A 46,459-nucleotide genomic window follows, 5' to 3' on the forward strand; every position below is an offset into this window, starting at 1 on the left:
TTGAGAACAACGGTGCACCCGGCGGCCAGCGCCGGCGCAATCTTGAACATCGCCAGGGCCTGCGGGAAGTTCCACGGAGCGATCGCACCGACGACGCCCACTGGCACGCGGCGGACGATGGTCGATCCCGCCTGGCTCGGGCGGACCGATTCGAGCGGCAGGTTCTCGACGATGTCCGCGTACATGCGCAGCAGAGCCCCCGGGGCTCCGCCGTTCAGTGCCTGCGACAGCCCGAGAATCATCCCGTTTTCGCGGCTGACGAGCGTTGCCGTGTCAACCGCTCGGGCGTCGAGGGCGTCAGCGAAAGCACGAAGCACGGTGGCGCGCTCGGCAGCCGTGGTTCGGCCCCATGGGCCCTCGTCCAGGGCCCGACGGGCGGCGCGAACGGCTGCGTCGATGTCGGCCTCGCTCCCGAGCGCGGCCACCCCGATGCGCTCGCCGGTGGCAGCCTCGATCTGGTCCCGGAGTTCTGTGCGCACCGGGTCGATCCAGGTGCCGTCGATGAAGAAGCGGGTGCGGTCGAGGCTGCTCGGCCGGTCGACGGTGACGGACATAAGTTCTCCTTGCTGCGAGGTCGCGTGATCCCGAACTTCGGTGTCGGCGGGCGCATACGGCCGGCTTGTCGCCTGCACCGGCGAGATCCCGATCACTGTCGATCCTGTGCTGACGTGCCCGTCATCGCAATGCCAGGATGTTCCCCGTCCTCATACTCTGGACGCATTGTCGCTGGTTGAGCGATATGGGAGGACACACCGAGACCTGACCGCCGGTTATTGTCGAGACATGACGGGTGAGAGAAGACGCTACGTGCAATGTCCGTGCGGGGAGCTCATGGAAGGGCGCACCGACGACCTTCTGGTCGACGAGGTTCAGCACCATCTGCGCGAGCAGCATCCGCATCTCCGGTACGACCGCGACCAAATCCTGTCTATGTCGTACTGACCGGCGTCGTACCGACCAGCATCGTCTCAGTCGACGTGGGGGGTCGGGGCGCCCGCAGCGCGCAGAACCGCGTGGGCGCGGGCCAACACCGGCGCGTCGACCATGAAGCCGTCCACACGCACCGCCGCACCCGACGCAGCGGCGTCGACGATCTTCCGTGCGTGAGCGACGGCGATGTCGCTGGGGTGGAAAGCCGTACGGCTCGGCTCTACTTGCGACGGGTGGATCAGCAGCTTGCCGGCCATGCCCAGTTCGATGGCATAGCGGACGTCGTCGGCGAGAACCGCACCGTCGTTCAGTGCCGTCGTCACCCCGTCCACCGGTCCCGGCTTGTTCGCCACTCGTGACGCGAGCACCAGCTGTGACCGAGCGTGGAGCATCGCGATACGCGTTGGTTCCGCGCCGAGATCCACGGCGTAGTCCAGATGGCCGAACGCCAGCCGTGCAACGCCCGGGTCGGCGGCAATCACTCCCGACCGGTCCACACCGACCGCGGATTCGATCAGCGCGATGACGGGGCACCGGAGTCGCTGGCGGAGATCGAGATACCGGACGGAATCGTCCGCCTTGGGGACCATGACAGCGGTGAGTCCCGGCAGATCCGACAGTGCATCCACGTCGCCGATGTGCTCGGGGTCGCCCACCGAGTTCACGCGCACGCATGCGCGTCCGCCCTCGGACAACCACCGCACGACCTCGGTTCGCGCTGTGGCCTTGTCTCCTCGTGCCACCGAGTCCTCGAGATCGAGGACTATGACGTCCGCCCCGGTGGCGAGCGCCTTGTCGAACCGGTCGCTGCGGTTCCCGGGAACGAACAGAAACGTCGTGGCCTCCTGCACTCGCGCCGTGGTCTCCGCGAGCGCGGAGACACTTGTCGACACGGTCAGAACCCCGCCGGAACCGTGGATTCGGGTGCGATCCCGAACTCCGCCAGAATCGCCTCGGTGTGCTGCCCAACGTCCGGGATCGGACCCATGACGGGGGTCGAATCGGACATGGTGACGGGTGGAATCAGGGCGCGCAACTCCCCGACCGGCGACTGGTAGGTGCGCCACCTGCCCCGCGCTTCGAGCTGCGGATGCTCCGCGAGACCGTCCATGGTGCGCAGCAGAGCGTTGGCGATACCCGACACTTCCAGTAGCTCGGCCACCCGCTCGGCCGTGAAGGCTTGGAAGACCCCCTCGATAACGGCGCGCAACTCCGCGTTGTGCTCGACACGCAGGGAGTTGCGCACGAAGCGCTCGTCTCGCGCCAGCTCCGGCGATCCGAGGAAGGTGCAGAACGTCGCCCATTCCCGTTCGTTCTGGATGCCGAGGAAGACCTGGTTGCCGTCGCCGCACGTGAAGGGACCGTATGGAGCAATCGCCGCGTGCCGGGCTCCGGTGCGGGAGGGGGACGCGCCCCCGTATATCGCGTAGTTCAGCGGAAAGCCCATCCACTCCGACAACGCTTCGAGCATCGACACCTCGATCGTGGCGCCCTCGCCGGTGCGCTCCCGTTTAATCACGGCGGTGAGCACACCCGAATACGCGTACATTCCCGACGCGATGTCGGCGATGGAGATACCGACCTTGGACGGTTCGTCCTCGGTACCGGTGATGGATACCAGGCCAGCTTCGCACTGGACGAGCAGGTCGTACGCCTTCTTCGACGAGTACGGCCCACCCGTTCCGTAACCCGAAATGGACACGTGGATCAACCGCGGATTCCGAGCACGGAGCTCCTCGGCGCCCAACCCCAGCCGATCCGCCGCCCCGGGGGCGAGGTTCTGAACAAAAACGTCGGCCCGGTCGACCAAAGCCTGCACCGCTTCTCGGCCCTCCGCACTCTTCAGATCCAGGGCCACGGACTCTTTGGACCGGTTCAACCACACGAAATGACTGGCGAGGCCGTTGACGGTCTCGTCGTAGCCTCGCGCGAAATCACCGACGACCGGTCGTTCGATTTTGATGACGCGCGCGCCGAGGTCGGCCAATTGTCGTGTGGCGAAGGGAGCGGCGACGGCCTGCTCCAACGACACGATCGTGAGTCCATCAAGAGGATTCATGTTGCAGTTCTTTCGTTTCGAGTGGCGTCCGAGGCGGCGCGTCCTACACGGACGAGAGCAGAGACGGACTTTCGAGGGTCTTGGTGAAGTACAGAACTTCTGCGGCGAATTCTGGGTCGCGAGACATGCGCCGGAACATCTCGAGGTCCTGGTCGCGCGTGACGGGATCCGACGAGTGGAAGAGCAGCTTCTTGTTCGACGATGCGCGCGGACTCGCCTTGTCCACGAACGCGGCCCGACGCTGGTCCGCGTACGCGGTCAACACCTCGTCGTCGGCGCGGTGCTGCGCCACTGCCCCGAGGCCCTCGATGAGCGCGTAGGAATCGAACAAGCCCATGGTCAGCCCCAGTCCGCCTGTGGGATTGGTCGCATGCGCGGCGTCGCCGGCAAGAAGCACCCTGCCGGCTCGAAACGACGACGCGGAACGCTGGTGCATCCGATACGGCGATGCCGCGACCACCTCGGTCCGGGCGGCCACTTCGGGTCCGAACACGGCGGACAGGAACCGCGGCATGCGTTCGTCGATGGAATCGGCCGGAAGCGAGGCATCCTCCATATAGGTGTAGCGCCACATCCCGTGATCGCCGGACTCGTCGATCTTCGCGATGATTGCCCCGTAGACATCGTCGACGTAGAACGTCGACTGGGCCCAGCCGTCGCGGTCGTCCGGGAAGCGGACGTTCGTCGCCACGAAGCGCTCCGGCCACGTCATACCTTCGAAGCCCAGGTCTAACGTGCGTCGAACGGCCGAGCTCGCACCGTCCGCTCCGACCAGCCACTGCGACCGGAGAACCGTGTCGCCGTCCACGCCGCGCACGGAGACGGTCACGCCCGACTCGTCCTGATCGATGCCGGTGACCTCGTGGTCCCACAGCACCCGCGCGTTGGCGAACGTGTCGAGCTCCTCGAGGATGACTTTGGCGAGCGCACCCTGCCCCAGATGCAGGTTGTACGGTCGTTCGACCTTGCCGTTCAGGGCAGCAAGCCCGTAGGAGATGATCTCCCCGGTGTCTCGAACCCGATATGCATAGTCCTGCTTGAGGAAGCCCGCCCCACATGCCTTCTCCAACAGGCCGAGCCGTGACAGACCGTCCAGCGTCGACCAGTGGTAGACGATCGCTCGCGGTGTGTCCTGCAACGCGGGCGCACGCTCGACCACCGATACACTGATTCCGTGCTGGGCCAAACCCAGCGCGGTCAGCAAACCGGTCGGCCCGGCTCCGACGATTGTTACCTGCTGGTCTTCTTGCACGATTCCTCCGTACTGCGTTCACGACAACTCTGGGCTGTCGCTCCGATGTTCACGATCCTTTACTCGGCCCCGTAAGGCCAATACCATTGCAGCACCGTTGCCATACACTTGGCGCATGGACATCCGGAGCGTCAAATACTTTCTGGCCGTCGCGGATGCGGGGTCCATCACCGAGGCGGCGCGCATTCTGCACCTCTCGCAACCGCCTCTCAGCAGCGCGATGACGAAGCTGGAGGCCGAGCTCGACGTTCGCCTGCTGGACCGGCACCCTCGCGGTATCGCCCTGACCGATGCGGGCCGCTATCTGCAAAGCGCCGGCCGGCGGCTCGTCGCCGAAGAACAGAGAATCACCTCCGCGCTTCGGTCAATGGGGCAGGGCCTCGAGGGCGATCTTCGGATCGGCGCGGAGCCGATCGGGATGTGGCGGGTCGTCAGTGCCGCAGTTGCGGTCTTCCTCGCCGAACACCCGCGCATCACACTGGAGCTCACCGATGCCAATCCCCAAGTGCTGCTGGAGAACCTGGCTACCGGGTATCTCGACCTCGCTGTCGTGCCCGTTCTCGCCGAGGAGCCGCTGCCGACGATCAACGATGTCGCGTTCTCCATGACGATCATCGCCCACTCGTCGCTGACTCTCGTCGTGCCGCGCTCATCGTGGCTCGCGACGCAGGACCGAGTGCACCTGTCCGACCTCCGACACGAACGGTGGGTCCTTCCGTCGCGGTTACCGGGCGCACGGAGCTTGTCCCGGCTGCTGGACGACCGGTTCGCAACAGCAGGAGGCAGCCCGGCGTCGGTGATATCCGTGCCTACCGTCGAAACGGCCGCCAGTCTCGTTACTGCCGGTGTCGGGGTGTCCGTTCTGAGTCGCGAGCTGGCCGAACAGCATCCCGGCGTGGCGAAAGTTGCCGTCGAAGAGGGATGGCCGGACCTTCCGCTCGGCGTGGTGAGCCGCCGAGACGGCGTCATCACCCCCGTCGCCGAACGGTTCGGCGACATTATCCGGAACCTCGATAACCACGACCCCACCAGCCCGGATCAGACGAGCGAGGACCCGACGGGTAGCATTCCCTGAACTGTGTCCCAGCGGGTTTCGCGTCGCAGCATCGCCCGAATCCTGACGAATTCCGCGCGACGTTCGAATGCCAACACTCCGGTCACGGTGTCGCCGAGCTTGTACACGAACAGCGAACCGCCCGGTTCCTTACTCTCGACGATCTCCTCGGCACCGGTCAGAAACCCTGAGAACTGGATGCGGACACCGTGTTGATCCGACCAGAAGTACGGAACGGTGACGCATTCCACGGGCGGCAGCCCGGACACCGTATTGGCAGCATTCGTTCCCGCGACACGCCCCTGCTCCGCAGCGTTGGTCCAGTGCTCGACGCGCATCGAGGTACCGAACCGACCGTTCGGCCAGCGCACGAGGTCACCGGCCGCGTACACACGATCCGCTGCGCGCAAGTGCGCGTCGCACTCCACACCGTTGTTCAGGGTTATTCCGGAATTCTCCAGCCATTCGGTCGACGGGCGCACGCCGATACCGACGAGGATGACGTCCGCGGGTACGGTGTCACCCCCGGCGAGACGGAGCACGCGGCCATCCGAACTGTCCTCGACGCCGACGACCGCGTCACCTAGGCGCAGTGTCACTCCCGACTCACGGTGCAGGGCTGCATAAGCCGCCGCAACCTGGTCGCCGAAGCGCCCGAGGGGTTTCTCCGCGAGGTCGACGATCGTGACATCGCGGCCGTCCTTGACCAACGTCGCCGCGAACTCGCCGCCGATGAATCCGGCTCCGATCACAGCGACTGACTTGGTGTGATCGGACACCGCGGCACGCAAAGCTTGTGCATCCTGGAATCGCCTGAGCGCGAACACGTCCGGCAGCCCGCGGAACATCTCCGGGAAGATGGGATCGCACCCGGTGGTGATGACGACGGCTCCATACTCGACCTCGCCGTTCGACGTGACGACGCGGCGACCCGCCACGTCCAGTGCGGTGGCACGGGTGTTCAGAGCGAACTCGACCCCCCGTGCGCGCAGATCCGCCACGGACGGATACGTCAACGCCGCGAGATCCAGGTCGTCGCCGAGCCCGATCTTCGAGAGCGGAGGACGCTCGTATGGGGGATGCGCTTCGTCGCTGACGATGGTGACGCCGAGGTCGGGCGCATGCCGGGTAACGGTCTCGGCCGCGCGGATAGCGGCGACCGATCCTCCGACGATGAGGACGTCCGTTGTGGTGGACATAGCGATCAGCTCCCCGTCACCGTACTGGTGGCGCACACGACACCGGCGGCGCTGTGTGCTTCGGCACCGCGTTCCAGTCCGTCGACGTGCGGAACCACGGTGAAGGTCTGCGGGCGGGTCATCGGCGACACCAAACGGTATCCGAATGTTTTGCCCTGCAACGAGATGTCCTGTCGACGCATGTGCTCGGCCATCATGAAGGCTAGCAACGGCCCATGGATCACCAGGCCGTCGTATCCCTCTCGGCGGCACCAATCGAGATCGTAGTGAATGCGGTGCGTGTTGTAAGTCAGTGCCGAGAAACGGAACAACAGTTTCTCGTCGACAGCGAGGGACAGCGTGGGGCCGTTCACCTGGGCCGACGACGGAGCAGGCGTGGGAAGCGGGGTCGACCCTCCCTCGCGGTAGACGATGTCCTGCTCCTCGCGGATGATCAGTTCACCGCCCTGCGTGATCTCCTGCAGAACCGTGACGAGCGTCAGGGCGCCGGTGCGTCCCACCTTGTCCACGGACTTGGCAATGGACGTCACCTTCGTGGCGGGCTCGCCGATACGTAGACTGCCGAAGGCGGTGACGCGGCCACCACCGAACATCCGGCGGCGTCCACCGCCGGGAGGCGCGGGGATACCGACAACGGGGTGGCCATCCTCACCGAGGTCGCTCTCAGCGTCGCGGGGAAGCAGGTGGAGCCAATGCCAGATCGGTGGCACCGTGTCACCGATCGCATGAGGAACATCGATGTCCAGCAGCGCAGCCATCGCCTCAACCGGTTCGGCCGAGATGACCTCCGTGCGTGCGATCTTGTCTGGGGAAGTCATGGGGTCGGCACCCTTTCGGCGGCGAGAACGGACAGCAGTTCGGACAGGTTGGGTGCGTCGTCGAGTGCCTCGACGGCGGCCACCAACCGGGAGGCGATGTCGCCTCCGAGAGGTTCGAGCAAGAGCGTTGCCTTCGCGACGACCTCGTCGTGTGTCATCGGGTTCTGAGCGGACCCACGTGCATACGTCGGGTTCCCGGCCTCGACGACGAGGGTTTCGCCGTTGGTCAACTCGATGTCCAACCGGGGTCCGTCCTCGATCTCGATGGCGTCGTCGACGCGCATGGAGACCTTGGCGAAAGTCGCGGCGATCCGCGGATCGTTCAGCCGTGGTGGGTCGTAGTCATCGAGTCCCAGGGCGCTTGCGCACAGCGCGAGGCTCACCGCGTAGGGAAGGCTGAATTGGGCGTCGAACACGGTGTCGATCGGGTACACCGACAGCATGTTCACCGCGGTCGTACCTGCAGTGATCACTATGGAGCGAACGTTTTCCGGCGTCAGGCCCCGATTCGTCACGAGGTCCTTCATCACGTCGACGGCCGAATGGCAACCGCGGCAGCACGCGTAGGGCTTGAGGTACGACGAGGCGACGTTGAAGTCCGTCCCCAGTCCAGTCAGCGCCCGATCGGTATGGCCGGTGCCGCCGGCGATAACAGCGTAGAGGCCGCCCCACTTCGCTTCGAATATTCGCCGGGGGCCGGTGATTCCCCCGGTCGCCAGCACGGCGGCGTCGACACCCGTCTCACCCGCTTTGCCCGGGTGCAGACGCTTGGTCAAGGCACCGTCGTCGATGAATGCCCACACCCCACCGGTGAACGATCCGGCGATTCCCAGTGCATCGGCGAAGGCATTCTTATCCGCGTCGAGGCATTTCGCTGCCGCTGCCGCCGCGGCGAAGCTGCCCATCGTACCGCTCGAATGCCATCCTCGGTCTGTGTGTGCTGCGAATCCGCCGACCGCTTGCAGGGTTCGATACCCGATGTCGTAACCGGCGACCGTGGCGGCGATGACCTGCCGACCGGTACTCCCTGCTTTTTCGGCCACCGCGAGCGCCGCGGGCAGTACGGTCGACCCCGCGTGACCGGGCCCGCCTCCGTCGTCGAAATCTCTGGCGTGCGCGGAAGTTCCATTGACCAGGGCTGCGTGCGCCGGGGTGAGGCGTGTGCCGGTCCCCCACACCAGGCTGCCGGCATCGCCGGCCGAGAAGCGTGACAGCGCGTCGACGACACCGCTCACTTCGGGAGTTGTCGTGCCGACCAGGGCGACGGCCAAGGTATCGAGGATGTGGTCCTTGATTCCGTCGACGACGTCTTTCGGCAGATCGTCGTAGCCTGTTCGAGCCCAGAACGTCGCGAGCCGCTCGGTCAGCGACGGGGAGTCGCTCGTCACGATGTCGTCGCCGTCGTTGAGGGATTGAGGTCCACGGCCAGAGATCCGACCAGCCACCTGCCGCCGGCGTGTCCGATGTCGGTTCCGTTCTCCACGACTCTGGCATGGGGGTAGTGGTTCAAAAGGTAGCGCACCACTTCTTCCATCTCGACCTTCGCCAGGCTCTGACCCAGGCATCCGTGCAGACCGGTGCTGAACGTCAACGGCTGGTTTCGCTCTCGATCGAGGTCGAACGCGTTGGGCTGCGCGAAACGCTCTGGATCGCGGTTCGCCGACCAGACGGCGACGTGCACGTCGGACCCGGCGGGAATGACCGTGCCGTCGAGCTCGATGTCGACCGACGCGATCTTGCTGACGATGCCGGGGCGGGGGTACAACCTGCAGGCCTCGACGACGGCGGCCGGGATCAGCGACTGATCCTCGACGAGCCTGGCCCATGCCGCCCTGTCACGGAGCAGCGTCCATACCACGAGACCGGTCTGGTGTGCCGTGTTCACGGAGCTGGCTTCGAGCATCGCCGTCGCTTCGCTGAGCAGTTCCTCGGAGGTCAGTTTTCCTTCGGCCTCCTGACGAATGAGGAAAGACAGCATGTCGTCACCGAGTCCGGCCTGCCGCTTGCGCGCGATCAGGTCGCCAAGGTAATCGAACAATTCGTCGTAGGCCTTGAGTATTGACTCGGTAAGACTCGGATCCCTTTGCAGTAGAGCAAGTGTCCGCGCAGACAGACTGGCCACGACAGGGGCGTCCTCGGCCGGCGCGCCCGCCAAGTGGCAGTACACCCTCGCGGGGATCTTCTGGTCGACGGCCGCGTGGAAATCGACAGGTCCGGCGGCGTCCTTTCCCGGATCGATGTCTTCGAGGATGCCGCGCAGGACCGCGCGGATGTCTTCGACCGTGGTGGGACCCATGAAGCGCGCCAACGGGGTTCGGAGCCGCATGTGTCGGGGGCCTTCGGCCATGATCAGACTCTTGGCACGGAAGTCATGGACGGGCCCGTCGGTGATGCCGAACTGTTCCATCAACGTCAGGGCGGCATTGATGAAACGGGTGTCCCGAAGAACCTTGGTCGCGAGGTCGAAGTCGAGAACGGCGTATCCGTAGTCGCCCTGTACGAGCGACGCGCCGTCCGCGGAACCACCGGTGTGGCTGGGCGAGTCGGGTGCAAACGGGTCGAAAGCGTGAAGTGTGCTCATGCGCGCGAGATCGCCCCCATCGGGCAGCAGAGGATAACTTCGTCAAGATCCTGGTCCCGGTCGGCCGGCACGGTCGTCGCGACCTGCTCGAGTAGGCCGTTGTCGGCGATCTGGAACACATCGGGCATGAGGGCGGCACAGGTGCCGTTCGCGTCACACCGCGCGAAATCTACTTTGACCTCGATCATCGCGAGAATCCTTCGTGATTGGGATGGCTGCGACCGTTGCGCCTGAGCTGCAGGAGCGGTCGGTATGTCGTACACCACATTCTTGACCCGGATGAGCTATCCGACAAATATCAATATGGCGGACCGGTCATAGCTTTTGCGTATGCCAGGGCGCCACGCGAGACCGCCCCGACGGCGCGGCGGAGTCAGTGCTCGTAGTGCGTGACCCGTGGTACGGCAGCGCACAGCGGCTGAATCAACTCGCGGACGCGCGTTCCGGCAGCGGACGCGGCGAACAACTCGGTGTGATCCTCCACGCGGTTCCACAAAGCGCGAAGGAGATACGTCTCGTCCCGATCCACGCTCCGAGACAAGGTTGCCTCCGAGCATCCCGGCGCTGCCAGAAGCAGCGACCGGATCTCGTCGAAAGCTGCCTCGAGATCGCCGCCGGCTCCCGGACGGAGCTGGATCTCGAGGTGCTCGGAGATCACGCCTCCACCGACCGGCCGGCAATTGCCGACATGTCGACGAAACCGCCCCGCAGGAAAATCAACGGCTCGTCGATTCCCTGCTGAATGAGATCCTCGACTTCACCCACTACCTGCAGGTGGTCACCGATGCGGTCGACGCGGTGCGGCGAGCACTCCACGGTGACGATCGCGTCCTCAAGGAGGGGCACTCCCCGATCTGAGGGCTGCCACACCACACCGGCGAAGCGATCCTGCCCACGTCGCGAGAACGCCCGACACACATCTCCGCATCCCGACCTCAAGATGTTGATTCCGAAGTACTCGGCTTCAGCCAGCACCGGCCAGGTCGTGGAACCCTGGTCCACGTAGAACGCGACCAACGGCGGGTCGAGCGAGACGGAGGTGAAGGTACCCACCGTCATTCCGGTGGGTCCCGCGTCGGTCATCGCGGTGATGATCGAGACGCTGGTTGGGACGTGACTCATGACCCGTCTGTAATCGGCTGGGCTCAGCACATCGGACACCTTCCCTTCGACGGCGGAGGTCATCGTCATCTCACAATCCGATGGTCGGATCATCGTTTCCGAGGAGCTGACGTCCGTACGCTTCGCGCCCGATCTCGGGTGTCACGAGTGCGTGCCGGGCCGCGGTCTCGCTGTCGCGCCACACCCGTCCGAGCACGTTGACGTCGGCGAACGAGCCGGCACCGTTCGCGGTGAGGAGGTAGTCGATCTCTTCTTTGATCAGCTCCGCCACCACGCCTGTGTCGTTGCGGATGCGCGCGAGCACCTCCAAGTTGGGCAGCTGGTGGCTTTCGGCGGCGGTGTCGATGTCAGAGCACATGCCAGCCATCAACATCTCGGCAAGGCGCAGCTTGGTGGCCGCCTTCGCGACACCGATCTGGTGGGTAGGCGACTCCTTGGCTTGGCGGTAGGCCGTGTACGCGACCGGCTTCAGCGGAAGCTTCGCGCGTGTCAACTCGAGGGCGTGACGTCCCAGTCCGATCTGCGGCGCAACCAGAATGCCGGCGGCAACGGCGTTGAAGGGCATCGATGCCGTCCGCTCCTCGGTGAACGGAGAGCGGAAGTTCGACGCGAACATGTCTTTCACTCGCTGCACGCGGTACTCCGGGACAAAGTGGTCCTTGACCACAACGGTGTCGCTACCCGTTCCCTGCATGCCGGCGACGAACCACGTCGGTTCGATGGTGAAGGCTTCTGCGGGGACGAGCGCCATTCCCTGCTCACCATCCTCCAGCGTGATCGTCAGGCTGGCCCACTGGGCGGCGAAGGAGCCCGAGGCGTAGGGCCAGCGGCCGCTCATCAGGTAGCCCCCTTCGACGGGCTCGCTGCGGTCACCCGGGGAGAAGATCCCGCAGATCCTCGCGTTCGGGTTCACCCCGAACACATCTTCCTGCGCCTGCATGGAGAACGTGCTAGCGAAGCCGGTCGCCACCATCATGAGTGCGGTGACCCAACCGGTCGAGCCGTCACCGCGGGCGATTTCGGCGGTCACGTCGACCGCAGTCTTGAACGACGCTCCCTGGCCTCCCCAGCGCGTGGGAACCATGAGATGGAACAAGCCCGCCTCCGAGATTGCGTCGATCACCTCGGGTGCGATGTGGCGGTCCTTGGTTCCCTGTTCCGCGTACTCGCGGATGAGCGGGACGAGGGCCGCAGCCCGGGCGACGAGGTCGGCATCCGAGACCTGGATCTTGTCGCGATCCGGCAGTTCCGTGCTGGCGAGCTGTGCCATGTTATGTCTCTCTTCACTCGGTAGGACGCGATCAGGCTGCTGCTAGTGACTGCGATCACGTCGGACCACACCAGCATGTGATGCCGACCGCCTCGTCGCAATGGCACAAAGTTTGCGGACCTCATACGCCAAACACATCGGCTGCGGTCGATACTCACCGCGCATGACAACGACGACAATTTTGGATGTGGACCCACGCCACAGACGGTGGTCCGATGTAGCTTGCATCACAACCAGTTTGAGCGAAGGCGGCCCAGCGGATCAGGGCCGTGCATACGAGGAGTGCACATGAGTCGAATTATCATCAGCGGAGCATCGGGTGACCTAGGCCGGAGGGTAACGGGCCTATTGCTCGCAGCCGATCCGCACCGGGAGCTGATCCTCACCACCCGCACACCGGAGAAACTGGCTGGCCTCGCTTCCGACACTGTGCAGATCCGGCATAGCGACTACCAGCACCCAGCCTCTGTCCAGGAAGCCTACGTAGGCGGCGACACACTCTTCCTCATCAGCGGCCTCAACCTCGGACGTCGAATTTCCGAGCATCGCGGCGCGATCGAAGCAGCTCAAAAGGCAGGCGTCGGTCACATCGTCTATACCTCGGTCGGCGGTGTGCAGCCGGGCAATCCTGCGCTGTCCGCTATCGACCACCATCAGACGGAGTTGGATCTCCGCGCGTCGGGGCTCAAGTACACCATTCTGCGGAACGCCCTCTACGCGGAGATCGTCAGCAACATCCTGGTGGCACCCGCCGTGCCGTCAGGAATCTTGGCCCAGGCAACCGGGGATGGGCTTCTGGCTCCCGTTGCGAAGGGCGACGTCGCGCGTAGCGCTGCCGCCTGTCTCATGGACCCCGCCCGCCACGTCGGCGCGGTCTACGAAATCACAGGCCCGGAATTGCTGGACTTTCATCAGATCGCAGCCCTCGGCGCGCAGATCCACTCGACACCGATCGAGTATCAACCGATCACCGAACGCGACCGGCTGGCATTCTTCGACTCGATCGGGATTCCCCGCACCTACGATCCGAACATGCCCCCTAGCCCGGACGGGCACCTATGGGCCAGCGACGAACTTGTCTCCGCCGAAGTGGCTGTCGCACAGGGCTACCAGGCTCTTCTGAGCCATCACGTAAAGCAAATCACCGGGCGTGCCCCAGAGCCGCTCCGTTCCGTAATGGAGCGGGTGCGTGAGGTCCGCTACGACAAGATCGACGCCGCCATCTCCTGAAAACACGGGTCTCGGCACCACTTTCTCTCACCAGATGTCCGTCACCTTCGGCTCGCCCGGCGGCAGCATCCGAGCCGGGCGGGGGCGGCCGGCGCACCGCGGCCCGCGACTGTCTCCCGCCGCCGTTGCCTCCGGTTCGAGCGATCACTACGCAGCAGCGCGCGCCCTCGAACTCCCCACAAGGAAGGCACCATGAGCTCACCCGTCGATCCGACCCCACTACGACCAACTCCCAGCATGGACCCGCCGCTCGTCACCGACGCCGACACGAAGAAGAAGGAGATTCGACGAGTGGTGCTGTCGAGTTACCTCGGCAGCACCATCGAGTACTACGACTTCCTGCTTTACGCGACTGCTGCGGCGATCGTGTTCGCGCCCGTCTTCTTCTCCGATCTCACGCCTGTAGCCGGCACCATCGCATCCCTGGGGACGTTCGCCGCCGGATACCTCGCGCGCCCGCTCGGCGGCATAATTTTCGGTCACTTCGGGGACCGATATGGCCGAAAGTCCATGTTGCTCGTCTCGATGACGGTGATGGGCAGCGCGTCGTTCCTGATCGGGCTCGTTCCTCCTGCGTCAGCCATCGGCTCTTGGGCCGCGATCATTCTCGTCCTGCTACGCGTGAGCCAAGGCATCGCCATCGGAGGCGAGTGGGGCGGCGCCACACTGATGTCGCTGGAACACGTCGGTGGACGCGGACGCGGATTCGCCGCGGCATTCACCAACGCGGGAGCACCCACCGGTTCCTTGCTGGGCACCATCGCACTCGCGATCGTGGCCGTGCTGCCCGAGGAGGACTTCCTCCTGTGGGGCTGGCGCATCCCGTTCCTACTCTCCGCTGTCCTCCTCGCGCTCGGTCTCTTCATCAGAAGTCGAGTTTCGGAGAGCCCAGTCTTCAAAGAGGCTTTGGCGCGGCGCACAGAGCGCGATTCCGCCACTGTCCCGGTCACGCCGCCGCCGCTCATGAGCATCCTGCGCCGTCCGAAGAACGTCGTCCTCGTGGCCGGGGGATGCATGGCCAGCGTCGCGATACAGATCATGTTCGCGACATTCGCCATCGGCTATGCCACGAGGTCGGGTGCTACACGGTCGGACGTCCTCATCGGTTTCGCGATCTGCCAATTCATCGCCATCTTCGCACTGCTGGGATTCGCGCGCCTCTCGGACAGAATCGGCCGTCGGCCGGTCATGTTGGCCGGCCTCGCCGGGTTCGCGGTGTTCGTCGTCCCCATCCTGTCCATGCTGTCCTCCGGGAACGTGGTACTGGTAGCACTCGCTTTCGTGTTGGGCTTCAGCGTGTTCCAGTCGGCGACTTTCGGGCCGATGGCTGCGTACATCGCCGAACAGTTCGGCACATCCGCTCGGTACACGGGTGCCTCTCTCGGCTACCAGGCAGCCACGCTCCTCGGCGCGGGTTTCACCCCCGTAATCCTCGTGTCGTTGCAGGCTGCTACGGACGGCAGCACAGGCCTGGTGGCGGCTTACATGATCGCGCTCGCCGTGGTCAGTTCAGTGTTCATTGTCCTGACGAAGGAGAGCAAGGACCGAGACCTGGCGACATACCAGCACTGACCTACGCGACACATACGGACGAAGGGCAGGCACTCCGCGGTCGGCCGAGAGCGTGCCCTTCGCGTTGTCTGGCGCTACCCGGTCCCGCGAGCACTATCGCAGTCACGTGCCGCTCCTCCTCATACGAGCGTGGAAGTGGGAACCGGAGGCCGCGATTCGAATGCGCGTATCCCCATGTCACCACATGCCCGAGCACGACCAACAATCCAGGACCAGACTCTAGCCCGTACGTTATGTACTCGGTGCCGAGAGAGCCAGTGAGGTAATTGGTGCCACCAACCCCAATGACACCGCGGATTCCGATCTAGGGGCTTGACACAGGAGGACGTGCGGTGTTGTAGCCGATTCATCTGCGCTACGCGACAAGCGCGTTCGACCGCGGCATCGTCGATCTTGTCTGTACGCCAGGCCGGCATTCAGCAGTCCAGTGTCGGTCGGTGGTTCAGGAGGGCCTATTGTGCGATTCGGCGACCCATGCCGCGATCTGTGCGCGTGAGCCGAATCCCAGCTTGGTCAGGATGTGTTCGACATGCCCCTGCGCGGTGCGTGGCGAGATGACAAGGCGAGCAGCGATTTCCTTGTTGGTCAACCCTTCGGCGACCAATTCGGCGACCTCATGTTCCCGCTTCGTCAGTTTCGTCGAGCTAGGAGCGGATATCGATGTCGGCGGAACCTGCTCGCCCAGCGCGTAGGCGACGGCAGCGTCGAAACCGAGTGCCCCACCGCGCTCGTGGGCCGTGGCGAACGCCTGCCCGCTCATCGCCTGGCGGGTCTGCTTTTCGCACTCCTCCTGGTAGACCACCAGGGCGGATACCACCACTGTTGGACTTCCCACCGATCGGCTCAGCTGCTCTGCGGCTCCCAACAATACGGCCGCACGGCGGGGGTTGTGTTCCTCGGCTGCGATCCATGCCAGCGCTTGCAGACACCAGCTGGTGCTCAACCAGTCTTTAACTTTCCGACCGAGTTGCAGTGCCTGCTCGAGTAGCCGTACCGCTCGCGCGCGGTCATTGTGCCGCCAAACCGCAACAGCCAACGCCCACATTGCATACGACCGATACACGAATTCTCCCCGCGACTCGGTGATCGCGAGGAGGCGCTCGTAGCATTCGATGGCCCGCTCCGTATCGCCCAGTAGTGCGTAAGTCGTTCCAAGGGGGCCGAGAGCAATGACTTGGAAGGTGAGGTCTCCCTGTGTGGCTTCCGCCTCGATGGCATTCTCGAAATGCGAGCGTGCGCCGGGAAGATCCCCACTGAACAGTGCTAAGGCCCCCGCGGCCAGATCGAGGTGAGCGTGTAGCATCGGGTTGGTCGTCTGGCTGGCGAGAGTGCGACACTCCTCTACCAAGGCGGCCTGGGCGCGAAGATCGCCCTGCACGCCGGCCAGGAGGCTGCACGCAAAGAACGCCTTGGCCCTGTCTCGGGTAAGTGCGCCGGTCTGACAGGCGAGGAGGCGCTCGAGCCAGCGCCGCCCCTCGCTGAACAACCCCCGGGTATACCAGTAGTGGTAGAGCGCGGCTGCGATGCGAATTCCGGCTTCGGGACTATCGGACGCCGAAAATTCAAGCGCCTCTCGCAGATTCGGCTGCTCCAGCGCGAGTCTGTTGATCCACGCGAGTTGTCGGGGACTGATCCAGTCACCTTCAGCTTTGATCACCAACTGCTCGTACCAATCTCGGTGTCGGCGGGAGAGTTCGGGATATTGACCGGTCTCGTGCGCCTTTTCGCGGCCGTAGTCGCGCACGGTATCGAGCATCCGGAACCGTACCGTGTCGCCCGACTCCACCCGGGTCACAATCGACTTGTCGACCAGGCCGGTCACGGTATCGAGTAGCGCCTCCGATGTCAGGGTACCGCCGCACACCTGTTCTGCAGCATCAATTTCGAAGCTGCCGGCGAACACTGACAGCTGAGCCCACACCCGTTGCTCGACCGGCCTACACAATCCGTGGCTCCAGTCGATGCACATTCGTAACGCCTGCTGCCGTGAAGGTAAGTTCCGGCTGCCGCGCGTTAGCAGCGCGAGACGGTCTGTCAGCCGCTGCTCGATCTGCTCGGGCGTCATCACCCGCATCCGGGCCGCAGCCAATTCGATCGCTAGGGGCAACCCGTCCAGGCGCCGGCAGATCCGGGCAATGGTGACCTTGTTGGCCTCGGTGACTGCGAACCCCGGGACGGCGGCGGCTCCCCGTTCAGCGAACAACGTTACCGCGTCATTGCGGGGCAGCCCTCTGGGCAGGTGATCGGGATCCGGTACAGGCAGCGGCGGGATCAGCTGCGCCACTTCCCCGCCGATGTCGAGTGCTTCACGGCTGGTCGCGAGGATCCGAAGCTCGGGACAGCTGCGTAGCAGGGTTTCGGTGAGCTCGGCCACCGCATCCACAATCTGCTCGCAGTTGTCCAGTATCAGTAGCAGTTTGCGGGGGACGAGGAAGTCGACGAGTACCTCGTGTATTGGTTTCGTCGACTGGTCGCGTAGTCCCAACGCACTCGCCACCATGCCCACCAACAGTGACTCGTCACGAAGCTCACCTAGCTCGACCAGGCACGCACCGTCAGGGAAATCGGGCTGCAGTTTGGTGGCGACCCGCAACGCCAGCCGGGTCTTGCCGACCCCACCGATCCCAGTCAACGTCACCAGTCGCGAGGTCGACAGCGCGTTCTTCGCCTCTGCTAGTTCGGTGCGGCGGTCAACGAAGCTGGTCAACTCCAGGGGCAGACGACCTGTGGGGGACCCCCGGCGTCCGGCTAACGTATCTGTTGCCGCGGGTAAATGTGTGCGTATCGGCGGGCTACTTTCATGTTCTCGTGTCACTCCCGTTTCGGTGCGAAGGGCCATTTTGTCGACCGCGAACCCGTGGTGAAGCTGGGAAGTCTCGAGTTGCTGACCCAGTTCCGCGACGGACGGACGACGCCCCGGGTCTGCGGACATGGCAACTTCAATAATCGCACCGACATCGTGCGGAACGCCGTGCTCGCAGGGATCCGGGACGGGTTCTGTGGTGATCCTGAGAAACTGGGCGACCAATTGCTCTCCGCTCCGGCGCTCGAACGCTGCGTGCCCGGTCATCGCGGCGAACAGTGTCGCACCGAGACCGTAGACGTCGGCGGCTGGACTGGCTGGTTGGCCGGCCACGACCTCGGGGGCGGTGAACGCCGGTGAACCCGTCACAATGCCCGCAGTGGTCTCGAACCCGCCAGAGATGTGGGCGATCCCAAAATCTGCCAGCGCCGGCTCACCGTAGTCGGTGAACAGGATGTTCCCGGGCTTGACATCGCGATGAAGGATTCCCAGTTGGTGCGCGGTCTCCAGGGCGCCCGCTACTTTCACTCCGAGCCGCAGCGCTTCGTCCAGTGGAAGCGGTCCGCGACGTCGGATTTGCGCATCGAGAGAATCCTGGGGGTAGTACGGCATCACTATGAAGGGGCGACCGTTGTCGGTCACACCGGCGTGGAGAACGTTGACGATATTGGGGTGTCCGGTCAACCTTCCTGCCGCGCGCTGTTCGCGCAGGAACCGTGCCTGATTCTCCTCGTCGAGGTCCACGGTGAGGACCTTCACCGCTACGGTGCGGTCGAGCGCAGCCTGCGTGCAGCGGTAGACGACGCCGAACCCTCCGCTGCCGATCTCTTGGGCGTCCTCGAATCCGGCAGCAGCCAGCTCCGCCGTGACCGAACCGGCCACGTCGCGCTGCGTCGCGAACGGATCGACATCAGTCATCGATTACATCGATTCATCCCGCTCGAGGCACGGCCAACGAACGCCACATTGCTCACCTCTCGACGATGTTCCCCCAGGATATCGCCGATCCCACGAGCCGAGGCGTCCATCTCAGTTGTGTGGTCCCGTTCGGAACGCGCCGGCGCCGGATTGGCCTGAGTAAGCGATGACCTCGATTCTTGAACAAGCCGACCAGTACCGCACTGACGTGGACAGCGTTTTGCAGTGGGCGGTTCTCGCGCTGCCGCATGACAACGACGACGACAACCAGAATCGGCAAGGCGCGTACAGGTCGGCGCAAGAACGAGGATTTCCGTTCCGGCAGTCGTCTCGCTGCACGAAAAAACCCGGACAAATCGATCAGCTCATGGAGCGCTCTCGCGCGGCGCGGACTGTCTGCTCCAACAGCGTGGTGATGGTCATCGGGCCGACGCCCCCTGGCACAGGCGTGATGTATGACGCCTTGCGAGACGCCGAGTCGAAGTCGACGTCACCTTTGTTGTCCGCGTAGCCTGCGTCGATCACGACAGCACCGGGTTTGATCCACTCGCCTCGGACCAGTCCGGGGGACCCCACCGCCGCCACGACTAGGTCGGCCGACTCGACGTGGGAGCTCAGATCCGCAGTGCGTGAGTGACAGTAGGTTACCGTCGCGTCACGAGCCAGCAGAAGCATTCCCATCGGTCTGCCGAGGATCGGGCTGCGACCTATCACGACTGCGTGCCGCCCACTGAGTGCAATGGCGTACGAATCGAGCAATCTCATGATGCCGCCGGGGGTTGCGGATTCGAAGCCCGCGGTTCCCAATGCCATGGCCGCGAACGAGTCTCGGGTGACACCGTCGACATCCTTCGCCGGATCGATGGCGTCGAACGCAGCGCGTTCGTCCACTCCGGGTGGCACCGGGTGCTGCAGAAGAATCCCATCTACATTGGGGTCTTCAGACAGCGCCCGAACTTCCGCGCAGACAGCATTCGTGCTCAACCCCGCGTCGAGATGCACTCGGCGCGATTCGATACCGACCTCGGTGCAGGCAGCGGCTTTCATACGCACGTAGGTGTGCGAGGCGGGGTCGTCGCCGACCAGTACCGTCGCCAGAACCGGGCGCCGACCGAAGTCCCTCGAGTATTGCTGTGCCTGGGTCCCAAGCTTTTCGCGCATGACTCGCGACACCTCGCGGCCGTTCAGCAATCGGGCCGACATGCCGACTCCCTCTCCTACCGTGGTTAGACGAGAATCAGAAGACAACGGTCTGGTTCCCGTCTCTGATTACCCGGTCCTCGCAGTGCCAGGCAACGGCGCGAGAAAGCACCTGGCGCTCAACGTCCGCACCTCTTCGTTGCAGCTCAGCTGCAGTCTCCACGTGCGAGACCCGCACGACGTCCTGCTCGATGATCGGCCCTTCGTCGAGGTCCTCGGTCACGTAGTGGGCCGTGGCGCCGATCAGTTTGACGCCTCGATCTTTCGCCTTCTGATACGGCCCCGCACCGATGAAAGCGGGCAGGAATGAGTGATGAATGTTGATTACCGGCACTCCCACCTGTTGTAAGAAATCACCGGACAGAATCTGCATGTAGCGAGCGAGGACAACGAGATCGACGTTGTCGGTGAGAAGCTTCAACTGCTCCGCCTCCGCCTGTGCCCGTGACGCCCGGTTTACGGGGATGTGGATGAACGGAATGCCGAATCCGCGAACGTCGTCCCCGAGATCGGGATGGTTCGCGATGACCATCCCCACGTTCATGTGGATTTCGCCACGACGCTGCCGCCATAGGAGGTCGAGGAGGCAATGATCCGTTTTGGACACCATGATGGCGACGCGCTTCGGCTTGCGAGCTTCAGTCAACCTGTACGACTGTCCCAACATGCCTAGAACGTTGTCGAGTTCGTCGGACAGGGACGGAATCTGTGCCGGTAGGTCCTCCAAGTGGAACGTCGTGCGTTGGAAGAATCTGCCGCCGGCAGGGTCGGTCGAGTGCTGGTCCAGTGAGACAATGTTCGCGCCGTATTTCGCGAGCAAGGACGAGACCGCCGCGACGATTCCCTGACGGTCGTCGCCTTGCACGATCAAAGTGCCGAGGTCGACCACGTCGCGACTGGTTCGTGACATCGTGCTGTTGTCCTTTCGTGTGAAGTGGTCGTCGCCGCCAGGATCGTGTGACGGGACGAGTAGGTCGGAGTCGGTCATGCACTCAGTGCGCGACGACTCCTGACGGAAACGACTCCAGATCGACATCCTTGTTCGCCGGGAGGTCGAGGTAGGGGAACCGCTCCACCGTCGCGCGAATCTGCTTGATTCGTTCGCCGTGGTTGCCCCAGTGCAGGACGACTTCAGTGCCGATCTCGGCGAGTTCAATGTCGATGGTGGAATGGGAGATCATCTCGCGGAAGTAGTAGGAGTAGACGGCCAGCGATGATATACCCACCTGCTTGCCGTCCTTGGTGACGATGTCCGCATGGTCGCCCGCTGGTGATTGCGGCGTCGTCGGGAACTCGAAGTGCCGGTATTCCTCCCCGGGCTCGAACTGCGACGCGAACACGTCGAGTACGTCTTCCTTGTTCCACCTGAGGACCACCGTCTTGCGGCGCGGTGCGGCAGCCTCCGCCTCGAGGGCTTCCCGGCCCAGGAAGTCGTGGTCGAACTTCGCCATCCAGCCCCAGTTGACTTCGAAGGGGGTGCGGAGTCGCGCCGTGATGTCGGTGGGATTTGCGCTCCCACTCAATTGGCCGCTCACCTGTTTGGGCGGCAGAGCAGCTCCGAAGAGGGGATGAGAGACGAATTCCGGGTCGGCGAAAGCAGCAGGGAGGAAGGTACAACCCTGCTGAGGGAAGCCACCCTCGGTGTGATTCACGACGTAGGTCCGCCATCCCAGGCGCGTGATGTCGAAATCCTCGCCCGCCCGGTACACGGCGTCGAACACCGCTGGTCCGTGTTCGAGGGGGCCACGCACCTCGTAAGCGAGGGTCCCCGACATTCCGATTCGCGACAGTTCGATTTCCACCGTGGCATCGATTCCGGGTACCTGGATTCGCCGAATGCCCAGGAATTGCAGGGAGCGCAATGATTCACCCGTGAGGCGTTCGAGTATCTGCAGCGACTTCGGGCCCGCCACCTGAAAGATGAAGATGTCCCGCATACCGATTTCTACGTCTAGTCCCAGCGACGGGGCCTTGAAGGGGGCCCAGGGCATCGCCGCGAAATGGCGATACGAGTCCTCGCTGTCGCGCACTGTGAGACCGTGATTGGCGATGTATCCGTTTTCGTCGAGCATGACGAGGTGCTTGGACTTGCCGATGGGCCATTTGTCGACGTTGTTAATACTGAGCCGTGAGAGCAAGGCCCGCGCGTTGGGTCCACTGAAGGTGAACTCGGGGATGCCGCTGAGATTCGACGCGATGTACGCGCCGGTCTTCCACGACATCGATTCTTTCTTCCACCCGTCGCCTTCCCAGATATGGAGGCTACCTAGGATGTTCAGGTAGGTCGGCACGTCGGGGTAGGAAGGAACGTCACCGACGGACGCTGCTCCGGGGCCTTGCTGGACCGCATGGTCGACACTCATGGCGCTATTACTCTCTTTCTGAACGCACTGACGTGATATGTGGTTCCGCTCGGGGTGCGAGCGGTCAGGACGCCGAACCGATTCGGTCGTACGGGGTGTCCTTTACCTTTTCGAGGACGGATCGCAACGGCGCGGGCGCCTCCCCCGTGATCTGCTCGACATGTCCGGACAGCAGTGCTTGGTAGCCCTGGGCCACCGCCAGATCGGCCGACACCAGCTCGTCGCTGGCCCACATGTGGCCTTCGGCGCTGGGGGGCATGTTCGGGTCGTACGTCCGCGGGAGACCGACCGAGTCGAAGAACTGCAGCCGTTCCTCCTCCGATACCGGCTTGTAGGCGATCTCTGTGCCGAAGACCTCGGAACCAAGTCGGACAATGTCGTCCATGCTCAACAGTTCAGGACCGGTGATCTCGTAGACAGCGCCATCGTGGTCGGCGGGGTCGGCGAGGATTGCGGTCGCACAGCGCGCGACGTCCACCTTGGAGACGGGCGCTAAGGAACCGTGGCCGGTGGCCATTTCGAGTACGCCGTCGCGTGCGGCAGGTGCCAGCCAGATCGCACTGACGATCTCCGCGTAGAGCGCATTGCGCAGGATCGTGTACGACAGTCCGCTCGCTCGGAGATCGAGCTCGGTCTGGTAATGGTCGATGGCTGAGAGCGCCGGGTTGCCGGGTTGTACTCCGCCGACCGATGTGTAGACGATGTGGCGTATCCCCGCCTTCTCTGCGGCGCGGATCGCATTACGGTGTTCGGTTGTCCGCCGCCCGAGATTGAGCCCACTGATGAGAAACAGGATGTCTCCGCCGTGGTACGCCTCGTCCAATAGCTCGGGCTTCTCGTAATCGCCCTTCCGCACGCTGACGTTCGGGCCGCCTGCTTCGATTGCCTCGGGCGATCGAGTCACAAGTGTCAGGTTGCACAGAGGAGCTCTTTCGAGGAGCCCTTGCGTCACGCGGCGAGCCAAATCGCCCGAGGCTCCACTGATGACAATTTGGGTCACATCTTCCTCCGGTTGTAGATCGCGAATCTTTGTCCATGCGGTGCGGCTTGACGGGGTCAGCATGAGCCGGAGTCGAGCGAGGCACGTTGCAAGCTTCGTTGCTGGGAGTGACGTGGGCAATAGCACGAAGTTCTAGCGAACCATGTGTGAGATGCATGATCGAGACCGCCGAACCGCGGGCGTCCAGGGCCGCCTCAGGTACTGATCCGGGGACGCTACGCAAGGTGGGTCGTATCCGGTCGAGGTGAGACGGCATTTCCCCTTCTGTGGCACCGTGCCATCGTCAGCCTCTTCGACGGCGCCTGGCGGTTCCGAAGTGGGTCTCCGCCGAGACTCCACGAGGGTCACACCGTGGTTACCAGGTCGTCCTCGGCTTGCGGTCGGCTTCACGAGGTCTTTGCCATCGATCCGGACGTTGTTGACGGTCTTGGACACCGGTCAGGTGGCCAAGGCTTCCGGGTGCCGGGCGCCATCACGGAGCGGGCTAGGCGTAGTCGACGTCGGTGTTGGTTAGGTCGAGCCAGAGGGCCAGTTTCCCGGGTCCACGCCCATCGGCATCCGATCGTGGATGTGCCCGACACCGTCGTCGCGTTGGTATCTGCACCTCGCCTCGCATAGGAGGACATTTGCATAGCGTATGTGGGGCAGACACCCCGAACAGCTATCCGCTCCGTGCGAGGCATATGCGCTCAGAGAAATGACCGTCTCCTTGACCGATCAGCCTCCTCGAACTCTCCGAACTCACGACGCAGCGGAGCCTTTCCGCACAACCTACGGCCAAGGCAACGTGCCGTGCTATGCCCGCAAGCATGGGATTCTGCGTGTTCAGCTCGGGATTGGGTCATGGGAGGCGAGTGGATCCAATCGATACGGACCGTGTGACGTGCGGCAGACATCTACGCCAGCCTCGAAGGTCTACTCAGGGAGACCGACCTGTATGAATGCGCTATCCGGGGCTGCCTCAGGCCGGTGCCGATCTCCGAACCAATCGATGGCTGACAGCAAGAGACCCCACCTGCTGAACCGTGACGCACCGCTGGTGAGATCTCACTGCCGCCAGTCGCCCAAGGCTGCGGCAGGCGAACGGCGGGGCCTCCGCACCAACCACGGTGAGCCCGGAATCGGTGCGCGGCCGGCCTATCCGCGGCGAGCCGCCACAGCGACCATTTAGGATAAAGCTTTGACTGTCTGCTCCGTCACACGCCTACTTCAGGAATGGCCCTTACGATTCGGGTCCGCACGAGCACCACTGGGGCGATTCCTCGTCGACGGAGGTGTGCATGCCGCCCCGAATAGTATTCACTCCAAAGATCACCGCAGCACCTAGCAGGACGGTGACCGTCGCACCGAGGACAGCGTTGCCGTAAGCGTCTCCCAACAAAACACCCGAGGGACTGCAACGGCGCTCGCGACCACACACGCCTTCCACAGCCAGCGATAACGCCTCACGCACGGACTGTAACTGAAGGGATCCCCTAGTTGGAGCCCTGGTCGTTGTGGCGTGCGTCGCAGGAACTCTCGAAGGGTCGTGCAGGGTTTCTACGCCCGCTATGCGGCGTTGATGCGTCGCGACATGATTGCCGATACCCGGCGCCTCGATGGTCTACTCGCCGAGAACCAGAAGCGGATAACCCGTGGAGGCCGGTCTGGATGAAGCTCACACTTCGCCTGCGCCGCCACCGTGGTTAGCTGCATCGTATTCTGCACGTGCGCAATTGATTTGGTCTGATCGCGCATATCCCCACTCGATCAGGTTCATCACTAGGTCGGACAGACTCCGACCTAGTGGCGTGAGGTCATACACCACGTGCTTCCGCGCGTCGGCGACCACGGTCCGGCTTAGTAGTCCATCGCGTTCGAGCATCCGAAGATTGTGAGTAAGTATCTTCTGCGACAACGGGTGTGACGGGTCCATTGTGTCCAGTAGCCGCTGAATCATCGACGGACGCAATGGTCCGACACGTAATATGACTAAGAGCCAGTTTCTCCAGTAATTGCCAACGTGTCCTACGATGCCCACAACCGGCGCACTGCGATTCCAAGAAAATTCGACAAGCAGCGCCGCTACGAATCCGAATATTTCCTCGGATTCGTCAGTTACCGCAGGTGCTTGTTGGAGAATTTCACGAATCCTTGTCATCATCCGATCCACTGCGGAAAGCCGGTGCGATTCATAATCCGCGCCCATAGGTTACTCCCTTTAGACCGACGCGACCTCTCGGGCGATTTTGGTCCCGCTCGAGACTGTCTCGATTGGAGGAACTATGGGCCAACGTCGCGTGTCAGTATCGATTCATGCTAACACGCAACGCTGACCGTAGCTGCTGAATTCGAGTGACTATCTAGCTGTTTTGGCTGGTCGTCAACGTATCTGCAGTGTACCGCGCACGAGCAGCTTCAGTATCGCGCGGTGCCTCCTGCACTACACTTTCGGCGGCGAGGTACGCAAATGTGGCGGCGGGCCCGAGTGTGCTCCCTAAAGATAAGTAGCCATCACCGGCTATTGATGCAACACAGTTTCCGGCCCCATACAACCCTGGAATGACGGACCCGTCCGAACGCAAGACTTGGCTGTTCGAATTCGTCTTGGGCCCTCCGTTGGTGTCCAGCACCATCCCGCAGATCAGCACGCAGTAATATGGCCCGGTCTCGGCGAATGGAAACATTCCCGGATTTTTTTCGTTACCTGGCCTCGGGATGCCATGCCAGTCGTATTCGGACATGTTCTCGCAACGGTGGAAATCTTCGTCGACACCCGCGCGGGCGAAGCCGTTGAATCTGTCGACCGTCTGCCCCAGTTGCTCGGCGAAGCCAGGTGCCAATTCGAAATCACCGATGACAGAGGTGAGACTCTTCAAGCGCGCCTCGATGCGCTCGGTGATCTCCTCCCACGTCTGACCTTCGATAATGTAAGGTTTAGGGGTGCGAAACGTATCCCAGAACAGGGTCGGCTTGGTGTCGTGGGCGACGTAATCGTCGTAAACCATAAATAGAACACTGTTCGGATAGTCGCCGTTCTTGTCGCGGTCCCATATGACGCGGTTTCGGTCCTGGTACACAAGCTTCTCGTTGACGACCCTGTTACCATTGCGATCGACATAAATCATGCTGTCTCCGGGCGGAACGGGAATACCTTTATCCTCGTTCACGCGATTCATGGCAGCCTTTTCCAAGATGTCCTCGTACAGCCAGCCATTCTGCATGTGAGCGAGTTCAGCTCCGGCCTCGCGCGCGATAGGGATGAAATCACCCTGTGCAGTGGCAACTGCGCAACTGCTGTAAAGCGGACCGCGCCAGTATTCATCGATCAAATCCGCGTTATGTGCAAAGCCACCGCTAGCGAAAACCACCCCTCGTCTCGCGTAGATGGGATCACCCCACGTCCCCCCAACTCCGACGGCTGCACCAGTTTCATCTTGCAGCAGCCGCTGCACACGATGATCTGTGCGCACCTCGATACCCCGGCTTCTAACGGCTACCCCCAGTTGATCGACCAAATCTGCTCCAGGTGCAGCGGAGCCGTCCTCTCGCGCTGGTCCTAGATGCCGTAAAAATCCTTGAATAGAGTTATCCAATTCCGGGTGATAGCTGACAATGGCTGGGTACCGTTCCGTAAAGGATGGCCAGGTGGTGACCCGGAAGGCACCTGCCGCAACCAGCGCATCAATCGCTTTCGCGGCGTTATCGTAAAACGCGCCTATTGTTTCCCACTGCCACTCTTCTGCGCCGTAGTATTCGGCATCGGCGTCGTACTGGTCGGGATGCGCGACCTGGACAACGTAGCGCAAGACGCTATCGCGATCGTCGCGAATTCCTAAGACGTGCATAAGTGAGTTGTCTGGAATCCACATCGCCCCGCCGGACTTGTAAGTTGTACCGCCGACTTCATCTGATGCCTCCAATAGAAGGACCTCGGCACCACGATCGTGAGCCAAAATTGCAGCACACATTCCCGCCATTCCGGCACCGACAATGATTACATCGAACTCATCTCGATCAGTTGTCGAGAAACCAGTAGGTCGGGGCGGGGGATTGAAAAGCCCTTCCATCCACCAGTACTTCGGCGTCCCGGTTGTCACAATAAAACTCCTAGGGTTTGACAATATTCACATATTAGGCTCATCGATTAATCCTTCTTCCGCGACTGGTCCACGAGTTGCCCCTCATGCGAGTAGCTTTCGTATGCCTCGGCCAAATCGCGATATTTTCGAAAGTCTCGTAAATTCGAATAGTCGGCCCTGCGTACGCGCTCGACGAAGTCCGGATTCGAAATCTGCGCCCTACCAACCCCGATCATGTCGAAGTCGCCGGCCTCCAAACCGCGCCGTACACGGATGATGTCATCCTCCACCTGCAGTACGGGGTCTTGGTTGTCGAAGACATCACTCGCGAGATCGGTGGACAACCCGACGCTGCCGATCGTCATGACCGGGCGATCTGTCATTGTCTTCACCCAGGAAGCGACACTCCGTCTAGAGTCGAGTTCCGGCCAGGCGACAGCGTCGAATCTGCGAGCCGACACATGAAAGACATCGGCTCCCGCTTGCTGCAAACGTTCCAGAAACGGTCCCAGTTCGTCAGGATGCTCCGCGATTTTGGCTCCGTAATCCACCTCCTTCCACTGCGAGAAACGCACTGAAATTATGAATTGAGGGCCCGTCGCAGCACGGATTGCCGAAACTATTTCAGCAGGATATGCGGCGCGGTCGGCTAGGGTTTCACCGCCGTATTCATCGGTTCGCCTATTCGTTTCATGCCACAAAAATAGATCCAACAGGTAGCCATGAGCGCAATGCAACTCAATCCCGTGTGCGCCGAGCCGCTGGGCGATTAGAGAACTCTCGACATATGCATTTTTGGTATCCTCAAGGTCCTGCTTCGACATTGCAACACCGTTGGTACGGCCCTCCTGGATCAACCCTGATGGGCTCCATGCAGGATGGTCTGGATGTGGATTCTCAATACCGTCGACAACCAGTCGCAGGGCACCTGGATGCCACAGCTGCATCAACAAGACTACGTCGCCGGTACTGAGGACCTCACGGACGACATGTCCCCATTCCTTGATGGTGTCACGGCCGAGAATGCTGAACGCCGGCTGCCAGTACCCCGCCGGATGGTCTGGTGCGGCCCCCTCGGAAATGATTATTCCCGGGCCCCGTTCAGCGGTCGAGCGCAGCGTATCCGCCATGCCCACAGTTGGCTTGTAACCACGCGAGCCACGCTGCATGGCAGGAAGAAGAAACCTGTTACGGACCGTCATGGTATTGATTCGAAGAGGCGAAAACAGTAGATCGTCTGTATCTTTCAACACAGCTTCTTCGGCATAGTTCGTCTGCATCTGACCGCCTTACGGTTGGAAATCGAGTCACCGAAGACGTTAAGTCCGTCACAGTTGGGTGACAATTAGGAACTATTTGGTGCCTACTAACGCCACGCAGTGTGCCGAGCGGTCGGTTTCGTTCGGCAGCGTGATCAAAGAGGTCCGCAGACGGTCGATCGCACCATGAGGTTCGGCAACATTGCGCGAGTCGATCGAGTATTCGACGATCTGATTTGAGTACAGATCATCAACGATGCTTAGGTAGTGATTCGCGCTCATTCGGATCGTCCTACTGAGAGATCGGCGACTGCGCGACTTGTGCCCTCAAATTCTCGCAGCGGTTTGGGTCAAGCCCCGTGAGGTGGTGTACGACATCGTCGCGTGATTCCTCATCTGGGTGGTTATGCGGTCAGCGCCGCTTGAGTCACCTCCTGCGTGGGTTCGGTGGCGGTGCCGTCGGGGTGGACACCGCGGGAGCGGGCCAGCACGTCGAGGCTGAGATAGCGGCGGCCTTCGATCCACTCGTCATGCTGCTCGGCGAGTACCGCGCCGACAAGCCGAATCAGGGTGGTGCGATTGGGGAAGATCCCGACCACGTCGGTTCTGCGCCGGATCTCCTTGTGAGCCGTTCCTGGGGATTGTTCGACCAGGTCTGACGCCAGATCTGCTTCGGGAAGGTCACCAACCGCACTCCGGACAGCCCGCGGGCGACCAGCGACCGGAAGAACGCCAACCAACCGGGCACCGTCCTCGGCGGAGGTCACCTCGATCCCCAAGATCTCGCGGTAGCCCTCGGCGTTTACCCCGACCGCCACCAGGCGTGCACGTTCACCACCCGACCGTTCTCGCGGACCTTCAGGACCAGGGCGTCGGCTGCGACGAACGGGTACGGGCCTGCATCCAACGGTCGGCTGCGGAACGCCTCGACCTGGGCGTCGAGGTCCTTCGCCATCACGGACACCTGCGCCTTGGACAGGCTGGTGATGCCAAGGGAATCGACGAGCTTCTCCATCCGGCGAGTGGAGACGCCGAGCAGGTAACAGGGGGCCACCACCGAGGTCAGGGCCTTCTCGGCGCGTTTTGCGGCGCTGCAGCAACCAGTCCGGGAATTACGAACGGAGCGCAGCTTGGGGATCGCGACGTCGAGTGAGCCGGCACGGTTGTCGAAGTCGCGGTGCCGGTAGCCATTCCGGCTGTTGGTGCGGTCGTCGGAGCGTTCACCGAAACCGGCACCGCACAGGCTGCTGGCCTCGGCACCCATTAGTTTAGCGCGTCGATGAACGTGGATAGCAGGCTGCGCAGCAGGTCGGGGCTGGCGTCGGTGCGGCGGTCGGTCAGGAACTGGTGCAGGTCGATATCGTGGGCAGTGGTCATCGCGTGGTCCTTCATCGAGTGACTTTGGTCGGTCTCTCGAAGAGGCACGCGATGGCCGCCTTTATTGGGCTAGGACACGCCGGTCAGATCCGAATCCGGTCGGTACACCATCTTCATGAACGCAACCGCGGTTTGATCGGTTGGCGGCTTCTTTCAGTTCGGGGACTCGCCTGAGTTCGAGGTCGAGGCGCCACCTGTCTTGATGCCGTCGTCGCGCTTTCAACCATCCGCACAAATAATCCTCGCTGAAACCGAGGTCGCAATCTGGCGCAGCTGCAGTCCCCCTTGCGTGCGAGGGCGATGACGTCGCTGCGAAACTTCTCGTATCGAGAACGCCTCCAGTGTGAGGACATCCCTCCACGGCGGGGAAGCATCCACGCAGTGGAGGGATGTCGAACCAACCCGCACCAGACCCGATCGTTCGACGAATGCAACCGGTCCGCATTGAACCAGCGAACCCACTCGGCGCAGCGCGCGGTCATCGTCTCCACGATCAGCGGAGCAACCCGCGTCCACCACACCGGCGCAACGCCAGGCGCTTCGAGCATGACCTGATGCCGGTCGCGCCCATCGAACGCCGCAACCCGTACCGTGCGCACGCCTGCTTCATGATCTCGGCGGTATATTGACTTCCCCTGTCCGAGCGCATGATTGCGCCTGCGACGTCTCCGCCACGTTCGTCGACAGCCATGTTCAGCGCTTCGAGGACCAGTTCGGTGCGCATGTGATCCGCCACCGCTCACCCCAGAACCTTCTTCGAATGCTCATCCTTAATCGCACACAGATACATTTCACCTTCACCGCAGGTCAGACCTGCGCGACGACCTCGTCGTCGTCGGCGGTGGGGCCGACCACGAGCGCGGCGTTGGATGAAGTCTCCGATCGAACCTGGAAGGGGTTCGGGTGGGGCACCCCGTCAACGGTCATAGTCAGGCGAAGCGCATCCCATGCCGATAAGGGTACGTTCGCTGGGTCTATCTCGCACCAACTGCCGCGCCGGGCATGGGCGCGAGCTTGGTGGCCTCGGCGACGGCGGCGCTCCAACTGAACTCGTTGTTGTCGCTGAAGTAGTAGTAGGTGGCGCCGTTCGGCATCATCGCGACCGTGATGCCGCCGTACCCCGACATGAACGGTACGTAGAAGGGGCTGGTGTAGGCGGGGTTGTCGGCGGAGGTGAACTCGCGGCCCCAGAACCCGTTCTGGTATTTCATGGGCTTGGCGCCGGTGGTGGTGATGCCCCGGTCCTCCGGGTCGCGTTGGATGGTAGCCGTGAGCAGTGCCGGGTCGAGTATCTGCGTGCCGTTGACGGCGCCGTGGTCGTTGTTGAGGAACTTGGCGAACCGGGCGACGGAGTCCTGCGTCCAGAACATGCCGTACCCGCCGAAGGGTGCTCCGCCGGGGCTGTTGTCGGTGCGGGAGGAGGCGAGGGAGTCGGGCCCGACGCCGACGGGTTCGAGCACGTCGTCACGGAGCATGTCGAAGATGTCGGCGTCCGAACCGGCCTTGTCCTGCAGGTAGTTGGTCATGGCGCGGGTGGCGAGGAAGGTGTCGGAGGTGTGGTAGTTCCACTGGCTGCCGGGGCCGGCCTTACGCGGGAAGGACAGGGCGAGTCGCATCTTGTCGGCGTAGGGCTCGGCTGCGAAGAAGTCCGCCATGGTGGGGCCGGCTTCGTCGGTCTCGTAGCCGTGCGAGATGTAGTTCCCGGTGGCCATGTCGAAGTTTGGTCGAGGGTGACGCCGCTCCAGGCGGTGTTGCCGGCGGTCTCGGGGATTCGGTCGGAGAGCCTCTCCTGGGCCACGGCGGGGCCGTAGCGCTTCGCCAGACGCAGCATGGCTGTTCCCGCGAACGCCGACTTCGCGGTCGAGTACGAAGGCAACAGCATCTGGCCGCAGAACGGGTACTCCCCTTGCCGGGTCCGGCAGTTGCCCACATAGTGCACTCCGCCGAAGTAGAAGCCGAAGGTGCTCAGCGCGGACGGCGTGATGCCGGCGCTGAACTTCGTTACGTCCACCCCACTGTCCGGGTAGTCGGTGGCCAGCGCCGAGATGGGTTTGGTCGGGAGCCGGTCCCCGACCTCGGAGGCGTACGCGTCGCGCAGGTTCTCGGCGCCGTCGACGGGGCCGGGCCGGTAGTCGGCCGGTACCTGGCCCCACATGTCGAGCTGGAAGTATTCGCAGGTCTCCGTGGTGATTTGGTAGCGGATTTCGGAGACCGATGTGGCGTCGAAGAGGAACATCAGGGCGCCGTTGTGCACGCAGTTCGCGTTGCGTTCGACGAGCGCGAACGGCAGTGAGGCGCGGGTGCGTTCGCCGTCGCCGTCCTCGTTCCACGCGCGGCCGGGGCCCACCGCCAGGTTCCACGCCTGGTTCCCCGTGTACTGCAACCCGCGCTTGGCCGGGACGAGGTGGCTGCCGTTCTGCACGAGGGCGATGGCGACCGGTGGCAGGTGCCGGGTGGCCGCCGTGTCTCCGTATCCGGACGGGTCTTTCAGTACGCGGAAGCCGCCGGTGGTGGAGAGACCGTTGAGGGTGAGGGTGCCTTCGAAGCTGTGGGTGGGTGGTGCTGCCTGGGCGGGCAGTGCGAAGGCGCCGTCGGGGACCGTGTCCGTGGCGGCGCCCTCGGTGAGTTGGCCGGCGGTGAGTTCGGTCCGGTTCACCGCACCGCTTCCGGTGAGCGGATCGCCCGGTACGGGCACGGCTTCGGCGGGCGCCGCGATCGTCGGTGGCGAGACGGTGCACGCCGCCGCGAGTGCGACGGTAACGACGATGGCACGGCTCAGCCGTCGGGCATAGAAGGGTCTTGGCATGGTGTGTGTCCTCTCGGGCCGGCAACAGATACGGATATCGCCGCATCCTGGGGCCCGCCGGGGCCGCCGTCCAATGCCTGTCCGGTCTGATCAGGCTGCCCGCCAGGTATACGTCCAGCTCATCCGCGGGCGGTGACCTGAGGCCCGTACTGCTCGACGCAGAAGCGCGACAGCCCCGTGGCGAAGGTCTCGATGCTGCGCAGCGCATAGTGGCTGGGGTCCCACGCGGCGTGCAGATGGATCTGCAGCGGCTCGCCCGCGCCGTCGAGGATGAGCAGCGGGTGCAGGTCGAAGCGGGGATCGTCGGAGACCACCGCAATTCCGTGGCCCGACGCCGCCATGGCCTGGGCGACGTGCGGTGTGTCGCATTCCAGCACGATGTCGTACGAGGCGTTTGCGTCCTGCACGGCATGGTCCAGGACGCGTCGGGTGCCGTGCGCCGGGGTGAGGACGATGAGGGGCGCCGCGGCGAGTTCCCCGATCGTGACGCCGTCCCGGTTCGCCCAGGCGTGGTCGGCCCGCACATAGGCCCACAGCGGCAGGCGCGCCACGGGCAGCCCGGCGAAACGGCGCCTCGGAGGCGCCGTGGAAATGGCTACGTCGGCGCCCCTCCCCAGTGCCTGGTACGCACGAGCCGGGCTCTCCGCCTGCACCGTGACGAGCGGATCCTCCGGTCCCCAGGTGGACAGGAACGGTGCGATCACGTCCGTGATGGTGGTGGGCGGCGCCGCCACGGTGATCCGCATGGCGCGACCGGAAGCAAGTGCTCCGACTGCGGCCTCGGCGGCGTCCGCTCGGGCGACCAGATCTCGGGCCAACGGAAGGAAGCGCCGGCCGGCGGCGGTCAGGATCAGCTGTTTGCCGCCGCGGTCGAAGAGCGTCATGCCCAACGACGCCTCCAGGCCGCGCAGTTGGCGCGACAGCGAGGGCTGGGCGACGCGGACCTCCTCGGCGGCCTTGGTGACGGAACCGGTCTCCACGATGGTCAGGAAGTAGCGCAGCACCCGTAGTTCCATTGGTAGTGGCCTCTCGGAAGACGGAGGAGACATGGCACTTGCATGCCTCAAAGGCATGTAAGTCAGCCCTAGAAAGTATTTGAAATTATATGTGACGAGGCCCACGCTTGTCTCACCCCGGCCGCCTGGCCCACGCCCCCGGCGCCTGAACCACCATCAACTGCTCCCTCCAGAGCCCTACCTTCGATTGGCTGGTGTTCCCCGCATGACCCGCCCCCTGCCCCTGATCCTCGCCCAGGCGCCCGGCCGCCCGGCCGACGACCTCGCAGGCTTCACCTCCGACGTGGAGCGGCGCGTGAAGCTGCGCGCACCAGGCGCCCTCGTCGTCTACCCCGAGCTACACCTCGGCGAGAGCGCCCCAGGCGTTCCGGCCGCGCCGGAGAAGGCCGCCGAGCCGCTCGACGGCAAACGGGACGCTGCCCTCGCCGAACTCGCGGGCGACCTGGGCATCTGGCTGGTACCCGGCAGCGTCTACGAACGCGGCGCCGACGGTCGCGTCCACAACACGGCACCCGTCTACTCGCCGCAGGGCGAGCGCCTCGCCGCTTACCGCAAGATCTTCCCGTGGCGCCCCTACGAGACGACCGCACCCGGCAACCGGTTCGAGGTCGTCGACCTCGCCGGGGTCGGCCGTATCGGACTGTCCATCTGCTACGACACCTGGTTCCCGGAGGTCTCCCGCCATCTGGCCTGGATGGGCGCAGAGTTGATCGTCAACGTGGTCCGCACCCCGACGAGCGACCGCGCGCAGGAAGTCGTCCTCAGCCGCGCCAACGCCATCGCCAACCAGGTCTTCGTCGCCAGCGTCAACTCCGCCGCCCCGTCCGGGATCGGCCGCAGCCTCGTCGTCGATCCACAGGGCACGGTGCGCGCCGAAACCGTCGATGCCGGCGACTCCACCCTCACCGACGTGATCGACCTCGACGAGGTCAGCAACGTCCGCCGCTACGGCACCGCCGGCCTCAACCGCGTCTGGGACCAGTTCCGCCCCGGTGACGCGCCCCTCGAACTCCCGCTGTACGGGGGCCGTATCGACCCCGCCACCTGGACCGCCGCCCGCACCACCGAGGAGCCCCCACGATGAACAGCGAGACAGAGACAACTGGGAACACCATGAGACTGAAAGGCGACCTGAGCCTCTTCTCCGTCATCCTGTTCGGCCTGGCCTACATCTCCCCCGGCATCGTCGTCACGATCTTCGGCGTGGTCGCCGCCACCAGCGGCGGCGTGGCCCCGACGGCGTTCGCCGTCGCCACCCTCGCGATGGTGCTCACCGGGCTGAGTTACGCGAAGATGGCGCGCGCGGTGCCCGGTTCCGGGTCGGTCTACACCTACGCCCGCAAGATGCTCGACAGCCGCATCGGTTTCCTGTCCGGCTGGGCGATGCTGCTCGACTACTTCTTCATCCCGATGGTCGGCTGGCTGATCACGGCGATCTACTTCAACGCCCAGTTCCCTGGCATACCCAAGTGGGTCTGGCTGATCGTCTCGGTGGGCATCACCACCGCCATCAACGTCTTCGGCATGAAACTCGCGGACCGCGTCAACAAGGTCCTGATGTTCATCGCTCTGGGGTCGCTGGTCCTCTTCGCCACCCTGTGTGTCGTCTTCCTCGGCAAACACGGCTCCTCCGCGCCCGCCACGGACGCCCTGTGGAACTCCGGCACTTCGATCGGCGCGGTCACTGCGGCCGCCGCCATCGCCGCGTACTCCTTCCTCGGCTTCGACGCCCTCTCCACGCTGGGCGAGGAGGCCAGGGGCGGGGCGAGGACGATCGGCAGAGGCATCGTCGGGTGCGTCATCGCCGCCGGCGCGATCTTCTTCGTGCTGTCCTTCGTGATGCAACTCGTCCACCCGGGTGCGATTTTCGCCGACGTCGACGCTGCCGCCTACCATCTGAAGGTCCAGGTCGGTGGCGAGACGTACGCCGAGATCATCAACTTCGTCACCATCGCCGGATCCATTGCCTCCTGCATCGCCCTGCAGGCGTCCGCCGCCCGACTCATGTACGTCATGGGACGCGACGGCGTACTGCCCAAGGCCGTCTTCGGCAGGCTGTCGGCGAAGACCGGCACCCCGGTCAACAACCTGCTGTTGACCGCGGCCGCCGGTGTCATCGCCATGAAACTCGACCTGACCACAGCCACCTCGTTCATCAACTTCGGCGCGTTCCTCGGCTTCGCCGTGGTCAACGTCTGCGTGATCGCCCACCTGGTCCGAGAGCACAGACACGGTCGCACCCTCAACCTCTTCTCGTACCTGGTGATGCCGGTCATCGGCGGCGCCGTCTCCGTCTATCTGCTCACGAGGCTCGGTGACGTCGCTCTCCAAATCGGCGGCGTATGGTTGGCTATCGGCGTTGTCTATCTGGCCGTTCTGACCAAGGGCTTCCGCCGGCCCGCACCGGAAATGACCTTCGACGACGACACCGTGGCCACCGACAGAGTCACCGCGTAGCTCCCCTCCCTCGCCCGGCGGCGTCGTGCGGTATCGCGACGCCGTCACCGGCCGGGTGAGGCGCGGCCGTACGCTGGGTCGTGGAGCAGGAACAGCGGTCCTGACGTGCCCGGTCGTGCCACGGGCCGCGCCAGCACGGTGCGAATCACGCGCAACGACACACTATTACCGAAATATCTTTAATCTCCGACCAGCAGGACCGTTCACAGTGCTATTCCTTCTGATCCATGCCGTCATCACAGTCATGTCGATCGTCCTGCGCCGCCGCGTGCCGAATGCAGGATCGCTTCTTGCGGTTGCGGCACAAACGTACGCAACCGAACGATGGAGCACCGCGCATATCGTCGACCCTGATGTCACCGCACATTTCCTAAGTACCAATCCGGGCCATCTCGCCGGCGAATCGGTCGCAGCCCAAAGATCCGACACGACAGAGTCGCCCATCGGTAGCTGCCGAGCAGGCGGAACCACTCTCGCTCGAACTAACAGCACTGGCCCGCACCACATTCGACACTCCGCGAGGCAGCTCACGATCCCAGACCCTCAGGATTGATATGCACAAACACTCGCGTACGAGGCGCACCTGGCAGATAGTCAGCCATTCACTCTTCTCGGCACACTCAGCGACGCGAACGATTCCGAGTTGATCATCCTCAAAATCCGGTCGCGCTCCACACGAGAATGACCGCGAGGCGATGACGCAGAGATCGCGCGCAACAAACCGCACATCACCACGCCACCCACGGGTGCAATAACGGCTCCGGCAACAAGCCAGAAAGCGGCCATGATGGCGCCACGCGTTCATCTCGACGACGTCCTCGATCTCGCGATCTCCTGGGCACCGATCGGCGAACCTACACCCGGAACGATCCAGTCCGAATTCGGCATCGATGTCGCCGAGTACCGACGACTACTTTTGGCCGCGATACAACGGCACCAGCAGCGGCCGCTCGTCCCCTGCGATGCTGCGACCCTTGACCGGGTGTACTCCCCATCCGTTCTGGCGGCACTCGCCGTACAGCATCATCACACACCGTCCTTACCAACACATTCGGTCGATCCGAACCCCGAAACCTGATTAACCCACAGCCACCTGGTCGACTAGACACAGGTCTTCACTTCGAAACAGAGAATGCCATGTCAGCAACCGAAGCCGGGGGACGCCAGGGGGAAACACCGAATCTACAAATTGCGCGAACAACACCAGTTGAGATGGAGATCCGTCGTTACCGTCGATGGCGCGATAGACGACGTGAGGCAGAGCGCCGACGTACCCAACTCCCTGAACGCAGTAGAGAAGTCGAGGACATACTCACCTTTGCGCGGAGATGGGCCCCCTACGGGGGTCCATCCGAGGAGCATATTTTCGTCAACTTTGGAATGTCAACCAAACGATTCGAAGCAAGAGTGAAGCAGATTTTAGACGAGATCGGTTGCGACAGTCTCGAAGAACACAATTGATGTGGGTCTATCGCGAGTCAACCTCCCCGATGACCCAGTTTCGCAGTTGGGCCGCGCACACGAGAATCAGCCACCGCGGATCCGTCCGGTTCTGATACTGATCGCCGCGACGAGCCCGGCGATACTGAGTGCCATCGGTGTCCTTCCTGAACGGGTGGGGAGTCGTTGCAGCCGCCGTCGCCGGTGGATTAACTGCCTCGCCAATCCAAGCCGCCACCCGGACAATCACCCCTGCGCTCGTACCTGCCTTCCTACACACCGCCCTCTATTCCTTCGAGGCCATTTCCCGGGAGATCGTCTGATGCGGCGGGCCAGTGCTGATCTCCCTCGCTGCAGCTATCGCCGTCACTCCACCGCGGTTGCGCTGTTCGCCACGAGTGCGAAGTGGGATTCCGAAGACATCAGCAGGAGCCGACCCCGGAAACGTGCTCTATGTAGGACCTCTAGACGCAGTACCGAAGATTCAGTTGCAGGAGATTCGCTTTCCGGCTTGACCCAGACCACCCGACCCCAGTGTCGACCACACCTAAACTAAACTCGTCAGCGCGTGTGTATGAGGAATGAGACAACCAAACCCTGAGTTGGCCGCAGCCACTGGAACCGCCCCGGGACAGTCAGGGGCTGTCGAGAATGCGACTGTCGTGGCGATTCCACATGTCGCACCTGTCGACGGCTTTGCCTATCCCGATTTCCACTCAGGTTCCGACCTGTCGGACGGTCAGCGCTCTAGGTCGCCGGCCCGTTGGTGAGGGTATGCGTTCGCCAAATTGCGTATCTCGTCTTGGGCACAGTTCGATTCGGGGATCACCTGCCACAATCGTTCGATGAACCGGGACTGTGTCATGCCGAAGTGCACAAGTATTTCCTCCTCGTTAGCACCCCCGTACGGTGCGGGGGACTGGCCGGAATCCGCAAGGCAGGCAAGCGCAAGCTCACCGCGATCGCGGTCAAGCACGCGCCCCGCATGGGCACCCGACTTGTCGACGAGATCCTCGCCGCCCTCGACGAGCAGACCGTGGTGGTCCCCGGTACCCAAGCCGCCGAGACCATCCTCCCCAAACTCGCCGACACCCTGAAAGAGACTCTTCAGCAACGAAAGCAGTCGCCGAGGAGGTGGAGAGGGCGCTCGATGAACACCCTCTTTCCCGGGTCCTGACCTCGATGCCCGGCATCGGTTTCAGGACTGCAGCCCGGGTCTTGATCGAGGTCGGTGACGGCTCCGCCTTCGCCTCCGCCGCGCACCTGGCGGCCTACGCCGGCATCGCACCGGTCACCCGTAAATCGGGCTCATCGATCCGTGGCGAGCACCCGGCCCGATCCGGGAACAAAAAGCTCAAACGAGCGCTGTTTCTGTCCGCATTCTCCGCCCTCCATGACCCCACCAGTCGCGCCTACTACGACAAAAAGCGCGCCGAGAAGAAAAAAAACACAACGCGGCCCTGATCTGCCTCGCCCGACGCCGCTGCGAGGGTCTCTACGCCATGCTGAAAAACAAGGAACTCTACCGGGCACCGCTCCCCTCAGCGGCTTGACAGGAACCATAGGGACACCCCCCAGCGGCAGTGCCGTCTGTTTCTTTGCTCCCGCTAGGGTTCCGACTAGTCGACTGGAGGCAATATGCGAACTTTTGGACAACACACCGACCCGATTCACACAATCGTTCATCTCAGCGACCCGCACTTTCTTGCCGGCGACGCAGCTTTGTACGGCAGCGTAGATACCGACCAAGCCCTACTGGCTGCTGTGAATCGAATAGCCGCCGAGATCGAGAGCGCGGACGCGATCGTGGTTACTGGCGACCTGGCCGACCGTGGGGAAAGTGACGCCTACGACCGTGTCGCGGCGACCCTCGAGCCGCTCGCGAAACGGCTCGGTGCGCAGCTTGTCTGGGTCATGGGCAATCATGACGAGCGCCTTACCTTCGCGCGTCGGCTATACGGCGAGGACGTCGATCGACCTCAGGACAGAGTCGTCGACCTCGATAGGCTTCGTCTCATCGCTCTCGACTCCACTGTGCCCGGCTACAACCACGGCGTGATCGACAGCGGATGAACAGTGGTTTCGTCTACAGATCCTTCAGTGCCGTCGCGGTCTCGGAGAGGATTTCGTCGGACAGGCCCTCTTCGCCGATTGCTCGTGCCATGGCGAGGGCGCCGCGAGCGGTGTTGCTGACTGAAACGTGTTCAACCCCAGCGGGATTCCATCTCCGCATATTCCAAATTACCCGTGCCGCTGTCTTCTTTCAGTCAACGTGACAGTGCCGCCGCAGGAACCATCTATATCAGTACGACCGGAAATCGATGCCTTCCTCCGCGGCGCGGAGTCGACTCAGGCGGAGGGCGAGGTGCGTGTCGAGGCTGCTGGGTGCGCGGCGCCAACTCTCGCCCAGGATGGTGTCGATACGGTCAATACGCTGTCGCACGGTGCTCACGTGGACGTGGAGTGCCGCGGCCGTCCGGGCCAGGTGCCCACCGTTCTCAAAGTAATGCCACGCAGTTTCACACAACTGCGTGTGGCGATCCTGGTCGTACGAGATGAGCGGACCGAGGAAGCGGTCGATCAGGCGGGCCACCCACTTCTGATCTCGCGCCCCCGAAATCGCTCCTGCCAGACCGAGGTCTATAACGTCGGAGGATCCGTGAGATCGGCCCAGTGCTCGCATCGCCGAGACCACTGCGCGCGCCTCGTCATGCGCGGCTCGCACTGCGGCAACGCCGGACGCTTTCGCACTGCCGACGAGGACGGTCAAGCCTGCGGCTTTCAACGTATCCGCGATCGTTGTGCCTTGTTTGTGCGGTTCGGTGGCCGGGCAGAGCACGCAGATATGTCCGGCATGCACCGCAACAACAGCGGGGATGCTGGCCGTCGCGGTCTTGATCGCCGTGACCGTCGAGCTCTGCTGCACCGAAGCCGTTCCTTCGCACACGTGCACTTCGAGAGCGTCACCCTTGTTGAAGCCGTAAGACTGTAGTCGCATTTGCAGCGCAGGCTCGGTGCGTTCGCGCATGTTCATCAGCAGTTCGATCAGTTCGAACTGTTCTCGATTGAACGAGGCCTCCAACGTCCGCTCGAACAGGTAGGCCGTGGACACGAAGACCGATGCGCGGGAGATGATCTCACGCCGCCCACTCCCGTCCTTCACAACGAGAGTCGCGAGATGTTCCTCTCCCGCGGATGCCGCCATGACGAGCAATGGGACGCCACCGGCTGTGACGGGAACTGCGCCCTGTTCGCGGTGGGAGATCGTCACCGACGTCCGCAGCTCCGGCGTGCACAGCAACCCGTCGGCTGCTACCGCCTGCCCGACAATGAGATTGCCATCGGGATCGTGAATGCTCACCGGTGCGCTGAGGAACTCACCGAGCACGTCGATGATGCCCACCAGGGCGCTGGAGCCGCGCAGGGCGGCCATGAGACGCTCGTCGAGGAGTAGCAGTGACTGCAGTTCGTGCTGGCGGCGCTCCGTCGACGACACGGTCTGGGACAACGTTGTCCGCAACCCTGTGACCTCTCGCCGGATGCGCAGGTGTTCGAAGGCGACACCAGCCTGTGCGGCGAAGTCAACCAAGGCGGCGACCGACCGTTCGGAGAACTCGGAGGGTCGTCGGCACGCAACGAGGAGCGCTGCCACCACCCGGCCGCCAACCCGGATCGGTGCCCCGAGGATCGAACGAACCCCTTCGCCCCGGACGATCGCGTCGATGGCCGGCAGATGGTTCATGTTCGGGTCCGTGAGGTAGTCACTGGTCTGCACGGGTGCATTCCCCGCAGCGACGGCTCCGAGGATTCCGGTCCCGAGCGGCATGCGGATGGAGCGGTAGGCGGTGGTCTGCACGCCGACGGCCTCTTCGATGCATGTCTCGCCGCGCTCGAGGTCGTTGACGCTGAGATATGCCATGTCGGCATCTAAGAGGGTCCGGGCGCGGCGCAGAATTCCCTGCAGTACCACTCCACGGTCCCGGACGCTGGTGAGGTCCTCCGCGCACTCGCGGAGCGCACGGCGCACGTCGTCCGTCGAGGGAGGGGTGAGCACGGGCGTCGACGGGGGCGCCTGGGGTGGCGTGACTTCGACTGTCGTCGAAGCATCGCTGGGAACGTGCATTGGTCCTCCGAACCCACCTGTGGCACCTACTGCCATCTTTGCAGGCTAAGTATGTCACTCTGCGCTGTGTCCGGGGCCGAAAAAATCGGCCAGAGTGAGAGACGCCACAAAGTGAAGGAGATTGCAGTGGTCGATATGAAGGTGCACGTCCTCTCCACCGGCGTGATGGAGACGGACTTGACGTGGTTGCTGCTGAAGGGGGGCCACACGATCCGCGACAGGAACCACAAAAATGACCCCGTGGTGTGGGGAGGATGTCCTACCCATGCCGTACTGATCGATCACCCTGAGGGGAAGATCCTGTGGGATACAGGAGTCCCACGCGACTGGGAGGAGCGGTGGGCGCCGACCGGTTTTCACGATTTCTTTCCGGTGAGCGATCCAGCAGACGGACCGGGATACCTCGACACGTCGCTCGCGAGCCTCGATCTCACCCCCGACGATATTGACATCCTGATCTTGTCCCACCTGCACTTCGATCACGCCGCCAATGCGAAAATGTTCACAAGTCCGAAGACACGGATCCTCGCGCAAGCTGACGAGATCGAAGGCGCGCGGGGCATCACCGGGTACTCGAGCGGCGCGCACATCGTCAGCGATTACAGCGGCCTTGATCTAGAGGCGGTCCACGGAGATGCCGAGATCCTTCCCGGCGTGAGCGTGATCCACACTCCCGGTCACACGTGGGGAACCATGTCGTTGCAGTTGGACCTGGAGAACGACGGCACGAAGATCTTCACCTCAGATGCGGTGTACCTCGGCGAAAGCTGGGGACCGCCGGCCACCGGAGCCGCGATCGTCTGGGACAACCTCCGTTGGCTCGAGTCGGTGGACAAGCTGCGCGGTATCGCGGACCGTACCGGGGCGGAAGTCATCTTCGGACACGACGCCGAACAGTTCGAGACACTGCGGCTCGCGCCCGACGGCTACTACAGCTAGCCGGGCACATGATTATCTACGATTTCGGCTGCGAGAACGGACACCGTTTCGAGGATGTCCTACCGAGTATGAACTCCGCGGCACCCGACTGCGTCGTGTGCGGCAGCGAGACCCGGCGGCGTCTCTCACAAGTGCGCATCGGTGGAATGGCGAAGGCGGGGCCTAGCCGCGAACAAATGCCGAACACGTGGCGGTCGGTGAGGCAGGGCGACAGGGAGACCGTTGCCCACTGGCACAAGCTCGCTCGTAAGCGCGAGGCACTCGAAGAGCGGTACCCGGAGCTTGCCGGCGACCGCCGCCCGGTTCTCGCTCACGAAGGGATCTTCGCGGACCGCCCCCTCCGCGCCGGCGACGACCTCCAGGCATCCGTTGCCAGCGCGCTCGCGACATCCGGCGGCGGTCGCTGCAACAGCCACGCAACACAGAAACCTACTGCAAAGGAGAGTGATTCGGCGTGAAGATCGTCGGAGCCGTACTCGAGGAAATCGGCACGTCGCGGCCGTACGCTGAGTCCCGGCCGATCGGCATCTGTGAGCTCGACCTGGATCCGCCCGGACCTGGAGAGCTTCTGGTCAAGATCGAGGCCGCGGGGCTGTGCCACTCCGACCTGTCCGTCGTGGACGGCAACCGGGTCCGTCCCGTCCCGATGCTCCTCGGGCACGAGGCCGCGGGGCGGGTCGTCGAGGTCGGGCCGGGAGTGGACGACCTGCGCCCAGGCCAGCGGGTCGTGATGGCGTTCTTACCGCGATGCGGCGAGTGCGCGAACTGTCGGACCAACGGGAGGCTGCCCTGCACTCCCGGCTCGGCCTCAAACAACGCCGGCGAACTGCTCGGAGGCGGCCACCGACTGCACCGCGACGGTGAGGACGTGCATCATCACTTGGGCGTCTCCGGCTTCGCCGACCATGCGGTCGTCGACCGCCGTTCTGTCGTGCCGGTGGATGATGACATTCCACCGCAGATTGCGGCCGTCCTCGGCTGCGCGGTCCTTACCGGGGGCGGCGCCGTCATCAACGCCGGTGATCCGCAGGAGGGCGACACCGTCGTCGTCGTCGGACTCGGTGGTGTCGGCATGGCCGCACTGATCACCGCGGTGTCGCTCGGCCGCGGCCCGGTGATCGGCATCGACGGTGTTGCCGAGAAACTCGAGCGCGCCCGTGAGCTGGGCGCGACCGCCGTGTACACACCGCAAGAAGCGATCGAGGCCGACCTCAAAGCACCGATCGTCATCGAGGCGGCGGGAAACGCCCGCGCATTCGAAACTGCGGTGCAGGTTACCGGCATGGGCGGCAAGACGATCACTGTCGGCTTGCCCGCGCCCACCGCGACAGCCACGATCACCCCGCTCGGGATAACCGCGGAAGCGCGCACCATCGTCGGCAGCTACCTCGGATCGGCCGTCCCCGCACGGGACATCCCTATCTTCGCCCAACTGTGGCGTGAGGGAAAGCTGCCGGTCGAGGCGCTCATCTCGTCGACGATCACGCTCGACGAGATCCACCAGGCGATGGATAACCTCGCTGACGGCACCTCCGTCCGCCAGGTGATCCTGTTCGATAACGGCGCAAACGCATGACCGCACAGCGCGAGCAGGAACTTCTCGCGACAATACCCACAGGGCTGTTCATCGCCGGCGACTGGCGTGAATCGTCGACCGGTTCACGATTCACGGTGGACGACCCCTCCACTGCCCAGGCATTGGTGGCGGTTGCCGACGCCTCACCGGACGACGCAGCCGCCGCGCTCGCCGCGGCCGCGGCGGCACAGGAGCTCTGGGCAGCGATGCCTCCCCGAGTTCGCGGCGAGTTGCTCCGCAAGGCGTACGAGGCGGTCCTCGCCCGGGTTGACGACTTCGCACTCCTCATCTCCATGGAAATGGGAAAGTCGCTGCCCGAGGCGAAAGGTGAAGTCACCTACGGTGCCGAGTTCCTCCGCTGGTTCAGCGAGGAGGCGGTGCGCATCGACGGTCGCTACACGAAATCACCCGACGGCAATTCACGTCTGCTCGTGCTGAAGAAGCCGGTGGGGCCCTGCCTGCTGATCACACCGTGGAACTTCCCACTCGCCATGGCGACACGCAAGATCGCCCCAGCGCTCGCAGCAGGATGCACGATGGTCGTCAAACCCTCGGAACTCACACCGCTGACAACCTTGCTGTTCACACAGATCCTCGACGAAGTCGGCGTGCCCGCAGGCGTGATCAACGTGATCCCCACGACTCACGCGGGAGCTGCCGCGGGACCGCTGATCGCTGATCCGCGGTTGCGGAAGCTGTCGTTCACCGGCTCGACCGCAGTCGGCCGGACACTGCTCGAACAGGCATCCGCCAACGTGCTGCGCACGTCGATGGAGTTGGGCGGCAACGCACCGTTCCTGGTCTTCGAGGACGCGGACATCGACGCGGCCGTCGAAGGCGCGCTCGCGGCGAAGCTACGCAACATCGGAGAGGCGTGCACCGCGGCCAACCGCTTCTACGTGCACGAGGACGTTGCCGGCGAGTTCGTGCAGCGCCTGGCCGCCCGTTTCGAGGCCAAACGCGTCGGCCGCGGCACCGAGGAAGGTGTGGAGCTGGGTCCGCTGATCGACGAGAAGAGCCGCGGCAAGGTTTCGGCCCTGGTCGACGATGCGGTGAGCCGGGGTGCCAAGGTCGCGACCGGCGGTTCCCCAATTCCGGGGGATGGATGGTTCTACCAGCCGACCATCCTGACCGAGGTACCGAGCGACGCGACGATTCTGTCCACGGAAATCTTCGGCCCTGTAGCACCGGTCGTCACCTTCCGCACTGAGGACGAGGCCGTTGCATTGGCCAATGCCACTCCATTCGGTCTGGTCGCATACGTGTACACACGTGACGTAGGACGCGGGCTCCGCCTCCCCGAGCGTCTTGAAAACCGGGATGCTGGGCATGAATTCGGGTGTGGTCTCCAACCCCGCCGCGCCCTTCGGCGGAGTGAAGCACTCCGGCGTCGGGCGCGAGGGCGGAAGCGAAGGAATTAACGAATACCTGGAGACGATGTACGTCGGCATCGCTGGAATATGACGTACGCCGAGTAGAGATGCACGCCCGCAGAGCGCATCTGACGGTGTGTCCCAGTCTGTTCACCCACTGTGTCGCTCGTCCTGGGGCCAGGGATCCTGCGCACCACGGACGGCAACGTAACCCCGACTTAGCAGTGTTTGTCACTTATTTGAAAGGCGAGAGAATCCACGATGAACGTCCACAACAAGCCGAAACTCGAGAGCGAAGCCCCGCCGTCCGGGCTGAAGAAGGTGGTCGGCGCATCCATGGCCGGCACCGTCGTCGAATGGTACGAGTTCTTCCTCTACGGGACCGCGGCGACGCTCGTGTTCAGCAAGGTCTTCTTCGCGGCCGGCGGCAACGAACTCGACGCGATCATCGCGGCGTTCGTCACCTACGCCGTCGGCTTCGTCGCCCGGCCCCTCGGCGGCATCGTCTTCGGTCACTTCGGCGACAAGTTCGGCCGCAAGCAACTGCTCCAGTTCAGCCTCCTCCTCGTCGGCGCGGCCACGTTCCTGATGGGCTGCCTGCCCACGTACGGCCAGATCGGGTACTGGGCCCCGGCCCTGCTCGTCACCCTCCGCTTCATCC

At 63.5% G+C, this 46,459-nt stretch carries 37 protein-coding genes and 4 pseudogenes (1 of these 41 cut by a window edge); 13 read left to right on the forward strand and 28 right to left on the reverse strand.

Going from position 1 to position 46,459, the window contains the following annotated elements:
• The 4 genes and pseudogenes from G9373_RS05545 to G9373_RS05560 form a co-directional block, all read right to left on the reverse strand.
• Positions 1–554 (reverse strand): annotated as a pseudogene (locus G9373_RS05545) (aldehyde dehydrogenase); its annotated part reaches 922 nt to the left of the window's first position; the annotation flags it as partial.
• A 414-nt stretch (positions 555–968) separates the two neighbouring features.
• A complete protein-coding gene (locus tag G9373_RS05550) occupies positions 969–1,823 on the reverse strand; it encodes a CoA ester lyase (protein WP_241031741.1) in 855 nt (284 codons plus the stop codon).
• A gap of 2 nt (positions 1,824–1,825) precedes the next feature.
• Positions 1,826–2,989 carry a CaiB/BaiF CoA-transferase family protein gene (locus G9373_RS05555; protein WP_095869831.1) on the reverse strand — a complete coding sequence of 388 codons (1,164 nt, stop codon included), beginning with the start codon at positions 2,987–2,989 and terminating at the stop codon, positions 1,826–1,828.
• A gap of 43 nt (positions 2,990–3,032) precedes the next feature.
• Positions 3,033–4,241 (reverse strand): FAD-dependent monooxygenase, encoded by a 1,209-nt coding sequence (locus tag G9373_RS05560; protein WP_095869830.1) that lies wholly within the window; start codon positions 4,239–4,241, stop codon positions 3,033–3,035.
• Positions 4,242–4,356: 115 nt separating this feature from the next.
• Here G9373_RS05560 and G9373_RS05565 point away from each other — a divergent pair, with 115 nt between their 5' ends.
• Entirely contained in the window at positions 4,357–5,316 is a 960-nt protein-coding gene (locus G9373_RS05565) for a LysR family transcriptional regulator (protein WP_095869829.1), read from the forward strand.
• Here G9373_RS05565 and G9373_RS05570 read toward each other — a convergent pair.
• The 8 genes from G9373_RS05570 to G9373_RS05605 form a co-directional block, all read right to left on the reverse strand.
• Complete coding sequence (locus tag G9373_RS05570; RefSeq protein ID WP_133987365.1) at positions 5,280–6,494, reverse strand: FAD/NAD(P)-binding oxidoreductase; 1,215 nt, start codon at positions 6,492–6,494, stop codon at positions 5,280–5,282. The genes G9373_RS05565 and G9373_RS05570 overlap by 37 nt on opposite strands.
• 5 nt (positions 6,495–6,499) lie before the next feature.
• Positions 6,500–7,312: a MaoC family dehydratase N-terminal domain-containing protein gene (locus G9373_RS05575; protein WP_095869828.1), complete on the reverse strand. Its 813-nt coding sequence runs from the start codon at positions 7,310–7,312 to the stop codon at positions 6,500–6,502.
• A complete protein-coding gene (locus G9373_RS05580) occupies positions 7,309–8,700 on the reverse strand; it encodes an MmgE/PrpD family protein (RefSeq protein ID WP_133987367.1) in 1,392 nt (463 codons plus the stop codon). Before G9373_RS05580 ends, G9373_RS05575 begins: the two co-directional genes overlap by 4 nt.
• Positions 8,697–9,893 carry a cytochrome P450 gene (locus G9373_RS05585; RefSeq protein ID WP_095869826.1) on the reverse strand — a complete coding sequence of 399 codons (1,197 nt, stop codon included), beginning with the start codon at positions 9,891–9,893 and terminating at the stop codon, positions 8,697–8,699. Before G9373_RS05585 ends, G9373_RS05580 begins: the two co-directional genes overlap by 4 nt.
• Positions 9,890–10,081, reverse strand: coding sequence for a ferredoxin (locus tag G9373_RS05590; protein ID WP_095869825.1), 192 nt, complete (start codon positions 10,079–10,081; stop codon positions 9,890–9,892). The genes G9373_RS05585 and G9373_RS05590 overlap by 4 nt, the downstream gene beginning before the upstream one ends.
• A 185-nt stretch (positions 10,082–10,266) precedes the next feature.
• Positions 10,267–10,551, reverse strand: a complete 285-nt coding sequence (locus tag G9373_RS05595) for an antibiotic biosynthesis monooxygenase (protein WP_095869824.1) — start codon at positions 10,549–10,551, stop codon at positions 10,267–10,269.
• A complete protein-coding gene (locus G9373_RS05600) occupies positions 10,548–11,015 on the reverse strand; it encodes a flavin reductase family protein (protein WP_240960373.1) in 468 nt (155 codons plus the stop codon). Before G9373_RS05600 ends, G9373_RS05595 begins: the two co-directional genes overlap by 4 nt.
• A 70-nt stretch (positions 11,016–11,085) precedes the next feature.
• Positions 11,086–12,285 carry an acyl-CoA dehydrogenase family protein gene (locus G9373_RS05605; protein ID WP_167114308.1) on the reverse strand — a complete coding sequence of 400 codons (1,200 nt, stop codon included), beginning with the start codon at positions 12,283–12,285 and terminating at the stop codon, positions 11,086–11,088.
• A gap of 288 nt (positions 12,286–12,573) precedes the next feature.
• Between G9373_RS05605 and G9373_RS05610 the strand changes: the two genes are divergently transcribed.
• On the forward strand, positions 12,574–13,515 hold the full coding sequence (locus G9373_RS05610) for an NAD(P)H-binding protein (protein WP_095869821.1): 942 nt from the start codon (positions 12,574–12,576) through the stop codon (positions 13,513–13,515).
• A gap of 237 nt (positions 13,516–13,752) precedes the next feature.
• Positions 13,753–15,087 (forward strand): MFS transporter, encoded by a 1,335-nt coding sequence (locus tag G9373_RS05615; RefSeq protein WP_240960385.1) that lies wholly within the window; start codon positions 13,753–13,755, stop codon positions 15,085–15,087.
• Between the two features lie 442 nt (positions 15,088–15,529).
• On the opposite strand, the gene G9373_RS05620 is transcribed toward G9373_RS05615, so the two are convergent.
• The 14 genes and pseudogenes from G9373_RS05620 to G9373_RS05685 form a co-directional block, all read right to left on the reverse strand.
• Positions 15,530–18,808, reverse strand: a complete 3,279-nt coding sequence (locus G9373_RS05620; RefSeq protein WP_167114314.1) for a protein kinase — start codon at positions 18,806–18,808, stop codon at positions 15,530–15,532.
• A 360-nt stretch (positions 18,809–19,168) separates the two neighbouring features.
• On the reverse strand, positions 19,169–20,011 hold the full coding sequence (locus G9373_RS05625) for a bifunctional 5,10-methylenetetrahydrofolate dehydrogenase/5,10-methenyltetrahydrofolate cyclohydrolase (RefSeq protein ID WP_095869818.1): 843 nt from the start codon (positions 20,009–20,011) through the stop codon (positions 19,169–19,171).
• Positions 20,012–20,045: 34 nt separating this feature from the next.
• Positions 20,046–20,918 carry a formyltetrahydrofolate deformylase gene (gene purU / locus G9373_RS05630; RefSeq protein WP_095869994.1) on the reverse strand — a complete coding sequence of 291 codons (873 nt, stop codon included), beginning with the start codon at positions 20,916–20,918 and terminating at the stop codon, positions 20,046–20,048.
• An 82-nt stretch (positions 20,919–21,000) separates the two neighbouring features.
• Positions 21,001–22,371, reverse strand: a complete 1,371-nt coding sequence (locus G9373_RS05635) for an aminomethyl transferase family protein (RefSeq protein WP_167114317.1) — start codon at positions 22,369–22,371, stop codon at positions 21,001–21,003.
• 64 nt (positions 22,372–22,435) lie between these two features.
• Positions 22,436–23,434, reverse strand: coding sequence for an NAD(P)H-binding protein (locus tag G9373_RS05640; protein WP_206031602.1), 999 nt, complete (start codon positions 23,432–23,434; stop codon positions 22,436–22,438).
• 1,594 nt (positions 23,435–25,028) lie between these two features.
• A complete protein-coding gene (locus G9373_RS05645; RefSeq protein ID WP_240960374.1) occupies positions 25,029–25,559 on the reverse strand; it encodes a helix-turn-helix domain-containing protein in 531 nt (176 codons plus the stop codon).
• Between the two features lie 154 nt (positions 25,560–25,713).
• Positions 25,714–27,450 carry an FAD-dependent oxidoreductase gene (locus tag G9373_RS05650; protein ID WP_167114320.1) on the reverse strand — a complete coding sequence of 579 codons (1,737 nt, stop codon included), beginning with the start codon at positions 27,448–27,450 and terminating at the stop codon, positions 25,714–25,716.
• A gap of 47 nt (positions 27,451–27,497) precedes the next feature.
• A complete protein-coding gene (locus G9373_RS05655; protein WP_167114322.1) occupies positions 27,498–28,712 on the reverse strand; it encodes a 12-oxophytodienoate reductase in 1,215 nt (404 codons plus the stop codon).
• 72 nt (positions 28,713–28,784) lie between these two features.
• The gene (locus G9373_RS05660; protein ID WP_167114325.1) at positions 28,785–28,973 is read right to left on the reverse strand and encodes a hypothetical protein; all 189 of its coding nucleotides are present in this window, start codon (positions 28,971–28,973) and stop codon (positions 28,785–28,787) included.
• 191 nt (positions 28,974–29,164) lie between these two features.
• A pseudogene (locus G9373_RS05665) lies at positions 29,165–30,068 on the reverse strand (transposase); the annotation flags it as partial.
• A gap of 493 nt (positions 30,069–30,561) precedes the next feature.
• On the reverse strand, positions 30,562–30,792 hold the full coding sequence (locus tag G9373_RS05670) for a transposase family protein (protein WP_167114328.1): 231 nt from the start codon (positions 30,790–30,792) through the stop codon (positions 30,562–30,564).
• Positions 30,793–31,042: 250 nt separating this feature from the next.
• Positions 31,043–31,684, reverse strand: a complete 642-nt coding sequence (locus G9373_RS05675) for a hypothetical protein (protein ID WP_167114331.1) — start codon at positions 31,682–31,684, stop codon at positions 31,043–31,045.
• Positions 31,591–32,874, reverse strand: coding sequence for a hypothetical protein (locus G9373_RS05680; protein WP_167114333.1), 1,284 nt, complete (start codon positions 32,872–32,874; stop codon positions 31,591–31,593). Before G9373_RS05680 ends, G9373_RS05675 begins: the two co-directional genes overlap by 94 nt.
• Positions 32,875–32,993: 119 nt before the next feature.
• Complete coding sequence (locus G9373_RS05685) at positions 32,994–33,890, reverse strand: LysR family transcriptional regulator (RefSeq protein WP_167114336.1); 897 nt, start codon at positions 33,888–33,890, stop codon at positions 32,994–32,996.
• A 205-nt stretch (positions 33,891–34,095) separates the two neighbouring features.
• On the opposite strand from G9373_RS05685, the gene G9373_RS05690 reads away from it, so the two are divergent.
• From G9373_RS05690 to G9373_RS05700, 3 genes are all read left to right on the forward strand, one after another.
• Positions 34,096–34,974: a carbon-nitrogen hydrolase family protein gene (locus tag G9373_RS05690; protein WP_167114339.1), complete on the forward strand. Its 879-nt coding sequence runs from the start codon at positions 34,096–34,098 to the stop codon at positions 34,972–34,974.
• Positions 34,971–36,347 carry an APC family permease gene (locus tag G9373_RS05695; protein WP_206031603.1) on the forward strand — a complete coding sequence of 459 codons (1,377 nt, stop codon included), beginning with the start codon at positions 34,971–34,973 and terminating at the stop codon, positions 36,345–36,347. Before G9373_RS05690 ends, G9373_RS05695 begins: the two co-directional genes overlap by 4 nt.
• 1,212 nt (positions 36,348–37,559) lie before the next feature.
• Positions 37,560–37,808 carry a DUF3263 domain-containing protein gene (locus G9373_RS05700; protein WP_240960387.1) on the forward strand — a complete coding sequence of 83 codons (249 nt, stop codon included), beginning with the start codon at positions 37,560–37,562 and terminating at the stop codon, positions 37,806–37,808.
• 718 nt (positions 37,809–38,526) lie between these two features.
• On the opposite strand, the gene G9373_RS48120 is transcribed toward G9373_RS05700, so the two are convergent.
• Complete coding sequence (locus G9373_RS48120; RefSeq protein WP_346842804.1) at positions 38,527–38,763, reverse strand: hypothetical protein; 237 nt, start codon at positions 38,761–38,763, stop codon at positions 38,527–38,529.
• Between G9373_RS48120 and G9373_RS05705 the strand changes: the two are divergent.
• Both G9373_RS05705 and G9373_RS05710 read left to right on the forward strand, forming a co-directional pair.
• A pseudogene (locus tag G9373_RS05705) lies at positions 38,695–39,340 on the forward strand (transposase); the annotation flags it as partial. The gene G9373_RS48120 and the pseudogene G9373_RS05705 sit on opposite strands and share 69 nt — an antisense overlap.
• 85 nt (positions 39,341–39,425) lie before the next feature.
• A complete protein-coding gene (locus G9373_RS05710; protein ID WP_167114345.1) occupies positions 39,426–39,860 on the forward strand; it encodes a metallophosphoesterase in 435 nt (144 codons plus the stop codon).
• A 229-nt stretch (positions 39,861–40,089) separates the two neighbouring features.
• On the opposite strand, the gene G9373_RS05715 is transcribed toward G9373_RS05710, so the two are convergent.
• Positions 40,090–41,910, reverse strand: a complete 1,821-nt coding sequence (locus tag G9373_RS05715) for a GAF domain-containing protein (protein ID WP_167114348.1) — start codon at positions 41,908–41,910, stop codon at positions 40,090–40,092.
• Between the two features lie 66 nt (positions 41,911–41,976).
• Between G9373_RS05715 and G9373_RS05720 the strand changes: the two genes are divergently transcribed.
• From G9373_RS05720 to G9373_RS05740, 5 genes and pseudogenes are all read left to right on the forward strand, one after another.
• Positions 41,977–42,849, forward strand: a complete 873-nt coding sequence (locus G9373_RS05720) for an N-acyl homoserine lactonase family protein (RefSeq protein WP_206031604.1) — start codon at positions 41,977–41,979, stop codon at positions 42,847–42,849.
• Positions 42,850–43,025: 176 nt separating this feature from the next.
• On the forward strand, positions 43,026–43,307 hold the full coding sequence (locus G9373_RS45855; protein ID WP_206031605.1) for a hypothetical protein: 282 nt from the start codon (positions 43,026–43,028) through the stop codon (positions 43,305–43,307).
• Positions 43,304–44,425: an alcohol dehydrogenase catalytic domain-containing protein gene (locus G9373_RS05730; RefSeq protein ID WP_167114351.1), complete on the forward strand. Its 1,122-nt coding sequence runs from the start codon at positions 43,304–43,306 to the stop codon at positions 44,423–44,425. Before G9373_RS45855 ends, G9373_RS05730 begins: the two co-directional genes overlap by 4 nt.
• Positions 44,422–45,889, forward strand: a pseudogene (locus G9373_RS05735) (NAD-dependent succinate-semialdehyde dehydrogenase). Before G9373_RS05730 ends, G9373_RS05735 begins: the two are co-directional and overlap by 4 nt.
• A gap of 170 nt (positions 45,890–46,059) precedes the next feature.
• A partial coding sequence (locus G9373_RS05740) for an MFS transporter (RefSeq protein WP_167114354.1) occupies positions 46,060–46,459 on the forward strand: 400 nt, incomplete at its 3' end.

This window comes from Rhodococcus sp. A14 (genome assembly GCF_011603105.1).
Taxonomy (GTDB): domain Bacteria; phylum Actinomycetota; class Actinomycetes; order Mycobacteriales; family Mycobacteriaceae; genus Rhodococcus_F; species Rhodococcus_F opacus.

Excerpts from the sequence above, each read along its gene's own strand:
- G9373_RS05605 (WP_167114308.1), bottom strand. The coding sequence starts at position 12,285 with ATGGCACAGCTCGCCAGCACGGAACTGCCGGATCGCGACAAGATCCAG.
- G9373_RS05675 (WP_167114331.1), bottom strand. The coding sequence starts at position 31,684 with ATGCGACTCGCCCTGTCCTTCCCGCGTAAGGCCGGCCCCGGCAGCCAG.
- G9373_RS05715 (WP_167114348.1), bottom strand. The coding sequence starts at position 41,910 with ATGCACGTTCCCAGCGATGCTTCGACGACAGTCGAAGTCACGCCACCC.
- G9373_RS05655 (WP_167114322.1), bottom strand. The coding sequence starts at position 28,712 with ATGCAGACGAACTATGCCGAAGAAGCTGTGTTGAAAGATACAGACGAT.
- G9373_RS05710 (WP_167114345.1), top strand. The coding sequence starts at position 39,426 with ATGCGAACTTTTGGACAACACACCGACCCGATTCACACAATCGTTCAT.
- G9373_RS45855 (WP_206031605.1), top strand. The coding sequence starts at position 43,026 with ATGCCGAACACGTGGCGGTCGGTGAGGCAGGGCGACAGGGAGACCGTT.
- G9373_RS05670 (WP_167114328.1), bottom strand. The coding sequence starts at position 30,792 with ATGCGCACCGAACTGGTCCTCGAAGCGCTGAACATGGCTGTCGACGAA.
- G9373_RS05625 (WP_095869818.1), bottom strand. The coding sequence starts at position 20,011 with ATGTCGGCCCGATTGCTGAACGGCCGCGAGGTGTCGCGAGTCATGCGC.
- G9373_RS05690 (WP_167114339.1), top strand. The coding sequence starts at position 34,096 with ATGACCCGCCCCCTGCCCCTGATCCTCGCCCAGGCGCCCGGCCGCCCG.
- G9373_RS05610 (WP_095869821.1), top strand. The coding sequence starts at position 12,574 with ATGAGTCGAATTATCATCAGCGGAGCATCGGGTGACCTAGGCCGGAGG.
- G9373_RS05615 (WP_240960385.1), top strand. The coding sequence starts at position 13,753 with ATGGACCCGCCGCTCGTCACCGACGCCGACACGAAGAAGAAGGAGATT.
- G9373_RS05645 (WP_240960374.1), bottom strand. The coding sequence starts at position 25,559 with ATGGGCGCGGATTATGAATCGCACCGGCTTTCCGCAGTGGATCGGATG.
- G9373_RS05695 (WP_206031603.1), top strand. The coding sequence starts at position 34,971 with ATGAACAGCGAGACAGAGACAACTGGGAACACCATGAGACTGAAAGGC.
- G9373_RS05680 (WP_167114333.1), bottom strand. The coding sequence starts at position 32,874 with ATGCCAAGACCCTTCTATGCCCGACGGCTGAGCCGTGCCATCGTCGTT.
- G9373_RS05600 (WP_240960373.1), bottom strand. The coding sequence starts at position 11,015 with ATGAGTCACGTCCCAACCAGCGTCTCGATCATCACCGCGATGACCGAC.
- G9373_RS05565 (WP_095869829.1), top strand. The coding sequence starts at position 4,357 with ATGGACATCCGGAGCGTCAAATACTTTCTGGCCGTCGCGGATGCGGGG.
- G9373_RS05685 (WP_167114336.1), bottom strand. The coding sequence starts at position 33,890 with ATGGAACTACGGGTGCTGCGCTACTTCCTGACCATCGTGGAGACCGGT.
- G9373_RS05620 (WP_167114314.1), bottom strand. The coding sequence starts at position 18,808 with ATGACTGATGTCGATCCGTTCGCGACGCAGCGCGACGTGGCCGGTTCG.
- purU (WP_095869994.1), bottom strand. The coding sequence starts at position 20,918 with ATGTCACGAACCAGTCGCGACGTGGTCGACCTCGGCACTTTGATCGTG.
- G9373_RS05585 (WP_095869826.1), bottom strand. The coding sequence starts at position 9,893 with ATGAGCACACTTCACGCTTTCGACCCGTTTGCACCCGACTCGCCCAGC.
- G9373_RS05640 (WP_206031602.1), bottom strand. The coding sequence starts at position 23,434 with ATGCTGACCCCGTCAAGCCGCACCGCATGGACAAAGATTCGCGATCTA.
- G9373_RS05660 (WP_167114325.1), bottom strand. The coding sequence starts at position 28,973 with ATGAGCGCGAATCACTACCTAAGCATCGTTGATGATCTGTACTCAAAT.
- G9373_RS05555 (WP_095869831.1), bottom strand. The coding sequence starts at position 2,989 with ATGAATCCTCTTGATGGACTCACGATCGTGTCGTTGGAGCAGGCCGTC.
- G9373_RS05575 (WP_095869828.1), bottom strand. The coding sequence starts at position 7,312 with ATGACTTCCCCAGACAAGATCGCACGCACGGAGGTCATCTCGGCCGAA.
- G9373_RS05635 (WP_167114317.1), bottom strand. The coding sequence starts at position 22,371 with ATGAGTGTCGACCATGCGGTCCAGCAAGGCCCCGGAGCAGCGTCCGTC.
- G9373_RS05700 (WP_240960387.1), top strand. The coding sequence starts at position 37,560 with ATGGAGATCCGTCGTTACCGTCGATGGCGCGATAGACGACGTGAGGCA.
- G9373_RS05570 (WP_133987365.1), bottom strand. The coding sequence starts at position 6,494 with ATGTCCACCACAACGGACGTCCTCATCGTCGGAGGATCGGTCGCCGCT.
- G9373_RS05590 (WP_095869825.1), bottom strand. The coding sequence starts at position 10,081 with ATGATCGAGGTCAAAGTAGATTTCGCGCGGTGTGACGCGAACGGCACC.